Origin of the sequence: Streptomyces sp. PA03-6a (assembly GCF_033792765.1) — a bacterium.
Lineage (GTDB): Bacteria > Actinomycetota > Actinomycetes > Streptomycetales > Streptomycetaceae > Actinacidiphila.
This window is the reverse complement of record NZ_JARAVK010000058.1, coordinates 1-43201: the sequence shown is the minus strand read 5'-3', so window position 1 is coordinate 43201 and position 43201 is coordinate 1. Positions and strand designations below refer to the sequence as shown.

The following is a 43201-nucleotide window of genomic DNA, read 5'->3' as shown; positions in this document are numbered from 1 at the left end:
CTGGGGGAGACGAGCGGCGAACCCGGGCGCCGAACGACGCAGGGCCAAACCGCGAGCGCTGTGGGGGTCCCCCCGGCCGAAGGCTGGGGGAGTGCGCCGCCGCGGCCCCGACCCCAACCCAACGCAGCGCAGGCCCGCACTGACCGCGCCGGGCCATCGGCGGGAGGGCGGGGGATGCCCGCCCGCAGGCGCAACGAACCCGCAGACGGCGACGAACCGGTCAGAAGACGACCAGCGCCCGCCCGCCCCTCCCCGCCAGCATCGCCGAGAACGCCCCCGGAATCCCCTCCAGCCCGATCCGCTCCGTGACCATCGCCGACAGGTCGAGCCGCCCCGCCCGCACGTGCTCCGCCAGGACGGGCAGGTCCCGCGCCGGGTCGCTGTTCCCGTACACGCACCCCGACAGCGTGCGCCCGAAGTGGAAGAGCTCCAGCGCGGAGAAGGAGACCAGGTCCCCCTTCCCGCCGATGCCCACCACCGTCGTGCGCCCGCCGCGCCGCGTCGAGGACCACGCGGAGCGGATCGTCTCGCCGCGCCCCACGCACTCGATGGCGACGTCCGCCCCGTGCCCGCCGGTCAGCGCGCGGATGCGCTTCGCGACGTCCTCCCCCGCAAGGAGGAACTCCGTGGCGCCCGCGGCCCGCGCCAGGGGCTCCTTCTCCGGGGAGACGTCGACGGCCACGACGGCGCCCGCCCCCGCGATGCGGGCCGACTGGAGGACGGCGAGGCCGACGCCCCCGACACCGAAGACGGCGACGGACTCCCCGGGGCGCACCCCGGCGCTGTGGTGGACCGCCCCGTACCCGGTGAGCACGGCGCACCCGAGGAGCGCGGCCTCGGTGAGCGGCACCCCGTCCGGGAGGGGCAGCACCGCGGCCGCCGGGACCACGGTCTCCTCGGCGAACGCGGCCGTCCCGAGCCCCGGGTAGAGCTCGTCGCCGCCGCCCACGAGCTTGGCGTGGGGCACGCCCGCCGCGGCGCCCGCGGCGGCGCACAGCCAGGGCTCGCCGAGCCCGCAGTAGTGGCAGGCGCCGCAGGAGGGCGCCCAGTTGAGGATGACGCGGTCGCCCGGGGCCACACCCGTGACGCCCTCGCCCACGGAGACGACCGTGCCGGCGCCCTCGTGTCCGAGGACGGCGGGCACGGGCTGCCGCAGCGTCCCGTTGGACAGGGACAGGTCGGAGTGGCACACCCCGGCCGCGGCGAGCCTGACCCGTACCTGGCCCGGCCCGGGTTCGGGCAGGTCGATCTCGGCGAGGGTCAGGGGCGCGTTGACGGCGGGCAGTACGGCGGCGCGGACCACGGTGTTTTCTCCTGCGCTCAGAACTGGAGGGACTTGGTCTGGAGGTATTCGGTGAGGCCGTGCGGGCCGAGCTCGCGCCCGACGCCGGACTGCTTGTACCCGCCGAACGGGGCCAGCGGGTTGAAGCGGCCGCCGTTGATGTCGACCTGGCCGGTGTCCATGCGCCGGGCGAAGGCGACGGCCGCCGCCTCGTCGGCCGCCCAGACCGCCCCGGCGAGGCCGTAGACGGTGCCGTTGGCGATGCGCAGCGCGTCCTCCTCGTCCTCGTACGCCAGGATCGACAGGACGGGGCCGAAGATCTCCTCCTGGGCGATCGTCATCTCCGGGGTGACGTCGGCGAAGACGGTGGGGCTGACCCAGTAGCCGCGCTCCCGGGGGACGTCGGTGCCGCCGGCGACAAGGCGGGCGCCCTCCTCGACGCCCTTGGCGATGTAGCCGCGGACGCGCTCGTGCTGCTTTGCGTTGACGACGGGGCCGATGCGCTCGCCCGGCACGTACTTGGCGGCGGCCGTCACGGCGAGGGCCACCGCCTCCTCGTACCGGTCCCGGTGGACGAGCATGCGGGTCCAGGCGCTGCACGTCTGGCCGCTGTTGGACATGACGTTGGCGACGCCGACGTTGACGGCCTTGGCGAGGTCCGCGCCCGGGAGGATGACGTTGGCGGACTTGCCGCCGAGTTCCAGGGCGACCCGCTTGACGGCGGCGCCCGCGGTCGCGGCGATCTGCCGGCCGACGGCGGTGGATCCGGTGAAGGAGACCAGGTCGACGCCTTCGTGGGCGGCCAGGGCCTGTCCGGCGACCGGGCCGAGACCGGTGACGAGGTTGAACACGCCCGCGGGCACGCCCGCTTCGTGGACGGCCTCGGCGAAGAGCTGGGCGACCAGCGGGGTGTCCTCGGCGGGCTTGAGGACGACCGTGCAGCCGGCGGCGAGCGCGGGGGCGACCTTGGCGACGATCTGGTGGAGCGGGTAGTTCCAGGGGGTGATCGCGCCGACCACTCCGACGGGCTCGTGGAGGACGGTGGAGTTGCCGATCCGCTCCTCGAAGGCGTGGGTGGCGGCGAGTTCGGCGTACGAGCCGGCGACCGCGACCGGGAGCCCCGCGTGGACCGCCTGGCTGAACGGCAGCGGCGCGCCGAGTTCGGCGGTGACGGTCTCGGCGATCTCGTCGCGGCGCGCGGCGAGGATGTCGCGCAGCGCGGCGATCCGGGCGGCCCGTTCGGCGGGCGGCGTGGCGGCCCAGCCGGGGAACGCGGCCCGGGCGGCGCCGACCGCCGCGTCGACGTCGGCGGCGGTGCCCGCGGGCACGGTGGCGAACACCTGCTCGTCGGCGGGGTTGACGACGTCGATCGTCTCCGTGCCGGCGGCGGGCCGCCATTCGCCGTCGATGTACATCCCGTCGTGCGGCTTCATCCCTTGTCCTCCCGGGCGGACCTGCCGTGGCCCGCCCAAACTAGCGCCGATAGTTTTCCGTTTCCAGGGCGGCACCCCGTGCGGTGGGTCACGCCGGGGCGACCTGCACGGGGAATCCGTTGAGGACGGCCGTGCCCGACAGCGGGTCGAGCAGGGTGCCGTCGAGCAACTGGTTGAGGTTGGCCCCCGGTTCGCGGGACGCGACCGTCAGCCGGGTGCCCGCGCGGTCGTGGCCCCAGCCGTGCGGCAGGCTCACCACTCCGGGCCGCACCGCGTCCGTGACCTCGACCGGGGCCTCGATCTCGCCGCCGTCGCCCTTGATGCGGGCGGGCGCCGCGTCCGTGAGGCCCAGGCGGGTGGCGTCCTCGGGGTGCACCTGGAGGGTGCAGCGGTTGCTCCCGCCGGTGAGCGCGGGCACGTTGTGCATCCAGCTGTTGTTGGAGCGCAGGTGCCGGCGGCCGATGAGGACCAGCCCGTCCCCGGACCGGCCGGTGACCGCCGCCAGCAGCCGGGGCACGTCGGCGGTGAGCGGCGCGGGCGCCAGTTCGATCGTGCCGGAGGCGGTGCGCAGCACCTCGGGGACGCGGGGGCGCAGCGGGCCGAGGTCGATGCCGTGCGGCCGGTCGAGGAGGCTGCGCAGGGTGAGGCCGCCGGGGTCGGCGCCGAAGCCGTCGCCGTACGGGCCGAGCCGCAGCATCATGTCGAGACGTCGCTCGTAGCCGGTGCCTCCGGTCAGCGCGGCGGCCAGTTCGACGGGGTCGCGGCCGTGGACCGCGGAGTGCGGGTCGGCGGTCTCCTTGGCCAGGCGGTGGGTGACGGCCTGCTCGTCGACGAGCGCGGGGTCGGCCTCCGGGCCGAAGCCGCCGAGGAGGAGGGAGAGCCGGGCGAGGATCTCCGGCTCCCCGGGCCTGCCGTCCTCCAGGGGGATCGCGGGCGGGCTGTAGCGGGCGTTGTTGCGCACGGAGAAGTTGCCGAACGCGAAGTCGTAGTGGGCGCTGCGCGAGGGCGGGGGCGGCGGCAGGACGACGTGCGCGTGGCGGGTGGTCTCGTTGAGGTACGGGTCGACGCTGACCATGAAGTCCAGCCCCGCCAGGGCCCGGTCGAGGCGGGCCCCGTCGGGGGCGGACAGCACGGGGTTGCCCGCGATGGTGACCAGGGCGCGAAGTTGCCCGTCGCCGGGGGTGTCGATCTCCTCGGCGAGTGCGGCGGCGGGCAGTTCGGAGGCGACCTCCGGGTGGCCGGAGACCCGGCTGTGCCAGCGGCCGGTGGTGAAGCCGCGGCCGGGGCCGGCCGGGCGCGGGGCGCGTGCGGTGGCCGGCAGCGGGAACATGGCGCCGCCGGGGCGGTCGAGGTTGCCGGTCAGGATGTTGAGGACGTCGATCAGCCAGCTGGCGAGGGTGCCGAAGCGTACGGCGGTGCTGCCCAGGCGTCCGTAGACGGCGGCGCTGGGGGCGGCGGCCAGGTCGCGGGCGAGGGTGCGGATGAGCTCGGCGGGGACGTCGCAGTACGGGGCGACCGTCTCGGGGGTGAACTCGCGGGCCAGTGCGCGGACCTCGTCGACGCCGGTGACGTGGCCTTCGAGGTGGCCGAGGCCGGTGAGTTGCTCCTCGAACAGCACGTGGACGACGGCGAAGAGCAGCGCGGCGTCGGTGCCGGGGCGCGGGGCGATGTGGAGGTCGGCGCGTTCGGCGGTGCGGGTGCGCTTGGGGTCGATGACGGTGAGTCTGCCGCCGCGGCGGCGCAGTGCCTTGAGCTTGCCGGGGAAGTCGGCGGCGGTGGCGAGGCTGCCGTTGGACACCAGGGGGTTGCCGCCGATGACGACCAGGTGGTCGGTGCGGTCCAGGTCGGGCACGGGGACGGCGAGCGCGTCCCCGTAGAGGTGGCCGCACGCGGCCTGCTTGGGCATCTGGTCCAGGGTGCTGGCGGAGAACAGCGCGCGGGTGCCGAGGGCACGGATGACCGTCGGCGGGTAGAGGCCGCCGGCGATGGTGTGCACGTTGGGGTTGCCCAGGTAGACGCCGGTCGCCGCGGTGCCGTGGGTCTCGCGGACACGGGCGAAGCCCTCGTCGACGGCCGCGTACGCCTCGGCCCAGGTGGCCTCGGTGAGCACGCCGTCGCGGCGCACGAGCGGGCGGGTCAGCCGGTCGGGGTCGCCGTCGACCTCGCCGAAGGAGGCGCCCTTGGGGCAGATGAAGCCCGCGCTGAAGACGTCGTCGCGGTCGCCGCGGGCGCCGGTGACCCGGTCCGCGTCGATGGTCAGGGTCAGTCCGCACGTGGCCTCGCACAGCGGACAGATACGCAGGGCGGTACGACTGCTGGCCATCGGGCCTCCCGGGGCAAGGACGCTTCCTCGTGTGCGGTCACCATACCGACCGGTATGCATGTCGGGATAGCACTCGCGGACACGACGCTCGCGGGCTACGGCTCCAGAACGCCGGCGAGGTACGCGCGGAGCAGCACCTTCGTCTCGGCGATGAGCGCGGCGTCGCCCTGCGGCTCGGCGCGGAAGGCCATCTTGAGCAGGGCGTCGGCGGCCTCCACACCCACCACGAAGGCCGTCCGCAGTCGCCGGTCGTCGGTCACGGCCACGCCGGCGGCGCCGAGCGGCGCGATGAGCAGCGCACGCAGCCGGTCGGCGACCAGATGGTTGGCCAGGTCGTTCACGGCGGGGCCGGGAGCCGGGCCGGCGAAGCTGACGAGGGCGAAGCCGGGCACGGTGCGCCGCATGGCGACGTACTGGTCGACGACGACGTCGATCAGGCGGCGCCAGTCCCCGGGGCCGCCGGGGGCCACGTCGCCAGGGGCCGGGCCGAGGGCGTCGAGGCGGTCGGTGACCCCGGCGAGGTACTTGTCGAGGTTGCGGCGGGCGAGGGCGTCGGCCATGGCGCGCTTGTTGGAGAAGAAGCGGTAGACCGAGCCGATCGGCACGCCCGCGCGGGCGGCCACGTCCCGCGTGCTCAGCTCCTCGTAGCCGCCCTCGTCGAGGATCGCCGCGGCCGCGTCGAGGATCCGGGCGAAGCGTTCGGCGCTGCGCTGCTGGACGGGTACGCGCCGGAGACCGTTGCCGCTGCTGTGCACGAGGTCCATCATGCCGGTTTTCCACAGGGACCGGCCGATCCCTTGCGGGGTTGATTCCTATGGACAACCATAGGAATCGTGACCAGCACAGAGATCGCCAGCACAGAGATCCAGGCCGGCAAGGACCTCGCCTACCTCCCCGGCTTCGGCAACGAGCACATGAGCGAGGCGGTCCCCGGAGCGGTTCCGGTCGGCCGCAACTCACCGCAGCGCGCCCCGCTCGGCCTCTACGCGGAGCAGCTGAGCGGCACGGCCTTCACCGAGCCGCGGCATCACAACCGCCGCTCGTGGCTGTACCGCATCCGCCCCTCGGCGGCCCATCCGCCGTTCCGCCGCATCGCCAACGGGCGGCTGCGCAGCGCGCCCTTCACGCAGGCCGAGCCCGATCCCAACCGGCTGCGCTGGAGCCCGCTGCCGCTGCCGCAGGAGCCGGCCGACTTCGTGGACGGCCTGGTCACCGTCGGCGGCAACGGTGACGTGCTGCGCCGCGAGGGCATCGGCATCCACTGGTACGCGGCCAACCGCTCGATGGCCGACCGGGTGTTCTCCTCCTCCGACGGCGAGCTGCTGATCGTGCCGGAGCGCGGCCGGCTGCTGGTCCGTACCGAACTGGGCGTCCTGGCCGCCGGGCCGGGCCACGTGGCGCTGGTGCCGCGCGGGGTGCGCTTCCGCGTCGAGCTGCCGGACGGGGAGGCGCGCGGCTACGTCTGCGAGAACTACGGCCAGTCCTTCCGGCTGCCCGACCTCGGCCCGATCGGCGCCAACGGCCTGGCCAACGCGCGGGACTTCATGGCGCCGGTGGCGGCGTACGAGGACCGCGAGGAGCCGGTGGAGGTGGTGAACAAGTTCGGCGGCAACCTGTGGGCCGCCGAGTACGGCCACTCGCCCCTCGACGTCGTCGGCTGGCACGGCAACCTGGTGCCCTACGTCTACGACCTGCGGCGCTTCAACGTGCTCGGTTCGGTCAGCTACGACCACCCCGATCCGTCGATCTACACCGTGCTGACCTCGCCCTCCGACACCCCGGGCCTGGCCAACGCCGACTTCGTGGTCTTCGCGCCGCGCTGGCTGGTCGGCGAGGACACCTTCCGCCCGCCGTACTTCCACCGGAACGTGATGAGCGAGTTCATGGGGCTCGTCGAGGGCGCGTACGACGCCAAGGCGGAGGGCTTCGTCCCCGGCGGGGCGTCGCTGCACAACATGATGTCGGCGCACGGCCCGGACCGGGCCACCTTCGACAAGGCGAGCGCCGCCGAGCTGGTCCCGCAGAAGGTGGACGACGGGCTGGCCTTCATGTTCGAGACGCGCTGGCCGGTGGTGGCGACCCCGGAAGCGCTGGGTGCGGAGCACCTGCAGCGGGACTACGACGGCGTGTGGCGGGGGCTTGAGCGACACTTCAGGCCATGACGACGAGCCCGAGCAGCACCTTCGCCCCCGACTCGCTGGTCCTGAACCGCAAACTCCCCTTGTGGTACCAGGTCTCGCAGTCCCTGCGCGCCTCGATACTCGGCCGTCGTCCGGACGCCCCGCTGCGGCTGCCGACCGAGGACGCGCTGGCGGGGCACTACGGCGTCAGCGTGCTCACGATGCGGCAGGCGCTGAAGGAGCTGGAGGAGGAGGGGCTGATCAGCCGCCACCGGCGGCGCGGCACGTTCATCGAACCGGCCGCGCGGCGCGGGGCTCCGGTGCGGCTGCTGGGCTCGGTCGACGCGATCGTCGCCCAGCAGTCCGGGGACCGCACCAGCGTGCTCGGCCACGGCCCGGCGCCCGTGCCGCAGGAGTTCGCCGAGTACTTCCCCGGGCTGCCGGAGACCGTCGCCTACCGCCGGCTGCGCTGCGACGAGTCGGGTGAACCGACCAACTGGGCGGAGAACTTCGTCCTGCCGGAGCTGGCCGCCCGCATCGACCTCGCGGACCTGGCGCGCTGGCCGATGACGAAGGTGCTCCGGGACGCCCTCGGGGTACGGATCAGCCGCATCACCGACACCGTCGAGGCCCGGCTGGCCGACCCGGACACCGCCCGGCTGCTGCAGGTACCCCTGCTCAGCCCGATCCTGCACTACACGGGGGTGACCTACGACGACACGGGCCGCACGGTCGACGTGGTGCGCATCCGCTACCGGGGCGACCGCTTCTCCTTCACCGTGACCGTGGAGGCACCCTGAGGGCCCTCAGTAGCATGCCCACGGTGAGCGATGTGAGCGAGGAAGCGCCGACGCTGGCGGACCTGATGCCGTGGTCCGTCCCGCCCCTGCGCCTGGGGCGGAGCTGGGTCATGGCCCCCGATGCGGCGACCCTCACCTCACGCTGGGACCGGCTGGTGAAGGCCGGGGGCGCCGAGCGCGAGCGGCTGTTCCATCCGACCCGGGCGCGCACCCCGCACACCGCCGTCGCCCAGCTTCCGGGCCACCCGGCGCCCACCACCCGGCTGGAGCGCGAGGAGGGCCCCTGCCCGGAGCCGCTGCGGGTGCTCCACGGCCCGTACGACCAGCAGTGGCTCATCCCCGACCAGCGCCTGATCGACGCCGCCCGCCCCGAGTTGTGGCGGGTCGCCGACGAGGACCGGCAGCTGTACGCGGTGGAACTGGCGCGCCTGCCGCAGGTCCCGGGGCCGCCACTGGCCTTCTCCGCGCTGCTCCCCGACGGCCACTCCCCCGCCGGCCGGCCCGGCCGGATCCGGCCGCTGTTCCGCCGCCCCGGCGGACGGGACCCGAACCTCGCGCCGGGTCTGCTGGACCAACTCGCCCGTCGGCTGGACACCCCGGTCGGCGCGCAGGACGTGCTCGCCTGGGTCGCCGCGCTCGCCACGGGCTCGCCCGTCGGGGTCCCGCTCACCGCCGATCCGGCGCTGTGGGCGGAGGGCGTCGCGCTGGGCCGCCGTCTGCTGTGGCTGCACACCCGGGGCGCCCGCTTCGCCGATCCGGCGGAGGACCGCCCCACGGGACATCCCCGGCTGCCCGGTGGCCGGCGCCCCTACGTCCGGGCGGCGCTGCCCGACGTGCCGCGGGAGGCCCCGTCGTACGACCCGGAGGAGCAGGCGCTGGTGTTGGGGAGCGGACGGGTGGCGCCGGTGCCGCAGGCGGCCTGGGAGTTCCACGCCGGGGGGACGCGGGTGCTGGAGACCTGGTTCGAGCGGCGGCTCCCCGCCGGGGCGGCGGAGGGGCTCGACGCGATCCGGCCCGCCGCCTGGCCGCGGGCCAGGACGACCGAACTGCTGGAGCTGGTCAGTGTGCTGGCCCTGCTGGCGGAGCTGCGGCCGTCCCGCCGCGCGCTCGCCGCCCGGGTCGCGGACGGCCCGCGGATCAGTGCCGCCGAGCTGCGTGCGGCCCGCGTCCTGCCAGTGCCGGATTCCGCTCGCCGCCCGGCCTCCGTGCTGGATCACCACGAAGAGGGACCGGACGGGCAGTTCGCCCTGCTGTGACCACAAGTCGACACGACAACAGGCTCGGACGGAGCACACCGACGCGCCGCATGACGCAGCGCGGTGCCGGGACGGTGTACTGCGCCCGAGCCTGTCCGCTGGAAGGAACGCCGAGGACGCCTCCGGTCAGCCGCGGCTGCCGAAGAGCGAACGGCGCAGCCGCCGCAGCGGCGCGAACAGCGACACACGCGCCCCGCGGTTGGCGTTCGCGCGCACGTGGTCGCGCGAGGTCAGCTCGCGCATCAACAGCGTGGCCTCCTCCGCCTCCCGCTGCGGCACGGCGGGGCCGGCCAGCACCGAGAGATGGCGGTCGAGACGCGCGCTGGACGCGCTGCTCCCGCACGTGACGGCAGGCACTCGCGGCCTGCTCCGCATTGCTATCTGATCCATGACACTCCCCACCCGTTCGAGGGCACCCGGCACCGGGCAGGGTAACCCTATCGTCCTGCGGCGTCACCTATGCATCCGCGTTCCCGGATTCACCTGTGCGTCAAGGGGGTTGACGGTCACGAACCGATCCCCAGCGCGAGCAGGGGAAGTTGCACCATGGGATCCGAGGTCGGCACCACGGATCCGCCAGTCGGCTCAACCGTCACGGTGAACGCGTACGACCGCTCGTTCAGCCCGTCGGTCACGATCGGCGCGGGCGTGCCGTCCGCCGCCGGATCGGCGCCCAGCACGCCGAGGGAGCGGAAGGACGTCGGACGCTCGCTCACCAGCCACAGCTGGTAGACGTTCCGTCCCTCCAGGCGCGGCAGCCCGTGCACCGTCACCACGGCGCGGCGCAGGTCCCGTGACACCACGGCGGTCACCCCCCGTCCATGGTCGTCGCTCGCGTAGGCGGGGCGGGCATCGGCGGCCGTCAGAACCTCGTTCACCGCACGCGTGTTCCCCCGTTCCCGGTCCAGTTGGGTGGCGGTCCGCAGCAGCAGGGCGCCCAGCACCGCGCAAGCCAGGAGGGCCGCCCCGGCGCCCGTCGCGGCCAGGCGCGCCGGGGACGGCCGGCGCCACGCCTCCCACCACCGGCCCGGCCCCAGGGCTTCCAGGGGTTCCCGGGCTTGCGGCGCTTCCGGATCCTCCGGCACGCCGTCCACCGGCACCCCGTCCACCAGCAGCGGCACCATCGGGGGCGGCGGCACGGCGGAACCCCGGTTGCCGAGCCGCACGGTGTCCCCGGCCAGATCCCGCACCCGCTCGGCGCACGCGTGGCAGCGCATCAGATGCCGCTCGAATCGGCGCAGTTCCCGCGGCGCGAGGGTGTCCAGCGCGTACGCCGCGGCCAGTTCGTGCACGGAACCTCTCATGGGTCGCCCCGCTTCCCTCCGCGGTGCACGCACCGTCCGGCCGGGCCCATATCACGTTACAACCCTGTGACACAAATTCGCCCCGGTCCGCCAATCCGCCGTCCGACCGGCCCCGAACAACCCACGCAGGACCTCTTCCAAGGGGGAGGGGCCACACTCGCGAAGGACCGACGCGATGACCGCACACAGCAGGAACAGGCTCACGGCCCGGTTCGGGCGATCGCGCACGATCGCCCTGCTGGCCGCCGGCGCACTGGCAGCGGGGGGACTCGCCGCGGTGGGCGTCACCGGACTGGAGCCGGGGACGGCACAGGCGTCCAGCCACCGGGAGGCACCGCTGATCTCGGGGCAGCCGCAGTACGACACCACGGACGTCTACGCGTTCGTCAGCCCCGACCGCCCGGACACCACCACGCTGGTGGCGAACTGGATACCGTTCGAGGACCCGGCCGGCGGCCCGAATTTCTACAAGTTCGCCAATGACGCCCAGTACGACATCCACATCGACAGCGACGGGGACGCCCAGGGCGACTACCTCTACCGGTGGACGTTCCGGGACCACCTCCGCAACAAGAAGACGTTCCTCTACAACACCGGCCCGGTCACCAGCCTCGACGACCCGGACCTGAACTTCTTCCAGACCTACGACATCGACCTGTTCCGGCTGCACGACCAGCAGGTCACCGGCCGCTACAAGGTCGCGAACGACGTGCCCGTCGCGCCGTCGAACGTCGGCAAGGCCTCGATGCCGGACTACAACGTGCTGCGCCAGCAGGCCGTCAAGGACCTGGGCCGCGGCACCACGGCCTTCGCCGGCCAGTCCGACGACCCGTTCTTCCTCGACCTGCGGGTCTTCGACCTGCTCTACGGGGGCAACCTCTCCGAGGTCGGCGACGACACCCTCAAGGGCTACAACGTCAACACCATCGCCCTGCAGGTCCCGACGGCCGCGATCCGCCAGTCGGCCAAGCAGCCGGTCGTCGGCATCTGGTCCACCACGCAGCGGCGCACCGCGAACGGCGACTGGGCACAGGTCTCGCGCCTCGGCATGCCGCTGGTCAACGAGGTGGTCAACCCGCTCAAGGACAAGGACCGGTTCAACGCGTCCTCGCCCTGGAACGACGCCCAGTTCCTCAAGAACGTGACGCACCCCGAACTGCCCGGGCTCATCGAGGGCATCTACAAGATCAAGGCGCCGGCGACCCCGCGCAACGACCTCGTCCAGGTGTTCCTGACGGGTGTGCCCAAGCTCAACCAGCCGCCGCACGTCCGCCCGTCGGAGATGCTGCGGCTCAACACGGCCGTCCCGCCCACCGCCAAGCCCAAGCGGCTCGGCGTCCTGGACGGCGACAACGCCGGCTTCCCCAACGGCCGCCGGCTCGGTGACGACGTCGTGGACATCGCGCTGCAGGTGGTGGAGGGCGAACTGGTCGGGTCGAAGAACGACCTCGGCGACGCCGTCAACGCCAACGACCAGGCCTTCGGCGCCAGCTTCCCGTACGTGGCCCTGCCGGCCTCCGGCTCGGACGGCCCGCTGGCCAAGCCGGCCACCAATTCGGCGCAGACCAACGGGGTCACCCAGCTCAACGGGGGCGGCCTGCTCACGGGCGGCGGTGACGACAACACCGTGCTGATCGCCTCCGCGGCCTCCGGCGGCGCGGGCGTGCTGCTGATCGGCGCCGCGCTGCTGTGGTGGCGGATGCGCCGCAGCCCCGCCGGCCGCCGGGCGCACGGCCGGGCCTGAGGCACCGCTGCGCCGGGCCCCACGGCCGGGCGCAGGCACACCGCACGGCACCCGGCCGGGACGCACCGCGAGCGCCCCGGCCGGGCTCCACCCCATCATCCCGAAAGGCAGCAGCCATGGACGTACCGGCCCCGGGCCGACTGCGCGCCGCCGTCCTGTACGCGGCGCTGGCGCTCGGCCTCGCGCTGGCGCTCACCGCGGGCGCGCTGGTCCTCGGCGGGTCCCCCGCCCCGCGGGACGCCGCACGGACCGCGGCACCCGCCGCCGACGCCCCGCTGGACCGCCTCACCGAGGGCGACCTCGCGGGCGGCATCGCGGCCCTGCAGACGCATCTGCGGGCCCAGCCCGACGACGCCCCGGGGTGGGCCGCGCTCGGCGCCGCCTACGTCGAGCAGGCCAGGACCAGCGGCGACCCGACCCGCTACCCGCAGGCGCAGGCCGCCTTCACCCGTTCGCTGCGGATCTCCCCCCGCGACAACGACGCCGCACTCGCCGGGCGGGCCGCGCTCGCCGCCGCCCGCCACGACTTCCGCACCGCCCTCACCGAGGCGGACCGGGCGCTGAAGGTCAACCCGTACGGGGAGCGCGCCCTCGCCGTACGGGTCGACGCCCTGGTCGAACTCGGCCGCTACGACGAGGCGCTGCGCGCCGCCGAGCACGCGGACGCGGTGCGTCCCGGCATCCCGGTCTTCACCCGCCTCGCCTACGTCCACGAACTGCGCGGTGACCCCGCCGGTGCCCGCCGCATCCTGACCCGGGCCCTGGACTCCGCCGCGACCCCGGGCGACACCGCCTACGTCGCCACGGCGCTGGGCCAGCTCGCCTGGAGCCAGGGCCGGTACCCGGCCGCACTGCGGCACTTCGCCACCGCGCTGCGCGCCGACCCCGGCTACCTGCCGGCGGTCGAGGGCCGCGGCCGTACGTACGCGGCACGCGGCGACCGGGAGAAGGCCCTGCGCGACCTGGGCCGGGTCGTCGACCGCTACCCGTTGCCCGCGCAACTCGCGGAACTGGGCGAACTGTACGAGGCCACCGGCCAGGACGAACGGGCGGAGCAGCAGTACGCGGTGGTCGGCACCTGGATCGCCCTCGCCAGGGCGAACGGCGTCGCCACCGACCTCGACGCGGCGCTGGTCGCCGCCGACCACGGGGACGCCGCGGAGGCGCTGCGCGCGGCCCGGGCCGAATGGTCGCGCCGGCAGACCGTCCACACCGCCGACGCGCTCGCCTGGGCCCTGCACGTCAACGGCCGCGACCGCGAGGCCCTGACGTACGCCGAACGCTCCTTGGCGCCGGGCTACCGCAACGCGGCCTTCCTCTACCACCGCGGCGTCATCGAGGCGGCCCTCGGCAAGCGCGCGGCCGCCAGGACGTCGCTGGCCGCGGCGCTCCGCCTCAACCCCGGCTTCTCGCCCATCGCCGCCCCCGCCGCCCGCCGCGCGCTGGCACGCATCGAAGGAGACCCGTCATGATCCGGCGCAGGACGGCCGCCGCGGCGGCCGCGGCAGCGGCGGGAGCGGCCCTCGCGCTGCTGCCCGCGGGACAGGCGCAGGCGCATCCGCTGGGCAACTTCACCGTCAACCGCTACGACGGCCTGGTCGCCGCCCCCGGTGTGCTGCGGATCGACCACGTCGAGGACCTCGCCGAGATCCCCGCGGCCCAGGCCGTCCCCGCGATCGACCGGGACGGCGACCGGGCGCTGGGCCGCGCCGAGTTGGCGGACTGGGCGGGGACGCGGTGCGCCGCGGCCGCACAGGGCGCACGGGCATCCGTCGGCGGTCGCCGCGAACCGGTCACGGTGCGCCGGGCCGCGGCGACCGTACGGCCGGGGCAGGCAGGGCTGACGACACTGCGCGTCGAGTGCCGGATGACGGCACGCCTGCCGGACGGCAGGTCCACGTCCCTGACGTACCGTCCGGCGGACATCGCCGCCGGGCCGGGCTGGCGGGAGATCACCGCGCGCGGCGACCGGATGACGCTCCACGACGCCGACGTGCCGGGGACGTCGGTGTCGCGGCGGCTCACCGCGTACCCGAAGGACCTGCTCTCCTCGCCCGCCGACGAACGCGCGGCCGGTTTCCGGGTGGCCCCGGGCGGCCCCGCGCTGGCGGCACAGGAGGACGCCCCTGCCGCCGGTGTGCTGCCGCGCGGCGCGGACCGCTGGACCCGGGCCCTCACCGACCTGGTGTCACGGCACGCGCTCACCCCGGGGTTCGCCGCCCTGGCCCTGCTCACGGCGCTGGCCCTGGGCGCGATGCACGCGCTCGCGCCCGGGCACGGCAAGACGCTGATGGCCGCGGCGGCCGCCGCGGGCGGCCGCCGGTCGCGCCGGGACATGGTCGCGCTGGGCGCGTCGGTGACGGTCACCCACACCATGGGGGTGTTCGCGCTGGGCCTGCTGGTGACGACCGGTTCGGCCGCGGCGCCCTCGGTCATCGGCTGGCTGGGCGTCGCCAGCGGGGTGCTGGTCGCCTGCGCCGGTGCGGCGCTGCTCCGCCGCGCGTGGCGGCTGCGGGGTCAGCCGCACGGCCACGACCACGGACATGACCACGGCCACGACCATGGGGACGGCCACCACGGGCACGGCCATCACCACCACGGCGAACACCACGCCCACCCGCACCGCCCCGCGCCCTCACCCGGGACGGCGGCACAGACCGCGCCCGCGGCCGTCCTCACCGCCGAACGCCCCGTCGCCGAGCGCCACGTGCTCATCCACACGGACACTCACCCGCACGCCCACCCCCACCCGCACACACACCCGCACGAGCCGCGGCCCACGCTGCGGGGCACGATCCTGCTCGGCTTCGCCGGCGGTCTCGTCCCCAGCCCCTCCGCGGTGGTCGTCCTGGTGGGCGCCGCGGCACTTGGCCAGGCCTGGTTCGGCTTCCTGCTGGTGCTCGCGTACGGCGCGGGCCTGGCGATCACGCTCACGGCCGCCGGCTTCGCCGTCGTGCGCCTCGGGCGGCTGGCCGGGAAGGCGTCGGCGCTGCGGGCCCGCGGCCGGCTGTTCACGGCGGCACGGCGGCTCGCACCGCTGGCCACGGCGTCCGTGGTGCTGGTGCTGGGCTGCGGTCTGCTGCTCAGGGCGGCGCTGGCGCTGCCGGCTTGAGGGAGCTTTCCGTCGAAAGGGTCCGTTCGGGAGGAAGTTCGGTCATGCTGGGCTGCGGGCGGCACGAAGGGGGGACACGCCGATGACACGGCTCGTGGCGGGGCGCTACCGGCTGATCAGCGAGCTGGGCCGGGGCGGCATGGGGGTGGTGTGGCTGGCCCGGGACGAACTGCTGGGCCGCGAGGTGGCCGTCAAGGAGGTCAAGGCCCCGCCGGGCCTGGAGGACGGGGAGGTCGAGCGCCTGTACGCGCGGCTGCAGCAGGAGGGCATCGCGGCCGCGCGGGTCGAGCACCCCAACGTCATCAAGGTGTACGACGTGGCCATGGCCGAGGGCAGCCCGTGGATCGTCATGGAGCTCGTCCGGGGCGTGACGCTCGCCGACGTCCTCGACGCGGAGGGCCCCATGGACCCCCGGCGCGCCGCGGGGATCGGCGGCAGGGTGCTGGCGGCGCTGCGCGCCGGCCATGCGGCCGGGGTGCTGCACCGCGACGTGAAGCCGGGCAACGTGCTCATCGGCAACGACGGACGGGTCGTGCTCACCGACTTCGGCATCGCCATGATCGAGGGCTCCTCGGCGATCACCCGCACCGGCGAACTGGTGGGCTCACCGGAGTTCCTGGCCCCCGAGCGGGCGCTCGGCCGCCGGCCCGGACCGGAGTCGGACCTGTGGTCGCTCGGGGTGCTGCTGTACGTGGCGGTGGAGGGCGGTTCGCCGTTCCGCCGCGACACCGCGCTGAGCACGATGCGCGCGGTGGTGGACGAGGAACTGCCCGAGCCGCGCAGGGCGGGGCCGCTGGCCCCGGTGATCACCGGGCTGCTGCACAAGGACCCGGCGGCCCGGATCCCGGGCGCCGAGGTGCAGCGGCGGCTGGACGCCCTCGCCGCCGGGCGCACCCCGCCGGGCGCCGGAACGGCCTACGCCACCACCCAGGCCGCCGTGCCGATGCCGCCGGGGCCGGACGGCACACCGGTCCGGTCCACGCCGGTCTCCTCGACTCCCGTCTCCTCGACACCGCTCGGGCCGACGACGCCCGTCGGCACCGGATTCGGCCCCCCGTCAGGCGGCCCCCCGGCCCGGCCCCGTCGCGCGGCGGTGGCGATGGCCGCGGGCGTGCTCGCCCTCGCCCTGGGCATCGGGGGCGTGGCCTACGCCCTGCTCGACGACGGCTCACCCGGCGGTTCCGGCCACGGCACGACCGCCGGGAACACCCCGGGCGGCGACGGGACCCCGTCCGCCACCGGCTCGCAGGACGACGACGACACGGAGGCCAGCGGCTACGAGGCGACGACCGGCGGCGGTGACTCCGCGTCCCCGCACACCTCGGCGCCGCCCAGCACCCCGGCCCATGTGAACGTCCACGTCACGGTGTCGGCCGTGCGCGACACCTACACCGGGGGCTGTCCGCCGCCCGCGGAGCAGGCGCCGTCCTTCTCGGCGGTCGTCACGGTCGACCGCACCCCGGTGACGGTCACCTACCGCTGGAGGACGAGCGGCGCCGGTTCCGACCATGGCTGGCAGACCCTCGACTTCCCCTCGGGCGGCCCGAAGAGCCGGACGGTCGAGTACACCGAACCGTCCTACGAGCCGGACGGCACGATCGAGGGCTGGGTGGCCGTCGAGGTGCGCAGTCCGGTGGAAACGGAGTCCGCGCACGTCCCGTTCACGGTCACGTGCCGGGCGCCGAGCCCGTCGCCGAGCGGTTCCGACGGGACGGCGACGGCCCCCTGAGGCAGCGCCGGCACGGTCGAGGGGTGCCGGGCGGTGGCCCGGCACCCCTCGTCTCACGTCGTGCGGGCGCTCCGCGCTGCCGTGCCGCGGGTCACGCGGCGGAGGTGAACACCGGCAGGTAGCCGCCGGACTGGCCGGAGGCGGTGGGGTGGTAGGACTCGTAGACGGGGAGGGTGAGGCTGTGCAGCCAGGCCGAGCCCGAGCAGAGCTCGTGCCCGGTGAAGGTGCCGCGGACGTCGGCGAAGGCGAAGCCGTGGTCGGCGGCGCGCTTGGCGGTGACGGTGTCGAGGAGGTCGGCCGCGTCGTTTATGGCCCTGCGCTTGGTCTCGCTGAGGCCGATGCAGGTGGTGCCCAGCTTGTAGAAGCGCGGGTAACCGAGGACGACGACCCGGGCCGAAGGGGACCTGGAACTGATGGCGTTGTAGACGGAGTCGAGCCGTGCGGGCAGTTGGTTGTTGGCGAAGTCCCTGGCCTGGTTGATACGGCTGAGGCAGGTGCTGTCGGAGCTGAGGACGCAGGTGGTCATCACGTCGGCGAAGCCGGCGTCGTTGCCGCCGATGCTGATGCTGACCAGGGTCGTCGAGGCGTTGAGCGGACCGAGCTGGTTGTTGAGCACGTCGGTCGTGGTCGCTCCGGAACACGCGGTGAAAGAGAACCCGGACGGGCTATGCGCGTTCGCCCACAGCCGGGGGAACGCCTTGCTGCTGCGGTAGCAGCTGCCGCTCGAGCCGTCGTAGCTGCCGGACCCAACTCCGGCGGAGTACGAGTCGCCCAGGGCCACGTAGACGGGGCCGGCGGCTCGGGCGGAACCGGCACCAACCAGGGCGAGTGCGGCGGTAAGGAGAAGTGTGGATGCGGCTGACACGAAACGGGACAGTCTCATGGAACCTCCCTTAGCAGGATCTCTGCCGCATCTTTCGTACCGCGCAGTAACACGTTCGGGAAGTGTCCATGCCAAGATTTCTTGACATGGACATTCCCGCGAGCTGTCCGTGATCGCCGCTGCGTGCACCGGAAGTGACGCCGTCTCGGCCGACGGGCTCTACTCCCGTAGTTGGCACGCCCTTTAGGGGCGCCGACGGCGGCACCGCCCGGAAGCGCCACCCCCGGCCACGCGACCGGTACCCCGTGAACCGCCCGCTGCGCCCGGATCGGGCCGGTTTCACCGGGCGTTCAGGGATTCCCGGTGATTGCGCCACTGCGCGAAAACCCGGTGCGGACGCGGACCCGGTGCCGGATCATGAGCGACATGCCCGACGCAACGCCCCCGCATCGCGCCCTGTCCATCCGTCTCGGCATGAACGACGACGACTCGCCGTCCGACGCCATCGACGCCCTGTTCCTGAGCCGCTTCGTCACCGGAGAACAGCCCTACTCGTGCGGCACGTCCCTGGACCGGGTCAAGTCGGGGCTGACGCTCGTCCCTGGCGGCGGGTCGGTGCTGCGCTCCGCGCGGGACAAGGACCGCGGCGCGACCCTCGCCGAGGGCGACGGCTGGACGATCCTCGTGTCGCGCTGGCACCGCCGTGCCGACGTGACGGTGACCGCGGTCACCGAGGAACTGGCGCAACGCGTCCTGGCCGAGGCCGTCGAGGACGCCGAGGACCAGCCGGAACCGCAGCCCGACGACGTGACCATGGGCTTCTGGTACGTCGCCCCGCGCCGCGGGCCGCACCGCATCACGCGGCAGATCAGCGCCGCCCCCTGGGACGACGTGCGGGGCAACTACACCGCGCCGGTGGCGGAGGCCATGGACGGGCTGATGAAGCTCACCGCCGCCGACGTCAGCGGCCGGCTGCTGCTGCTGCACGGCCCGCCGGGCACCGGCAAGACCTCCGCGCTGCGCACGCTGGCCCGCGCCTGGCGCGACTGGTGCCAGGTGGACTGCGTCCTCGACCCCGAGGTGCTCTTCAACGACGTCGGCTACCTGATGGAGATCGCCATCGGCGAGGACGACACCGAAGGGCCGGGCCGCTGGCGGCTGCTGTTGCTGGAGGACTGCGACGAGCTCATCCGCGGCCAGGCCAAGCACCAGACCGGCCAGGCGCTGTCCCGTCTGCTCAACCTCACCGACGGCCTGCTCGGCCAGGGCCGCAACGTCCTGGTCGGCATCACGACCAACGAGGACCTGGAGCGGCTGCACCCGGCGGTGGTCCGCCCCGGGCGCTGCCTGGCCCGGATCGAGGTGGGCCCGCTGACCCGCACCGAGGCGACCGGCTGGCTCGGCACGTCCGAGGGCATCGGCCGGGACGGCGCCACGCTCGCGGAGCTCTACGCCCTGCGCCGCGGCGCCTCCTCCTCCGGCGGCACCGCGCTCCCCCACCAGACGACCCCGGCCTCCGCCTCCGGAGGCCTCTACCTCTGATGGCCGGGGGTCCCCCCGGCGGTGCGAAGGGGAGGATCGCGACGGGGAGGATACGGACCCGCACCCCGGCGGAACTGCGCCGCAGTCGCCGCCCGCGGTCGCACCACTGCTGGGACCACCTGTACGCGGCGCCGCTGTGGCCGCTGCACGGCGCCAACCTGGGGACGCTGCTGCGCACCTGCGACGCCGTCGGCGCGTGCCTGGTCGTCCCGCGCTTCCCCTGGGTGCCGGAGGCGCTCGCCCGCGGCAACACCCTGCGGCGGCCCGCCTGCGTGCACTGGACCGGCGATCCCCTGGGCTGGCTGCAGCGGCAGCGCGACCGCGGAGCGCACGTCGTCGGGGTCGAACTCGCCGACGAGGCGGTACGGCTGGCGGACCTGCCGGCCGCGCGGCGCACCACGGTCGTCGTGCTGGGCCACGAGCAGCAGGGCATCCCGCCGGAGGCGCTCGACCTGCTCGACCTCGCCGTCGAGATCCCCATGGTCGGCATGGGCGCCAGCCTCAACGTCGCGGTCGCCGGTTCACTGGCGCTGTACAAACTCGCCGGACTCCTGTGAGCGGCGCGCGCTACGCCTCGTACGCGGCGCGCAGCGCGTCCCGCACGGCGGCCTCGGAGGCGGCGCGGTCCAGGCCGAGGCGCCGCACACGCTGGGCGTAGGCCGATGCGGCGGCGGCCGCCTCACGGGTGGCGGCGTCGCCCGCGGCCGCGACGAAGGTGCCGTTGCGGCCGCGGGTCTCGATCACACCGTCCGACTCCAGAGCGCGGTAGGCCTTGGCCACGGTGTTGGCCGCCAGGCCGAGTTCGTCCGCGAGACCGCGGACGGTCGGCAGCCGGTAGCCGACCGGGAGGGCCCCGGAACGGGCCTGGTCCGCGATCTGCTCGCGCAGTTGCTCGTAGGGCGCGGCGGCCGCGTCCGGCCTGACGGTGATCTTGAGGCTCACGGTGTGTCGTCCTCCCGGCGGGACGGGGCAGCGCTGTTTGTCGCGGCCATTGTGCTGCACGCACCGTCCGCGAGGACGACGGCGCGGCCGGGCCCCGCCGGGTCGTGGGCGATCGCGTCCCCCGGCTCGTGCAGGTGGAGCACGAAGCGCTCGCCCGCGCGGTACGCCTCCAGGCCCGCCCTGCAGTACGCCACCATGTCGTCCGGCAGCGCGTCCAGGGGGAACCAGCCGAGCTCCGAGCACTTCTCCGGCTCGCGGTTGACCGGCTCGTGGACGCCGCCGTCGGCCTCGAAGAACCAGCCGATGCGCTCGCCCCCGCCGGGCGCGCGGTGCTGCATGACCAGGGCGACGGAGACGTCCTCGGGGCGCAGCACGACGCCCACCTCCTCCTGGGCCTCGCGGACCAGGGCGGTCAGGACGTCCTCGCCGTCCTCGACGTGGCCTGAGGGGGCGTGCAGCAGGCCGTCGGCGTAACCGGTGTTGACGCGCCGGCCGAGCAGGACCTCGTCACCGCGGCGGAGGACGAGGTGGACGTCGACGATCTCCGTGTGCCTGCGGGGCTGCTTGATCCGCACGACCGCGGCGTAGCGCTCGTCGTGGACCGGGCCGCCCCACAGCGCGGTGTCGTGGGCGAGCTGCTCCACCTCGGTGTGCTCGGCGAGCGGCCGTACCATCGCGGCCAGTTCGGTGGCGCGGATGCCCACCGGCTCGGCCTCTCCCCAGCGCCCCTCGACCAGCACGAGGCGTCCACCGCGGCGCAGCAGCCGGGCCCAGCGGCGCAACGCGGCCACGGGGTCGGGCAGCGCCCACAGCAGGTGCCGGACGAGCACCACGTCGAACCGGCCCTGTGCGACGGGCGGTTCGGCCGCGTCCCCGAGCAGGACGCGGGCCCCGGTGCCGGCCAGCTTCGCCCGGGCCAGCGCGGCCATGCGCGGGGAGCGGTCGACGCCGGTCACCCGGTGCCCCTGCTCGGCGGCGAGCCGCGCGAGGCTGCCCGTGCCGCACCCGAGGTCGAGCACGTCCGCCGGGGTGCCGGGCAGCCATGCCCGCAGCCGCGCCGCCCACGCCTCCCGCACGGCGGGCTCCCGCAAGCCGTGGTCGGGCTCCTCGTCGAAGCGGTCGGCCACGGTGTCCCAGTACGTGTCACTGCTGAGTTCGCCCACCCCGTGATCCTTCCACCCCCCACTGACAATGCCCCCGTGCCTCCCCGCGGGGCCGCCGGGCCCGGCCGGACGACGCCCACGTGGCGATCCCCCGGGGAAGGGGCGGCAGACGGATCCCGCCGAGGCCTGACCACGACCGCCCCCAACCGCCCGCGGACGCGGACGCCTCCCGCGCGGGACCCGGTGTCTGCGGCCCCGCATCCGGTGCCGCGGCCAAGGACACCGCCCCGCCCCGGCCGCAAGGGGCCGGGGCCACGCGGCGCCACCGGCTTTCCCGGCCCGGATCCCCGCCGCCGCGGAACGCCTCCCGCCGGAAGGGGCGTCAGCTCAGGCCCAGGTTCCGGTAGCGGGTGCGGCGGGCGGCGAGGCGCACGGCGCGGGGGTGGGCGCGCAGGGCCGCGAGTTCGGTTCCCAGGACCGCGCCGAGGCGGGCCAGGAACGCCTCGGGCTCGTCCGCCGCGTCGGGCGTCTCCTCGACCACCCGGTCGACGATCCCGTGCGCGGCCAGGTCCGCCGACCGCACCCCCTGGCGCCCGGCCACCTCGTACGCCCGTTCCGTCGTCCGGTACAGGATCGCCGAGGCCCCCTCGGGCGGCAGCGGCGAGAGCCACGCGTGCCGCGCGGCCACGACCCGGTCCGCGGGCAGCAGCGCGAGCGCGCCCCCGCCGGCGCCCTGTCCGAGCAGCAGGCACAGCGTGGGTGCGGGCACGGTCATCAGGTCGGCGAGGGAGCGCGCGATCTCGCCCGCCAGGCCGCCCTCCTCGGCCTCCCGGGACAGCGCGGCACCCGCGGTGTCGACCACGGACAGCAGCGGCAGGTCCAGTTCCGCCGCGATGCCCATGCCGCGGCGGGCGACCCGCAGGCCGGCGGGGCCGAGCGCGGGCGGCCGCCCGTCGCCGGTCTCCCGGCGGTCGTGGCCGAGGACGACGCAGGGCGTGCCGCCGATCCGGGCCAGCGCGAGCAGGAGTCCGGGGTCCCGTTCCCCCGCGCCGGTGCCGCTGAGCGGGGTCACGTCCCGGGCGGCCACCGCCAGCAGGGCGCGCAGCCCCGGCCGTTCGGGCCGCCGTGAGCGCCGGATGGACTCCGCGGCCGGAGGGGCGGGGACGCCCGGCGCCGGCTCGGGCCCGGCCCCGCCGGTGTCCGGGGCGCCCGCCGTGTCGCCGCACAGCACCCCGAGGACGCGTGCCGCGACGTCCGCGAGTTCCGCGGAGGGCAGCACGGCGTCCACGATGCCGTTGGCCAGCAGGTTCTCCGCGACCTGGACGCCGGGCGGGAACTCCTCGCCGTACAGGGCCTCGTGGACCCGCGGGCCGAGGAAGCCGATGAGCGCGCCGGGTTCGGCGGCGGTGACGTGCCCGAGGGAGCCCCAGGACGCGAAGACCCCGCCCGTGGTCGGGTGCCGCAGGTGGACCAGGTAGGGCAGGCCCGCGGCCTTGTGGTCGGTGATGGCCGCCGCGACCTTGACCATCTGCAGGAACGCGATGGTGCCCTCCTGCATCCGCGTCCCGCCCGAGGCGGGCGAGGCCAGCAGGGGCAGCCGCTCGCGGGTGGCCCGTTCGACGGCCCGTACGAGGCGTTCGCCCGCGGCGACGCCGATCGAGCCGCCCAGGAAGCGGAACTCGCCCGCGACGACGGCGACCCGGCGGCCGCGGATCCTGCCCTCGCCGGTGACGACCGACTCGTCGAGCCCGGTGCGCTCCCGTGCCCGGGCGAGGTCGGCGCGGTACCCGGTCTCGTCGAGGTAGCCGGGCAGGGCGGTCACGGGCTCGTCCCAGCCGTGCCAGGTGCCGGGGTCGACGACGGCGTCGATGAGCTCCAGGGCGGCCGCGCGGCGGCGCGTCGGTTCGGTCATGGCGTCACCCTAGGGTGCCCGCCGGGGCCTGTGGCCAGGGCCAACACCTCACGGAACACGGGGCGGAGGTCACTCGTACGGCGCAACTCCATCACGGGGCGGGGGTCGTTGTGGGGATGTGGTCACAGTCGATTCCCAGAACGCACCGGGTGCGCCGGCCGGGAACGAGGTCCCCCGGACGGTTCCGGCGCCCATCCGCCGCAGCCGTCCGTACCGCCCGAGGGAGGGCGTCCCCCTCGGGGATTGGGTCTTCGTCCCGGGGACGGCGGGATTCTTCGGCCGGAGTCCGGACGCCTACATCGAGCGTGGCGAGGAGCGCATTCCACTCGTGTACTGCTCTTCGGAACTGGAACAGTTCGCCAACGAAATGGTCGGCATCGAGGGGGATTTCATCCGCCGCTGCTCCGGCATCGATCTGGATGCGCGGTATTAGGGCGTGCATTCACCGTATCCCCCGCCCACGCCCGGCCCCGACAGGAATTCCTTCATGCCGCCTTTGCAGGACCGTTTCCGCTTCGAGAACGACATGCCGTACGAGGACCACCTCAGCGGCCACACCATTTACAGTCCCCGCCAGGCCCCGGACGACACTTCGGGGAACGGATTCTTCTCCGCCCCTGACTACGACGTCCTGAACGGGGCGTGGACGTCCGAGGAGGAATTGGCCCAGCTCCTCGAACCCCCTCTGACGGAGGAGGTGGACGACTACGAGGAGGACGACGACGTCTTCGCCGCGCCCTCCCCGGAGTCCGCGACCCACGAGCTGCCGCTCACCCGGCACCGGCACCGCAGGATCCGCCGGGCGGCCCTGCGGCAGAAGGCGGCCAGGACCCAGACGCTCAGCTTCGTCGTCGCGGCGGTCGCGGCCACCATCGTGGCCATGGTGAGCGTGCTCGGCGGGATGGTCGCCCACGACCCGTTGCGCCACATCGCCGCCACCAACGGGGCTTCGGGGCTGGCGGGCTGGTGGCCGCTGCTGGTCTACGGCCCCTGGATGGTGGCCTCGTTGTCGATCCTGCGGGCCGCGCTGCACCAGCGCCGGGCCCCGCACTCCTGGGCGGTCGTGCTGCTCTTCTCGGCCTTCGCGATCCTGTTCTGCGTCGCCTCCGCCCCCCGGACGATCACCGACTGGACCGTCGCCAGCCTCCCCGCCATCGCGGCGCTGTCCTGCTTCCACCAGCTCGTACGGCAGATCACCCTCACCCACCCCCCGCGGCGCACCCCCCGCAGCCGGCACTCCTCCTGAGGGGACGGCGCGACGGCACCGCCCATGATCCGCATCATTGACGTGTCCATTACGACGATGTGAGGATGCCGGTGATCCAGTCGTGCAACGAGCTCTTCCTGGAGGGGACATGAACAAGCGCAGGGGCGCCTCGGTCGCCGTGGCCGTGGCCGCGACGCTCACCGGGATGCTGGCGCTCGCCGCCCCGGCGAACGCGAGCGTGCCGTACAAGGTGTACTCGACGAGCGCGGCCTGCAAGACGGCCGGCCAGAAGTTCGTCGACTCCGGCCAGGCCTACCAGTACACGTGCACCTGGGACAGCCCGGGCTACCTCCTGACGCTCTGGCTCGGCTGAGGGCCGGCGGACCACACCCGGGAACGGGCGGGCGGCGCCGGACAGGACTCCTGTCCTGCGCCGCCGTCGTGCCGGGGGGGACCCGGGCCGCACCGGCGGCCGGCATCCTCAGCCCCCGCTTAGCGATGCCTTAACTGCGCCATAAAGATCGCCCGCAGGTCCTCCGAACAGGGGTTCCGCCCGTGCGGCGCGGCTAGCGTGCTGGTTCGCCGGCGCCCGTCGGCACCGCGCACCGGGCCACCGCCGAAGGAGAACCCCACCATGACCGCACGCCGCAGGGCCGCCCTGGCCGCCGTCCTCGGGATCGGACCGCTCGCGCTGACCGGCCTGGCCGCGGGACCGGCGAGCGCGCACGGCACCATGGGCGGCCCGGTCAGCCGGGTGCTGACCTGCTACGCGGAGAACCCCGAGAACCCGGCGTCGGCCGCGTGCAGGGCGGCGGTCGCGGCGGGCGGCACGCAGGCCTTCTACGACTGGAACGGGGTGCGCATCGGCGACGCAGCCGGACGCCACCGGCAGGTGATACCGGACGGCGAGCTGTGCAGCGCGGGCAACGAGGAGTTCAAGGCACTGGACCTGGCGCGGGCCGACTGGCCGGCGACGAGGATGACGCCGGGACGGCAGGACCTGGCGTACCGGGTGACGGCCCGCCACAAGGGCTCGTTCGAGCTGTACATGACGAAGGCGGGGTACGACCCGTCGCGCCCGCTGGCGTGGTCGGACCTTGAGGCGCAGCCGTTCGCCAAGGTCACCGACCCCCAGGTACGGGACGGCAGTTACGTCCTGCCGGTGGAGGTGCCGGCCAGGTCGGGACGTCAGCTGGTCTACGCGATCTGGCAGCGCTCGGACAGCCCGGAGGCCTTCTACTCCTGCTCCGACGTGGTCTTCGGCGCGGACACCGGGAAGGCCCCCGGGGCGCCCGCCGCACCCGCGACCTCGGCCCCGGCCGGGACCGGGACCGGGACCCCCGCCGCGGCCACGACCGCCCCCGCGCCCACCGCCTCCGTGCCGGACGACGCGCGGATCGCCGCCGGGGCGGACCGGTCGACGGTGCGCCACCACCACGCGCACACCGCCGCGGACGGCTCGGCGAGCCCGCTCGCGGAGCCGTCCGCGAGGGCGGACACGTCGCCTTCCGGCACGGACCTCGCGGAGACCGGAAGCAGCAGCACCGGCACGACCTCGCTGATGGCGGCGGGGGCCGCCGCTGTCTCGCTCGGTGCGTCGGTGCTGCTGCTCGTCGCCCGCAGGCGCCGGACGCGGGTCGGCTGACGGGGGACGTCAGCTGAAGACGTCCCCGCAGTCGGTCGCCGTGGCGTGCGCCGGGTCAAGGGCGTTGGCCGCCTCGTGGAACACGATGCGGTCGGTCAGCCCGACGAAGACGTGCTCGGACAGGTCGAGCGGGCACAGGTCCTGCAGCACCACGTTGCGGACGTCGGGGCCGGACAGGAACTGCGAGGTGTACGGCGTGACGACCTCGTCGTACTTGGTCGCGATCACCGTGTAGCGGACGCCGGGGAGGGTGTCGCCGCCGGCGTTCAGCTTGGTGAGGAAGGCCGATCCGGCCATCTGGTCCGTCAGCCCCTGCGGGCTGAGGTGCTCGATGGCCTCGGCCGCCCCGGGGAAGTACGGCAGCAGCCTGAGCAGCCCGCCCAGGTCGGTCCCGTGGTTGCTGGGCGCGATGCCGACGAGCGCGTTCACCTTGGGGGCACCGCCCAGGAACTTCATGTAGTAGCGCGGCATCATGCCGCCCTGGGAGTGCCCGACGATGTCGACCTTGCCCGCGCCGGTGGCCGCGAGGACCCGGTCGACGTAGTCGGCGAGCTGCTGGGAGGACGCGGTGATGGAGCCGAGCCCGTAGAAGAGGGGCACGCCGGGCAGCTGGCCGTAGTCCAGGGAGTAGACGCAGTAGCCCCGCTTGACCAGGTAGGGCGCGAGGCCGAGCCAGTTGTCGATGGAGTTGCCGAGGGTGCCGTGGACGAGGACGACGGGCCGCGGGTGGGCGGCGGACGGCTTGCAGGACCAGTTGTTCCAGCCGCTGCTCGCGGTGGCGCCGGCGGTGGTGGTCGCGGCGGCGACGGTCGTGGTGGCGTGGGTGTCGGACGCGGGGGTCTTCGCCAGTGCGGTGGTCGTGCTGTCCACCAGGACGGGGGTGGCGAAGAGGGCGGCGGTGAGAGTCAGCGCGGAGAGGAGCCGGAGCGCTGATCGCGGTCTGATGGGCAGCATCGAGCGATCTCCTCGCAGGTGGGGGAATGACTGGCTCCCGTGCAGCCTGTGATCCGGATCACCAGAGTGCTGAGCTTCCGTCAATTTACGGAGGAGTAACAAACGTCGCTAGCTACCGGTGGGTAAAGAATTCATCACGCCGGCTTCACGTCGATGTGATAATGGACCGTCAGGCCGCCCCCGACAGTGCCGCGGGCATCAGCGCCCGCGGGCCGAAGCGGGCCCGCGCCCGGTCCGCGACCGCCTCGATCCGGCGCGCCTTCTCGTCCCCCGGGTCCAGGCTGAGCTGCAGCGTCGCGAGACCGGCGTCCGTCAGCCCCTCCGCGCGCAACGCGAGGCCGCGCACCCGGGCACGCTGCAGCCCCAGCCCCTCGTAGAGCCGGTACGCGGCCTCGGCGAGGGCGGTGCCGTGGCCGGTCGGCTCGGGCAGCCCGCGGGTGCGGGTGGTCGTGGAGCGGTCGGCGTAGCGGACGGTGAGGGTCAGCGAGCGCGCGACCCGGCCCGACGCGCGCAGCGAGGAGCCCAGTTCCTCGGTGAGCGACAGCAGGGCACGACGGTGCCGCACCGGGTCCAGCTCGTCGTGGCCGAAGCGGCGCTCGGCGCCGGCCGACCGGGCGGGGGCGTTCGGGACGACCGGGGCCGGGTCGATGCCGCGGGCCCGCTCGTGCGTCCTGCGGCCCGCCGCGGCGCCCAGGATCCGCTGCAGGGTGCTCAGGGGCGCGGCCGCGACGCGCCCGACGGTGTCCAGGCCGTACGTGCCCAACTGCCGTGCCGTCGCCGGGCCGACGCCGTGCAGCGCCGCCACCGGGCGGTCGGCGAGGAAGGCCGCCACGGCCGCGGGGTCGGTGGGGGCGGCGCGCACCGCGCCCTCCGGTCCGCCCTGCGCCGCCATCCGGGCGAGCAGCGGGTTCGGGCCGACGCCGATCGTGCAGTCCACACCGTGGAGCGCGAGCAGCCGCACCCGCAGCAGCGTGGCCAGTTCCGCGGCGTCGCGCCCGAAGTAACGCAGCGCCCCGCGGACGTCGGCGAGCGCGGCGTCGGGCGGGAGCGCCTGGACGACGGGGGTGAAGCCGCCGAGCAGCCCGAGGAGTTGCTCGTACAGCGCCTCGGCGGCGTGGAAGTGCACGTACAGCACGTGCGAGGTCTCCGGTCGGCTGTTCATCGCCCCGCGCTCCCCGGACTGGAGTGCCACAGCTTGCGGCCGGTGGGGACGCCCTCGCCCGCGGGCCGCAGATCGGCCCAGGGGTGCATCTCGTACCCGGTGGACATCCGGACCCGGCGGCCCCCGGGCGGGGGTGCGGGCAGGCCGGGGGGCTCGCCCGGGGTCTCGGCCAGGCGTGCCGCGACCGCCTCCAGACCGCCCTCCCTGCGCAGTTCGACCAGTTCGGCCAGGTTCCAGGCGGCGGCGCCGACGACGGACAGGCTCTGCGGTCCGCGGCGCTGGACCACCCCGCGGACCAGCAGCAGCCAGGAGTGGAAGACGGTGTGGGCGCAGGCCTCGTGGCTGTCGTCGAAGAAGGCGAGGTCGACCAGGCCGGTGCCGTCGTCGAGGGTGGTGAAGATGACCCGGCGCCCGGAGCGGATGGGCGGGGTCTGCGTGGCCGCCTTGGCCCCGGCGACCAGCACGGTCTCGCCGTGCCGCACCTCGCGCAGCCGGTTCGCCGGGATCGCGCCCAGCTCCTCAAGGAAGGCGAGGTGGTCGTCCATCAGGTGGCGGGAGGCGTCCATGCCGAGGACGCCGAGTTCGGCGCCGAGCCGCTCGCCGTCGTCCATGTCGGGCAGGCCGGCCGGCGCGAACGCCGGCTCGCCCTCCCCTCCGGTCAGGGTGAGCTGGCCGTCGTACGCGGAGGCCCGGCCCTGCCGGTGCACCTCGGCGACCTGGAGCAGCATGTCGCGGCGGTTGCCCCCGAAGGGGTCCAGCGCGCCGACCTGGACCAGGCGTTCGGCGGCGGCGCGGCCGGGGCGGGCGCGCTCCCACAGGTCCTGGAGGGAGGAGTAGGGCTGTCCGGCGGTGATCCGGGCGACCTCGGCCTCGCTGATGCCGTGCACCTCGGAGAGCGCGAGCCGCAGCCCCCACACCTCCTCACCCACCTCGCCACCCCCCTCACCGGACACCAGTTCGATTCGATAGGCCGCGCCCGACCGGTTGACGTCCAGCGGCAGCACCGGCACCCCGCGCCGCCGCGCGTCCGCGAGCAGCAGCCGCTTGGGGTACATCCCGGGGTCGTGGGTGAGCACCCCGGCGTAGAAGGCCGCCGGATGGTGCGCCTTGAGCCAGGCGGACTGGTAGGTCGGCACGGCGAAGGCGACGGCGTGCGCCTTGCAGAAGCCGTACGCGCCGAAGGCCGAGACGATCTCCCAGGTGCGCCGGATGACCTCGCGGGAGTAGCCGCGCCCCCGGGCCGCGTCCGCGAACCAGGCCCGCAGCCGTCCCTGCCGGGCCTCGTCCGACAGCGCGCGCCGCGCCTCGTCGGCGAACCCCCGGTCGCAGCCGGTCATGACGCTCATGATGTCGATGAGCTGCTCGTGGAAGACGACCACCCCGTGGGTCTCGCGCAGCACGGGCTCCAGGTCGGGGTGCGGGTAGTGGACGGGCTTGCGGCCGTGCCGGGCGTCGATGAAGGGCCGCACCATGTCGGCGGCGACCGGCCCGGGGCGGAACAGGGAGATGTCCACGACCAGGTCGTGGAAGGTGGCCGGCTGCAGCCGTCCCACCAGGTCGCGCTGGCCCGGGGACTCGATCTGGAAGCAGCCCAGCGTCTCGGCGGACCGCACCAGTTCGTACGTCGCGGGGTCGCCCTGCGGGATGCGGTCCAGGTCGATCCGGCCGCCGCCGGTGCGTTCCACCTCGTCCAGGGCGTGCGCCATCGCGGACTGCATGCGCACCCCGAGCACGTCGAGCTTGAGCAGCCCGAGGTCCTCGACGTCGTCCTTGTCGAACTGCGCCATGGGGAAGCCCTCGCCGCTGGTCGGCACGACCGGTGTGCGCTCCAGCAGCCCTGCGTCCGACAGCAGCACCCCGCAGGGGTGCATGGCGACCCCGCGCGGCAGCGCGTCCAGCGCCTCGACCAGCTCCCACAGCCGGCCGTGGTCCTCCCCCGCCACCTGCCGCAGCTCGGGCAGCTCGGCGAGCGCGGCCCGCGCGTCGCGGGCCCGGATGTGCGGGAAGGCCTTGGCCAGCCGGTCGGTCCGCTCCGGGTCCATCCCGAGGGCGGTGCCCACGTCGCGCACGGCGTGCCGGACGCGGTAGGTCTCGGGCATGGCGACGGTGGCGACCCGCTCGCCGCCGAAGCGGTCCAGGATGCGCCGGTAGACCTCCAGCCGGCGGGCCGACTCCACGTCGATGTCGATGTCGGGCAGCGAGGCGCGCCTGCCGGACAGGAAGCGTTCCATGAGCAGGTCGTGCTCGACGGGGTCGGCGGCCGCGATGCCCAGCAGGTGGTTGACGAGCGATCCGGCGCCCGAGCCGCGCGCGGCGACCCGGATGCCCATCTCCCGCACGTCGGCGACCACCTGGCCGACGGTGAGGAAGTACGAGGCGAAGCCGAGCCCCTCGATGATCCGCAGCTCGTGGTCGAGCCGCGCCCAGTACCTCGGCTCCCGGTCGTGGCCCTCGCGGACCATCCCGGCCGCGCAGCGCGAGCGCAGCACGCGGTCGGCGGTGCGGGCGCCCGCGCCGACGAGCTGCGGCTCGGGGAAGTGCACCTGCCCGAGCCCCAGGTCCTCCTCCGGGTCGACGGCGCAGCCCGCGGCGGTCTCCTCGGTGGCCCGCAGCAGCCGGTGGGCGTCGCCGCGGGCGAACCCGGCCGCCTCCATGACCCGCTCGGCGGTGCGTGCCATGTCCCCGGCGTCCTTCAGCCAGCGCTCCCCGCTGTCCAGGCTCCCCGCGTCGCGCACGTCGATCGGCACCAGCCGGCGCGCCGAGTCCAGGACGTCGGCCACCTCCCCCTGACCGGGGTCGGCGTAGCGGACGGCGTTGGTCAGCACCGGGACGACGCCCTGCTCGACGGCGAAGCCGACGGTGCGGGCGGCGAGCCGCAGCGAGCCGGACCCGGTGCCGGTGCGGCCGTGGTGCACGGCCTCCAGGCGCAGCGCGTCCCCGTACACCTCGCGCCAGGGGCGCAGCAGCCTGGCGGCCCGGTCGGGGCGTCCGGCCGCCAGGGCGCGGCCGACCTCGGAGTCCGCGCCGAGCAACACGTACAGCCCTTCCCGCCCCAGGTCCTCCCAGCCGATGCCGCCGTCGGTGTGGGCGGCGCTGACCAGCCGGCACAGCGCGCCCCAGCCGCGGCGGTCCCGGGCGAGGAAGACCGCCCGGTCGGTCGCCTCCGGCACGAAGGCCCCGCCGCGCACCGGGGTGCGCCGGCGGGCGGCCGGCGGACCGGCCTGGGGGGCGGCGCCCTCCCCCGCGTACGCCGCCGGCACCGCCAGGGAGGCGCCGAACAGCGGCCGCACCCCGGCCCGCGCGCACGCCTTGGCGAAGCGCACCACGCCGGCCACCGTGTCCCGGTCGGTCAGCGCCAGCGCGTCCATCCCCCGTTCGGCGGCGCGCTCGGCGAGCCGCTCGGGGTGCGAGGCCCCGTACCGCAGCGAGAAGCCGGAGACGGTGTGCAGGTGCGTGAATCCCGGCATACGCACCTCCGACCGCTCACGTCTCCCCCCTTCCGGACCCTCCGCCACCCACCATAGACCACTTGTCGAACATGTGTACGAAGACACGCCGGATCCCTGTCCTCCGCCACCCTCCGCATGGTTTCATGCACACGACGTCACCGACGCTCACACCCCGATGGGGAGTCGCCATGCCGATGCTGCTGGTCAAGGGCTCTTTCCAGATAAAGAACACCGAACCGGACGGGGACACCGTGGGCTTCACCCCCACCCGTCACCCCGACTGGAACCGCGTCAGGGGCGGGCTCGGGCTCGACCTCACCAACTCCTGCCGGGGCAAGCTGCGCCTGGACGCCGTCGACGCGCTGGAGACCCACTACGGGCCCACCTCCGCCCCGGCCCACCAGCCGCTGCCCTTCGCCCACGCGGCCCGGGACGAACTGCTGCGGTGGCTCGGCTTCACCGCCGTGGAGCGCGAGCCAGGCGGCGAGCGGGTCGTCGCCGCCAGCCCCGAGAGCGTCCCCGGCTGGATCCTCACCGGCGGGGTCGACGTGCACGGCCGCTGCGTCGCCCTGGCCGGCCGGGGCGCGCCGCCGGAGGGCACGAAGAGCGGCCAGGAGGTCACGGTCGGCGTGCCGCTGCTGCGCGCCACCGTCAACCACCACCTGGTCGCCGAGGGCCTGGCCTACCCGACCTTCTACAGCAACCTCTACGAGGACCTGCGCCGGGAGCTGACCGACGTCGCCCGGCAGGCCCGCGAGGCGGGCAGGGGGCTGTGGCCCGGCGACGTGAGCACCAGCGGCGCGAAGGTCACCGGGCTCTCCTCGCTCACCGACGACGTGGTGCTCGTCCCCAAGCTCTTCCGGCGGCTCTTCGACTACCTCGCGCTCGGCGAGCCCTCCCTCGCCGCCTTCCGCGCCTACCTGGCCGGGGCGGCCGACACCTACCGGATCCTGTCCTCGGACACCCCGCGCGCGCAGGTGCGGGGACTGCACCACGTCGTCGAGGTGACCGGCGACCACACCGTACGGATGACCGTCCCGGTCGAGGACCTGGTCTTCACCGAGGCATGACGACCGGGGCGAACTCCGCGGCCCACCGCAGCAGTTCCTCGTCCTCGCCGGGGCGCCCGACGACCTGCAGACCGAGCGGCAGGCCGTTCGCGGCGTACCCGGCGGGCAGACTCACCGCGGGGAAGCCCGCGTTGCTCCACGGCAGGCACATCACCGAGTCGCCGGTGCTGCCCAGGCCGAACGGGGCGGGGCCGGTGGCGGACGGCGCCAGCCAGACGTCGACCTCCCCCATGGCCGCCAGCAGCCGCTCGCGGAAGACCCGGCGCTCGCCCACGGCCCGCTCGTAGTCGTCGCGGCCGACGGCCTGGCCCTCGCGGATGGCGGCGACCGTCTGCTCGCGGTACAGCCGGCCGTGCCGGGGGAACCAGTCGGCGTGCGTACGGGCCACCTCGTAGCGGTTCATGACGTACAACTGCCGTACGACCGCCTCGAACTCACCCGGGCCCGGCATCAGCGGCACCTCGCGCACGGTCCAGCCCGCCGCCTCCAGCCGCTTGGCCCGCGCCGCGAAGGCCTCCCGCGCCTCCGTCCCCGCGCGGTCCAGGTACGGGCCGACGGGTATGCCGAGCACCGGCCGGCCATCGCCGGCCGCCGGCTCCCGCCAGTCGTCGCACAGGACGGACGCGCCGCGCGTCGCCGTCGCGACGTCCGCGGCGAGCACCCCGACCGTGTCGAAGCTCGGGGCGTTGGCGATCACCCCGTCCACCGGGACGCGCCCGAAGGTCGGCTTGAAGCCCACCACCCCGCAGTAGGCCGCGGGCCGGACCACCGAGCCGACGGTCTGCGTCCCGACCGCCAGCGGCACCATGCCCGCCGCCACCGCGGCCGCCGATCCGCTGCTCGAACCACCGGGTGTGTGGGCGGTGTTGTGCGGATTGCGGGTCGGCCCCGGCGCGGTCACCGCGAACTCGGCCGTCACCGTCTTCCCCGCGACCAGCGCCCCTGCCGCCCGCAACAGGTCCACCAGCGGTGCCTGCGGCCCGGCCAGCACCTCCGGCGGCACCGCGGACCCGGCCCTGGTGTCCATCCCGTCGATCCGGACGATGTCCTTGACGCCCACCATCACCCCGGACAGCACGCCCGGCGGTGCCGCGGCCGCCTCCGCCGCCAGCCGGCCCCGCCGGTCCGGCTCCCGTACGAACGCCTTGATCCGGGCGTCGAGCCGGTCGATGCGGTCACAAGTCCGTGCCACCAGGTCCGTCACGGCGGCCACGCTACGCCGAAAAGCTCCGGCCTTCCTCAAACTGCGCGTCATCGCCGCGCCCGCGGGCACACCGACCACAGGGGGTGGTGCGACATGTCATGGCTCGCATGGACATATCCGGTGGCCGAGGTGGTGCTGCTCGTCACGGCGGGGGTGCTGCTGCGCGCACCGCGCGTCGCGGCGTACGAGCTGACGGACCCCCACGAGGCGGCCTACCTGCGCGACGGGCGCCGCGGCGCGGTGGTCGTCGCGTTGGTCGCGCTGCATCTGCGCGGCACGGTGGGCGCCGGCGCGCACCGCACCGCGCGCATCTCCGGGCCGCTGCACGGGCTCTCGCAGCCGCTGCAACTGGCCGTCTACCAGGCCCTGTACCGGCCGGCGGGGGTGAACACCGTCGCCACGTCGCGGCCGGTACGGCGCGAACTGGACGTATTGCGCGGGCGACTGGCCGACGCGGGGCTGATCCGGGACGACCGGCGCCGGCGTACGGCCCGTGTGCTGCTGTGCGCGGCCGTACCGACCGCGGCCGCGGAGCTGGTGTCCGGCGCCCTGACGGCCTGGAGCTCCCCGTTCCGGGCGGCCGTCCCCGCCCTCACGGTGGCCGCCGCCCTCGCCCTGTGGAGGGTGCCGCGGCGCACCCGGGCCGGCCGCCGGGTCCTGCGGCGGGCCCAGGAGCGTTTCCCGTGCCCGCGCACCCGCAGGGCCTCACCCGAATCGGTCCTCCTGGCGGTCGCCCTGCACGGCGGACCGGCGCTGCGGCCGGCCGTCCCGCACTTCGCCAGGGAGTCCGGGCTGCTCGCCCACCACGACGAGGCCGAGAGCCTCTACGGCGTCAACCACTGGCACAGCGGCGGCGGTGGCACGCCCACCTCGTGCGCGAGCTCGGGGGCGGGCGGCTGCGGCTCGGGAGGGGTGTGAGGGTACGCGTCCTCCCGGACGGCCCAAACACCGCATCGGTGCGAGATTCGTCACGTCCCGGTGTCACATGGGTGCTCCCACGTCCCGTGCGTCAACCCGTGTCACGCGCGCGTCACCCCGGTGGCTACTCAGGGGTTGCGAAGCCAAGGGGACGGCACGATTTACTGACCGCCATGACGGCGACCGACACCACCTCCAGACCCGTGACGCACCCCGGCCGGGTGCGCATGATGAGCCACCTGCGCCGCCTCGCGGCCGCCGGTCTGGTGGAACCGCCGTGCGGCGCACGGCCCCTGCGGGACCCGCAGGACGAGGACGCCGAGGTCTGGGACGACTTCCGGCACCGGCTGGCGGCCCTGCTGGTCGGCCTGCACGAGGAGGCCCGGGCGCCCCGCCCGGCACATCGGGCCGTGCACGTCGGCGCGACGGTGACGGCCTTCCCGCTGCACCGCCGGTTCAGCTGACCCCCCGGCCGCCGGATCCGCTGGATCCGGCGGCCCGCCCGCACCACGTGGACGTCAGCCGAGTTCCGCCCCGACCGCGGCCAGCGCCGTGGTCACCGGCTGGAAGAAGGTCTCCCCGCCCGCCTGGCAGTCCCCGCTGCCGCCGGAGGTGAGGCCGATCGCGCTCCCGTCGCGGCTGAACAGCGCGCCCCCGCTGTCGCCCGGCTCGGCGCAGACGTCGGTCTGTATCAGCCCGGTGACGGTGCCCTCCGGGTAGTTGACCGTCGCGTCGAGCCCGAGGACCGTGCCCCCGTGCAGCCCGGTGGTGCTGCCCATCCGGAACACCTCCTGGCCCACGGCCGCCTCCGCGGCCCCGTTGATCGCCAGGGCACGGCCGTCGCCGAGGTTCACCTGGCTGGGCGCCTGGGTGCCCGGGTCGTCGTACGTCACGAGGGCGAAGTCGCCGTCACCCGGGAAGGTCGCCTGCCGTACGGTCGCGACGGGCGTCCCGCCCTGGCTGTCCGACCAGTTCGCGAACGCGACCCCGCAGTGGCCAGCGGTGAGGAAGGCGGGGGCGCCGTCCTTGACGACGTTGAAGCCCAGCGAACAGCGCGCCCCGTCGGCGAAGATGGCGTCCCCGCCGGCCACCAGGGGCTTGAACTCGCCCGCGGACTTGTGGATCCGGGCCATGCCGCCGCCCAGGGACCGCACGGTGGACTCCAGGGTGTCCCACTTGCCGCCGGTGACGGTGCGGTCCGCGGTGACCAGGATCCGGTTGGTCCGGGGGTCGACGGCCCAGGCGGTGCCGGGGATCGTGGCGCGCTGCTTCAAGGTCTGGGCGGCGGCGCTCAGTTCGGCGGCACTGTTGTCGACCGTCCGGGTCGCGGCGCCGGCCTGCGCGGCCTGCGCGGCCACGTCGTCGCCGTACCCGGCGACCACGTTCACCACGAGCCGCCTGCTCGCCGCGTCGTAGTACGCCCCCGCGATGGACGGACCGAACTGCGAGCCGAGCCGCGCGGCGAGTTCCGCGGCGGCCGCGGCGGTGAGCCGCTTCGGCGAGGGGGCCTGCGGGCCCTGCGCGGCGGACTGCGACGCGTTGGCGTTGGGCAGCAGTACGGCCGCTGCCGCGATGGCGGCGGCACCGGCCGCAACGAACACGATCTTCCGCTTGGCTATCTGTTTGTGCTTCAACTCGTGACCTCCTGTGGGGGGATACAGGCCGGATCGTCGGGCGCAAGGGGGAAGCGTCGTTCCGTCTGACATACGCAGCCCCGCCCCGTCGCGTTCACCACGGCCCATCCGCTCGCGCCAGGGGTCGTGGTTGTGGTGGAATCCGCCCGATGAGCACTTTCGACCCCTCCCTCGTGGCGCTGGAGTACCGCGCCGCCTACGACCGGCAGTTGCGCGCCCGTGTGCCCGCCGACCTCTCGCGGTACGAGTCGGTGGAACGCGACGGCCCGCTGCTGCGCAAGACCTACCGGCACGGGGAGGCGGGGTTCCTCGACTACCGCGACCTCGGCGGGCTGGACGGGCCCGGGCTGGACGCCCTGATCGCCCGGCAGCGGGACCACTACGCCGCGCTGGGCATGCCGGTGGAGTGGAAGTACCACGCGCACGACCTGCCCGTGGGACTGCCGGACCGGCTGGTCGCGGCCGGCTTCGTGCCGGAGGAACCGGAGACGGTGCTGGTCGGCGAGGCGCAGGCGCTGACGGCCGCCCCGGTGCTGCCGGAGGGCCTCGCGCTGCGGGAGGTCAGCTCACGGGCGGACTTCGAGCGCATCCGGGAGATGGAGGAGACGGTCTGGGGCGTGCCCCACGACTGGCTGCCGGGGATGCTGGAGAGCGAGGTGTCGGGGCCCGGCGACCCCTGCGCGGTGGTCGTCGCCGAGACCGCCGACGGCACGGTGGTCTGCGCCGGCTGGGCCCGTTTCCACGAGGGCACCGACTTCGTGTCGCTGTGGGGCGGCTCCACCCTGCCGCAGTGGCGGGGGCGGGGCGCCTACCGGGCGACGGTGGCGCACCGGGCCCGGCTGGCGGTCGCGGCGGGTCACCGCTTCGTGCAGGTCGACGCCTCCCCGGACAGCGCCCCGATCCTGGCCCGGCTGGGGCTGCTGCCGGTGGCGGTGACCGTTCCGTACGTGTGGCGGCCGGACGTGCCGCAGGCGGAGGGCGGGCTCAGCTGACGTCGGAGGGCCGCTGCGGCCGGACGGTGTCCAGCAGCGGGTCCGCGCAGAGGGCCTCGCGCAGGTCGGCGGGGAGCTCCTCGGCGGGCTCCACCAGCGGCTCACCGGCAGCCGGCGCGTCGGCCGCGGCGGCCCGCGGTGCGGGCCCGGGGGGAGGCGCGGCCGCCACCGGGGGTCCGGGCGGAGGAGCGGCCGCCACCGGGGGTCCGGGGGCCGGCTGCTGTCCGACGGCCGGGTAGGGCGCCGGCTGGGCGCGCTCGAGGAAGCGCAGCAGCTCCACCGGGAAGGGCAGGACCAGGGTGGAGTTCTTCTCCGCGGCGACGGCGACGACCGTCTGCAGCAGGCGGAGCTGGAGCGCGGCGGGGGTGTCGCTCATGACCGCCGCGGCGTCGGCGAGCTTCTTGGAGGCCTGGAACTCGGCGTCCGCGTTGATGATCCGCGCCCGGCGCTCCCGCTCGGACTCGGCCTGGCGGGCCATCGAGCGCTTCATCGTCTCCGGCAGCGAGACGTCCTTGATCTCGACGCGGTCGATCTGCACGCCCCAGCCGATGGCCGGGCTGTCGATCATCAGCTCCAGCCCCTGGTTGAGCTTCTCGCGGTTGGAGAGCAGGTCGTCCAGGTCGCTCTTGCCGATGATCGAGCGCAGCGAGGTCTGCGCCATCTGCGAGACGGCGAAGCGGTAGTCCTCGACGTTGATGATCGCGTCGGCCGCGTGGACGACCTTGAAGTAGACCACCGCGTCCACCTTGACCGTGACGTTGTCGCGGGTGATGCCCTCCTGGGCGGGCACCGGCATCGTCACGATCTGCAGGTTCACCTTCCGCATCCGGTCGACGATCGGGACGATCATGGTGAATCCCGGGTTCCGCACCCCGCCCCTGACCCGGCCGAGCCGGAACACCACGCCCCGCTCGAACTGCTGCACCACACGGGCCCCGGCGACGAAGTACAACGCTCCTGCCGAGAGCACGGCGGCAATCAACTCGACGACCATCACGGCCCCCTGGGGTCCGGAATCGCAGTACTTCCACGGTACCTCGCGGGTAACCCGCCGGATACGGGCCGGGATGCCCGGTTACGGACCCGGTGCCGGCCTACCGCGGCGCACCCGCCGCCCGGGCGAGGCGGTCCGCGACGACCCGCAGCCGTTCGGCCAGCTCAGGGGGCTCCCGCACCTCGAAGTCGACGCCGATCATGCCGATGTAGACGGCGAGCGCGTCGAGAGACTCGGAACCGGTGCGCAGCACGCAGCTGTCCGGCCCGGTGGACTCCACGGTCGCGTAACCGGCGTACTCGGCCACGGCCTCGGCGGGGGCGTGCACGACCACGACGGCCTGGTGGCGGTAGGCCCGGGAGGTGACGCCGCGGGCGACGTACGACGCGGCGTCCGCCGGAGGCCGCCGGGGCGTGAAGCGGGGGCCGGCCGGGGACTTGGGGTCCATCCGGTCCACGCGGAAGGTGCGCCAGTCCTGCCGGTCGGTGTCCCAGGCGAGCAGGTACCAGCGGCGGCCGTGGTGGACCAGGCCGTGCGGCTCCACCGTGCGGCGGCTGGCGGTGCCGCCGTGCGCCCGGTAGTCGAAGCGCAGCCGTTCGTGGTCGCGGCACGCGGCGCCGATCGCGGTCAGCACGTCCTGGGCGACGGCGCCCGGCACGGTCGCGGGCCGGGCGACCGCGACGGCCTCCATGGCCTGCGCCCGGCGGCGCAGCCGGGAGGGCAGCACCTGTTCCAGTTTGGCCAGCGCGCGCAGCGAGGTCTCCTCGATGCCCTCGACGCTGCCCCCGGCGCCGGTGCGCAGGCAGAGCGCGACCGCGATCGCCTCCTCGTCGTCGAGCAGCAGCGGGGGCAGCGCGGCGCCCGCGCCGAGCCGGTAGCCCCCGGCGGTGCCGGGGGTGGCGTGCACGGGGTAGCCCAGGACTCGCAGGCGCTCCACGTCACGGCGCACCGTCCGGGCGGTGACCTCGAGGCGTCCGGCGAGTTCGGGTCCGGTCCAGTCGCGCCGGGACTGGAGCAGGGACAACAGGCGCAGCAGTCGGGCGGAGGTTTCCAGCACGGCACCAGTCTGGCAGCCGTCGCGGACGGTTCCTGACCGCATTCCGCCCTACCGTGCCGCCCATGGAGACCATCCCCGAAGGCACCGTCCTGGACCGCCGGACGCTCAACCGTTCCCTCCTGGCCCGGCAGTCGCTGCTGGGGCGGGTGCGCACCGGTGCTGAGGAGATGGTCGAGGCCCTGGTGGGACTGCAGGCGCAGGAGCCGCAGGACCCGTACGTCGCCCTGTGGTCCCGGATCGAGGACTTCGCGCCGGAGGAGCTGTCCGGGATGCTCGCGGACCGGCGGGCGGTGCGGATGTCACTGCTGCGGTGGACGGTGCACCTGGTGACGGCACGGGACTGCATGGCACTGCGCCCTGTGGTGCAGGACGTGCTCGAACGGCGCCTGCTCGGGCAGTTCCGGCGCCAGCTGGCGGGGCTGGACCTGGCGGAGGTGGCCGGGGCCGGCCGGGCGCTCCTCGAGGACGGCCCGCTGTCCCCGAGCAGGCTCGGGGACGCCCTGCGGGAACGCTGGCCGGACCGCGAGCGGCTGCCGCTCAGCCTGGCCGTCACGGCCCGGGTGCCGACCGTGCAGCCGCCGCCGCGCGGCCTGTGGCGCACCTCGGGCGCGGCCCTGCAGACCCCCGCCGACCGGTGGCTCGGCCGGGACGTCGACCTCGCGGCCGGCTCCGCGCCGGACGCGGCCGTCCTGCGCTACCTCGCCGCCTTCGGCCCCGCGTCGGCCGGGGACGTCGCCGTATGGTCGGGGCTGACCGGGCTCCGCGCGGTCCTGGAACGGCTCCGCCCGGGGCTGCGGGTCTACCGCGACGAGAGGGGCACCGCGTTGTACGACGTGCCGGACGCGCCCTTCCCCGACCCCGGGACGAAGGCACCGCCCCGGTTCCTGCCGCAGTACGACAACATCGCCCTGTCGCACGCCGACCGGACGCGGATCATGCTGCGCAACCCCTACGCCGGGCTGCCGCTGCCCGGCAGCGGCAGCAACCGCGGCTTCTTCCTCCACGACGGCTTCGTCCACGGGCTGTGGCGGATCCAGGCCTCCCGCGACGCGGCCGTGCTCCACGTCCAGCCGTACGCGCCGCTGGACGCCGGGGCGCGGGAGGCGGTCGCGGCCGAGGGCGCCCGGCTGCTGGCGTTCGCGGTGCCGGAGGCCGCCGCCCGGGAGGTGCGCTTCGCGGGGTGACCGGGGCGGCCGGGGATGGCTCAGTACACGCCGACCCCGTACGCGGTGAGGACCGCGGGCAGCGGCTGGAAGAAGGTGGCGCCCCCCTCGGTGCAGTCGCCGCTGCCTCCGGACAGCAGCCCGAGGGCCTTGGTCCCGTCGTACAACGGGCCGCCGGAGTCGCCGGGTTCGGCGCAGAGGTCGGTACGGATCAGGCCGCGGACGATGTCGCCGTCGCCGTAGTTGACGGTGTAGCCGAGCCCGGTGACCGTGCCGCTGCGGACGCCCGTGGTGGAGCCGTCCCGCTTCACCGCCTCCCCGACGCGGGCCCGCGCGGCCTTCTCGATGTCCTGCCGTCCGACCTTGCCCGGCCGCGCGACGGAGCCGGTGTAGCGGACCAGGGCGTAGTCGTCGTACGGGAAGCTGAAGCCGGTGGTGGTGCCCAGCGTCCTGGTCCGGGCGGGATCGCCGTACCAGGTCGTGGCGGCGCGCCCGCAGTGACCGGCGGTCAGGAAGTAGCAGGTGCCCGCGGCGCGGACGTTGAAGCCGACCGAGCAGCGGAAGCCGCCGCCGTGGACGGCGTCGCCACCGGCGGCCATCCGTGCGAAGGAGCCCCCGACGCGCTCGAAGCGGACCGTGCCGCCGTACCGTCCGGCGGCCCGTCTCAACGCGGTGAGCCCGCTGCGCGGGACGGTGTCGTCGGTGGCGATGACCAGCGCGCCGCTCGTCGGGTCGACCGCCCAGGCACTGCCCTCGACGTCCGCCGATTCGGCCGCCAGGCCGAGGAGCGCCGCTCCGCGCAGCGCTGCGCCTTAGGCGGGGCCGCCGCGCGCAGTGGTGCGCTTGTTCCTCATATGTTCCCCCTACGCGGTTATGCGGTGCCTCGCGGAGTATTGCGACGATCGGCCCCGGCGGACAAGAGGGCCGTACGGGACGTGCCCGGCGGCCGTGGGGCCGCCGGGCACGTCCGTGACGGAAGGGAGGGCGTGGACCTCCCGGAGGGTCAGAAGACGCTGACGCCGTAGACGCTGAGCGCCTCCGTCACCGGCTGGAAGAAGGTCGTCCCGCCGGTGCTGCAGTTGCCGCTGCCACCGGAGGTCAGACCCAGCGCGATGCCGCCGGAGGTGTACAGCGCGCCGCCGGAGTCGCCGCCCTCGGCGCACACGTTGGTGCGGATCATCTGGTAGACCACGTCGCCGCCGCCGTAGTTGACGGTGGCGTTGAGGCCGGTGACCGAACCGCTGTGGATGCCGGTGGTGGAGCCGTCACGCAGCACGGCCTGGCCCACGAAGGCGTTGCCGGCGCTGGTGATGTCGGTGTTGCCGGCCGTGCCGCTCTTGGTCACGGAGGTGTTGCTGTACCGGACCAGCGCGTAGTCGTTGGTCGGGAAGCTGTAGCTGACGTTCGAGCCCAGCACGGTGGACTGGCTGGAGTTGGAGTACCAGGTGGACGCGACCTCACCGCAGTGCCCGGCGGTCAGGAAGTAGTTGGTGCTGCCGCTGCGCACGTTGAAGCCGAGCGAGCAGCGGTAACCGCCGCCGTAGATGGCGTCGCCGCCGGCGATCAGCCGCTTGAAGGTGCCGGCCGTGCGCCGGAAGGTGACCGCGTCGCCGTAGGAGGCGGTGGCCTTCTGCAGCGTGGCGAGTTCGGCGCCGGTGACCGTGCTGTCGGCGGTGACCTCCAGGCGGTTGGACTTCGGGTCGACGACCCACGAGGTGCCCGCGATGTCCGCGGCGAGGGTGGCCTTCCCGGCCTTCTCCAGCTGGGCGGTGCTGTGCGCCACGAACTTCGGGACCGCGCCGGCCGCGCTGACGGCCTGGGCCGCCTTGTCGTTCGTGACGTTGACGACCATGGTCTTGGCCTTGGCGTCGTAGTACGAACCGGCGGTGGAGGCGGTGCCAAGGGACGTGGTGAGCGCGGCCGCGGCCTCGGGGGAGGCCTTGGGCGCGGGAGCGGCCTGGGCGGCGGGCAGGGTGAGCGCGGTGGCCGCCAGCAGACCGGACGCCACGGCGATCAGCCGTGCACGTCTCGGGACGGGGGTGTGGGTGGTGCGCTTGATCCTCACGCGTTTTCCTCCTGTGGGGGAACGGAAGTTGACCCGCGTAGCGCGGGCCGGTGAGGCGCAGCGAGGGCGCCGCCGTACTGTGGGGGTGGCGTGCCCCTGACAAGTGCTGCGCACACGGGAGTATTCAGAGTCATGCACAAGCGCACAAGGGCGGGTTTCGGCCGCGTCACGCACCCGAAACGCCCCGGCGGCTCCCCGGGTCAACCGCTGTGACGGTGTATCACCTGGTGGGCCCACCGCCCCCGCCACCCGCAGGCCACCC

The 43201-nt window shown here is 74.6% G+C and carries 36 protein-coding genes; 17 read left to right on the top strand and 19 right to left on the bottom strand.

Going from position 1 to position 43201, the window contains the following annotated elements; genetic code table 11:
- Positions 1–220 precede the first annotated feature (220 nt).
- The 4 genes from PV350_RS16480 to PV350_RS16465 all read right to left on the bottom strand — a co-directional run bounded on the left by PV350_RS16480 (position 221) and on the right by PV350_RS16465 (position 5805).
- Positions 221–1303: a zinc-binding dehydrogenase gene (locus PV350_RS16480; RefSeq protein WP_499511018.1), complete on the bottom strand. Its 1083-nt coding sequence runs from the start codon at positions 1301–1303 to the stop codon at positions 221–223.
- Positions 1304–1320: 17 nt separating this feature from the next.
- Positions 1321–2715: an aldehyde dehydrogenase family protein gene (locus tag PV350_RS16475; protein ID WP_500334522.1), complete on the bottom strand. Its 1395-nt coding sequence runs from the start codon at positions 2713–2715 to the stop codon at positions 1321–1323.
- A gap of 88 nt (positions 2716–2803) precedes the next feature.
- Positions 2804–5038 carry a molybdopterin oxidoreductase family protein gene (locus PV350_RS16470; protein WP_499511020.1) on the bottom strand — a complete coding sequence of 745 codons (2235 nt, stop codon included), beginning with the start codon at positions 5036–5038 and terminating at the stop codon, positions 2804–2806.
- A 95-nt stretch (positions 5039–5133) separates the two neighbouring features.
- Positions 5134–5805, bottom strand: coding sequence for a TetR/AcrR family transcriptional regulator (locus tag PV350_RS16465; protein ID WP_500334520.1), 672 nt, complete (start codon positions 5803–5805; stop codon positions 5134–5136).
- 66 nt (positions 5806–5871) lie between these two features.
- On the opposite strand from PV350_RS16465, the gene hmgA reads away from it, so the two are divergent.
- From hmgA to PV350_RS16450, 3 genes are read left to right on the top strand one after another with little or no spacing between them, the layout of a single operon-like run.
- Positions 5872–7200: a homogentisate 1,2-dioxygenase gene (gene hmgA, locus PV350_RS16460; protein WP_500334519.1), complete on the top strand. Its 1329-nt coding sequence runs from the start codon at positions 5872–5874 to the stop codon at positions 7198–7200.
- Positions 7197–7958: a GntR family transcriptional regulator gene (locus tag PV350_RS16455; RefSeq protein WP_499511023.1), complete on the top strand. Its 762-nt coding sequence runs from the start codon at positions 7197–7199 to the stop codon at positions 7956–7958. Before hmgA ends, PV350_RS16455 begins: the two co-directional genes overlap by 4 nt.
- 14 nt (positions 7959–7972) lie before the next feature.
- Positions 7973–9214, top strand: coding sequence for a type ISP restriction/modification enzyme (locus PV350_RS16450; RefSeq protein ID WP_500334517.1), 1242 nt, complete (start codon positions 7973–7975; stop codon positions 9212–9214).
- 126 nt (positions 9215–9340) lie between these two features.
- Here PV350_RS16450 and PV350_RS16445 read toward each other — a convergent pair whose 3' ends face one another.
- Both PV350_RS16445 and PV350_RS16440 read right to left on the bottom strand, forming a co-directional pair.
- Entirely contained in the window at positions 9341–9604 is a 264-nt protein-coding gene (locus tag PV350_RS16445; protein ID WP_499511025.1) for a hypothetical protein, read from the bottom strand.
- Positions 9605–9720: 116 nt separating this feature from the next.
- The gene (locus PV350_RS16440) at positions 9721–10518 is read right to left on the bottom strand and encodes an anti-sigma factor (protein WP_500334515.1); all 798 of its coding nucleotides are present in this window, start codon (positions 10516–10518) and stop codon (positions 9721–9723) included.
- Positions 10519–10693: 175 nt separating this feature from the next.
- On the opposite strand from PV350_RS16440, the gene PV350_RS16435 reads away from it, so the two are divergent.
- The 4 genes from PV350_RS16435 to PV350_RS16420 all read left to right on the top strand — a co-directional run bounded on the left by PV350_RS16435 (position 10694) and on the right by PV350_RS16420 (position 17103).
- Positions 10694–12262: a DUF4331 domain-containing protein gene (locus PV350_RS16435; protein ID WP_499511027.1), complete on the top strand. Its 1569-nt coding sequence runs from the start codon at positions 10694–10696 to the stop codon at positions 12260–12262.
- Between the two features lie 116 nt (positions 12263–12378).
- Positions 12379–13734 (top strand): tetratricopeptide repeat protein, encoded by a 1356-nt coding sequence (locus tag PV350_RS16430; protein ID WP_500334513.1) that lies wholly within the window; start codon positions 12379–12381, stop codon positions 13732–13734.
- Positions 13731–15374: a nickel transporter gene (locus PV350_RS16425; RefSeq protein WP_500334511.1), complete on the top strand. Its 1644-nt coding sequence runs from the start codon at positions 13731–13733 to the stop codon at positions 15372–15374. Before PV350_RS16430 ends, PV350_RS16425 begins: the two co-directional genes overlap by 4 nt.
- 82 nt (positions 15375–15456) lie before the next feature.
- The gene (locus PV350_RS16420; RefSeq protein WP_500334509.1) at positions 15457–17103 is read left to right on the top strand and encodes a serine/threonine-protein kinase; all 1647 of its coding nucleotides are present in this window, start codon (positions 15457–15459) and stop codon (positions 17101–17103) included.
- Positions 17104–17194: 91 nt separating this feature from the next.
- Here the strand turns inward: PV350_RS16420 and PV350_RS16415 are convergent, their stop codons facing one another.
- Positions 17195–17986, bottom strand: a complete 792-nt coding sequence (locus PV350_RS16415) for an SGNH/GDSL hydrolase family protein (RefSeq protein WP_499511030.1) — start codon at positions 17984–17986, stop codon at positions 17195–17197.
- A gap of 357 nt (positions 17987–18343) precedes the next feature.
- On the opposite strand from PV350_RS16415, the gene PV350_RS16410 reads away from it, so the two are divergent.
- Together PV350_RS16410 and PV350_RS16405 are read left to right on the top strand one after the other, a co-directional pair.
- Complete coding sequence (locus PV350_RS16410) at positions 18344–19468, top strand: DUF5925 domain-containing protein (RefSeq protein ID WP_499511031.1); 1125 nt, start codon at positions 18344–18346, stop codon at positions 19466–19468.
- On the top strand, positions 19468–20025 hold the full coding sequence (locus PV350_RS16405) for a TrmH family RNA methyltransferase (RefSeq protein WP_499511032.1): 558 nt from the start codon (positions 19468–19470) through the stop codon (positions 20023–20025). Before PV350_RS16410 ends, PV350_RS16405 begins: the two co-directional genes overlap by 1 nt.
- Positions 20026–20035: 10 nt before the next feature.
- Here the strand turns inward: PV350_RS16405 and PV350_RS16400 are convergent, their stop codons facing one another.
- The 3 genes from PV350_RS16400 to PV350_RS16390 all read right to left on the bottom strand — a co-directional run bounded on the left by PV350_RS16400 (position 20036) and on the right by PV350_RS16390 (position 23425).
- Entirely contained in the window at positions 20036–20410 is a 375-nt protein-coding gene (locus PV350_RS16400; RefSeq protein WP_500334507.1) for a GntR family transcriptional regulator, read from the bottom strand.
- A complete protein-coding gene (locus PV350_RS16395) occupies positions 20407–21573 on the bottom strand; it encodes a methyltransferase domain-containing protein (RefSeq protein ID WP_499511034.1) in 1167 nt (388 codons plus the stop codon). The genes PV350_RS16400 and PV350_RS16395 overlap by 4 nt, the downstream gene beginning before the upstream one ends.
- A 322-nt stretch (positions 21574–21895) precedes the next feature.
- Complete coding sequence (locus PV350_RS16390; RefSeq protein WP_500334505.1) at positions 21896–23425, bottom strand: carboxyl transferase domain-containing protein; 1530 nt, start codon at positions 23423–23425, stop codon at positions 21896–21898.
- 487 nt (positions 23426–23912) lie between these two features.
- Here PV350_RS16390 and PV350_RS16385 point away from each other — a divergent pair, with 487 nt between their 5' ends.
- The 3 genes from PV350_RS16385 to PV350_RS16375 all read left to right on the top strand — a co-directional run bounded on the left by PV350_RS16385 (position 23913) and on the right by PV350_RS16375 (position 26277).
- Entirely contained in the window at positions 23913–24671 is a 759-nt protein-coding gene (locus PV350_RS16385; protein ID WP_499511036.1) for a DUF2637 domain-containing protein, read from the top strand.
- Between the two features lie 109 nt (positions 24672–24780).
- A complete protein-coding gene (locus PV350_RS16380) occupies positions 24781–25005 on the top strand; it encodes a hypothetical protein (RefSeq protein WP_499511037.1) in 225 nt (74 codons plus the stop codon).
- Positions 25006–25266: 261 nt separating this feature from the next.
- Positions 25267–26277, top strand: coding sequence for a lytic polysaccharide monooxygenase auxiliary activity family 9 protein (locus PV350_RS16375; RefSeq protein WP_500334503.1), 1011 nt, complete (start codon positions 25267–25269; stop codon positions 26275–26277).
- A gap of 9 nt (positions 26278–26286) precedes the next feature.
- Here PV350_RS16375 and PV350_RS16370 read toward each other — a convergent pair whose 3' ends face one another.
- The 3 genes from PV350_RS16370 to PV350_RS16360 form a co-directional block, all read right to left on the bottom strand.
- Positions 26287–27231 (bottom strand): esterase/lipase family protein, encoded by a 945-nt coding sequence (locus PV350_RS16370; protein WP_500334501.1) that lies wholly within the window; start codon positions 27229–27231, stop codon positions 26287–26289.
- Between the two features lie 169 nt (positions 27232–27400).
- Positions 27401–28393: a DNA polymerase Y family protein gene (locus tag PV350_RS16365; protein WP_500334500.1), complete on the bottom strand. Its 993-nt coding sequence runs from the start codon at positions 28391–28393 to the stop codon at positions 27401–27403.
- A complete protein-coding gene (locus tag PV350_RS16360) occupies positions 28390–31860 on the bottom strand; it encodes a DNA polymerase III subunit alpha (protein WP_499511041.1) in 3471 nt (1156 codons plus the stop codon). The genes PV350_RS16365 and PV350_RS16360 overlap by 4 nt, the downstream gene beginning before the upstream one ends.
- Positions 31861–32030: 170 nt before the next feature.
- Here PV350_RS16360 and PV350_RS16355 point away from each other — a divergent pair, with 170 nt between their 5' ends.
- Positions 32031–32912: a thermonuclease family protein gene (locus tag PV350_RS16355; RefSeq protein ID WP_500334498.1), complete on the top strand. Its 882-nt coding sequence runs from the start codon at positions 32031–32033 to the stop codon at positions 32910–32912.
- On the opposite strand, the gene PV350_RS16350 is transcribed toward PV350_RS16355, so the two are convergent.
- Entirely contained in the window at positions 32899–34116 is a 1218-nt protein-coding gene (locus PV350_RS16350) for an amidase (RefSeq protein ID WP_500334496.1), read from the bottom strand. The genes PV350_RS16355 and PV350_RS16350 overlap by 14 nt on opposite strands.
- A 93-nt stretch (positions 34117–34209) precedes the next feature.
- Between PV350_RS16350 and PV350_RS16345 the strand changes: the two genes are divergently transcribed.
- Both PV350_RS16345 and PV350_RS16340 read left to right on the top strand, forming a co-directional pair.
- The gene (locus tag PV350_RS16345) at positions 34210–35034 is read left to right on the top strand and encodes a TIGR04222 domain-containing membrane protein (RefSeq protein WP_500334495.1); all 825 of its coding nucleotides are present in this window, start codon (positions 34210–34212) and stop codon (positions 35032–35034) included.
- 173 nt (positions 35035–35207) lie between these two features.
- Positions 35208–35498 carry a hypothetical protein gene (locus PV350_RS16340; protein WP_499511045.1) on the top strand — a complete coding sequence of 97 codons (291 nt, stop codon included), beginning with the start codon at positions 35208–35210 and terminating at the stop codon, positions 35496–35498.
- 54 nt (positions 35499–35552) lie between these two features.
- On the opposite strand, the gene PV350_RS16335 is transcribed toward PV350_RS16340, so the two are convergent.
- Positions 35553–36668 (bottom strand): S1 family peptidase, encoded by a 1116-nt coding sequence (locus PV350_RS16335; RefSeq protein WP_500334493.1) that lies wholly within the window; start codon positions 36666–36668, stop codon positions 35553–35555.
- A gap of 149 nt (positions 36669–36817) precedes the next feature.
- Between PV350_RS16335 and PV350_RS16330 the strand changes: the two genes are divergently transcribed.
- Positions 36818–37660: a GNAT family N-acetyltransferase gene (locus tag PV350_RS16330; protein WP_499511047.1), complete on the top strand. Its 843-nt coding sequence runs from the start codon at positions 36818–36820 to the stop codon at positions 37658–37660.
- On the opposite strand, the gene PV350_RS16325 is transcribed toward PV350_RS16330, so the two are convergent.
- Both PV350_RS16325 and PV350_RS16320 read right to left on the bottom strand, forming a co-directional pair.
- Positions 37653–38654, bottom strand: coding sequence for a slipin family protein (locus PV350_RS16325; protein ID WP_500334491.1), 1002 nt, complete (start codon positions 38652–38654; stop codon positions 37653–37655). The two genes, PV350_RS16330 and PV350_RS16325, sit on opposite strands and share 8 nt — an antisense overlap.
- Positions 38655–38754: 100 nt before the next feature.
- The gene (locus tag PV350_RS16320; protein WP_500334489.1) at positions 38755–39711 is read right to left on the bottom strand and encodes a helix-turn-helix transcriptional regulator; all 957 of its coding nucleotides are present in this window, start codon (positions 39709–39711) and stop codon (positions 38755–38757) included.
- 62 nt (positions 39712–39773) lie between these two features.
- Here PV350_RS16320 and PV350_RS16315 point away from each other — a divergent pair, with 62 nt between their 5' ends.
- Positions 39774–40895, top strand: a complete 1122-nt coding sequence (locus tag PV350_RS16315) for a winged helix DNA-binding domain-containing protein (RefSeq protein ID WP_500334487.1) — start codon at positions 39774–39776, stop codon at positions 40893–40895.
- 20 nt (positions 40896–40915) lie between these two features.
- Here the strand turns inward: PV350_RS16315 and PV350_RS16310 are convergent, their stop codons facing one another.
- Both PV350_RS16310 and PV350_RS16305 read right to left on the bottom strand, forming a co-directional pair.
- A complete protein-coding gene (locus tag PV350_RS16310; protein ID WP_500334524.1) occupies positions 40916–41653 on the bottom strand; it encodes a S1 family peptidase in 738 nt (245 codons plus the stop codon).
- A gap of 224 nt (positions 41654–41877) precedes the next feature.
- Positions 41878–42939 carry a S1 family peptidase gene (locus PV350_RS16305; RefSeq protein ID WP_500334485.1) on the bottom strand — a complete coding sequence of 354 codons (1062 nt, stop codon included), beginning with the start codon at positions 42937–42939 and terminating at the stop codon, positions 41878–41880.
- Positions 42940–43201 lie beyond the last annotated feature (262 nt).

Bases quoted from the DNA above. Each gene is read 5' to 3' on its own strand.
- PV350_RS16475 (WP_500334522.1), bottom strand. From the start codon at position 2,715: ATGAAGCCGCACGACGGGATGTACATCGACGGCGAATGGCGGCCCGCC.
- PV350_RS16470 (WP_499511020.1), bottom strand. From the start codon at position 5,038: ATGGCCAGCAGTCGTACCGCCCTGCGTATCTGTCCGCTGTGCGAGGCC.
- PV350_RS16465 (WP_500334520.1), bottom strand. From the start codon at position 5,805: ATGATGGACCTCGTGCACAGCAGCGGCAACGGTCTCCGGCGCGTACCC.
- PV350_RS16455 (WP_499511023.1), top strand. From the start codon at position 7,197: ATGACGACGAGCCCGAGCAGCACCTTCGCCCCCGACTCGCTGGTCCTG.
- PV350_RS16450 (WP_500334517.1), top strand. From the start codon at position 7,973: ATGCCCACGGTGAGCGATGTGAGCGAGGAAGCGCCGACGCTGGCGGAC.
- PV350_RS16445 (WP_499511025.1), bottom strand. From the start codon at position 9,604: ATGGATCAGATAGCAATGCGGAGCAGGCCGCGAGTGCCTGCCGTCACG.
- PV350_RS16440 (WP_500334515.1), bottom strand. From the start codon at position 10,518: ATGAGAGGTTCCGTGCACGAACTGGCCGCGGCGTACGCGCTGGACACC.
- PV350_RS16435 (WP_499511027.1), top strand. From the start codon at position 10,694: ATGACCGCACACAGCAGGAACAGGCTCACGGCCCGGTTCGGGCGATCG.
- PV350_RS16430 (WP_500334513.1), top strand. From the start codon at position 12,379: ATGGACGTACCGGCCCCGGGCCGACTGCGCGCCGCCGTCCTGTACGCG.
- PV350_RS16425 (WP_500334511.1), top strand. From the start codon at position 13,731: ATGATCCGGCGCAGGACGGCCGCCGCGGCGGCCGCGGCAGCGGCGGGA.
- PV350_RS16420 (WP_500334509.1), top strand. From the start codon at position 15,457: ATGACACGGCTCGTGGCGGGGCGCTACCGGCTGATCAGCGAGCTGGGC.
- PV350_RS16415 (WP_499511030.1), bottom strand. From the start codon at position 17,986: ATGAGACTGTCCCGTTTCGTGTCAGCCGCATCCACACTTCTCCTTACC.
- PV350_RS16410 (WP_499511031.1), top strand. From the start codon at position 18,344: ATGAGCGACATGCCCGACGCAACGCCCCCGCATCGCGCCCTGTCCATC.
- PV350_RS16405 (WP_499511032.1), top strand. From the start codon at position 19,468: ATGGCCGGGGGTCCCCCCGGCGGTGCGAAGGGGAGGATCGCGACGGGG.
- PV350_RS16390 (WP_500334505.1), bottom strand. From the start codon at position 23,425: ATGACCGAACCGACGCGCCGCCGCGCGGCCGCCCTGGAGCTCATCGAC.
- PV350_RS16385 (WP_499511036.1), top strand. From the start codon at position 23,913: ATGCCGCCTTTGCAGGACCGTTTCCGCTTCGAGAACGACATGCCGTAC.
- PV350_RS16380 (WP_499511037.1), top strand. From the start codon at position 24,781: ATGAACAAGCGCAGGGGCGCCTCGGTCGCCGTGGCCGTGGCCGCGACG.
- PV350_RS16375 (WP_500334503.1), top strand. From the start codon at position 25,267: ATGACCGCACGCCGCAGGGCCGCCCTGGCCGCCGTCCTCGGGATCGGA.
- PV350_RS16370 (WP_500334501.1), bottom strand. From the start codon at position 27,231: ATGCTGCCCATCAGACCGCGATCAGCGCTCCGGCTCCTCTCCGCGCTG.
- PV350_RS16365 (WP_500334500.1), bottom strand. From the start codon at position 28,393: ATGAACAGCCGACCGGAGACCTCGCACGTGCTGTACGTGCACTTCCAC.
- PV350_RS16360 (WP_499511041.1), bottom strand. From the start codon at position 31,860: ATGCCGGGATTCACGCACCTGCACACCGTCTCCGGCTTCTCGCTGCGG.
- PV350_RS16355 (WP_500334498.1), top strand. From the start codon at position 32,031: ATGCCGATGCTGCTGGTCAAGGGCTCTTTCCAGATAAAGAACACCGAA.
- PV350_RS16345 (WP_500334495.1), top strand. From the start codon at position 34,210: ATGTCATGGCTCGCATGGACATATCCGGTGGCCGAGGTGGTGCTGCTC.
- PV350_RS16340 (WP_499511045.1), top strand. From the start codon at position 35,208: ATGACGGCGACCGACACCACCTCCAGACCCGTGACGCACCCCGGCCGG.
- PV350_RS16330 (WP_499511047.1), top strand. From the start codon at position 36,818: ATGAGCACTTTCGACCCCTCCCTCGTGGCGCTGGAGTACCGCGCCGCC.
- PV350_RS16325 (WP_500334491.1), bottom strand. From the start codon at position 38,654: ATGGTCGTCGAGTTGATTGCCGCCGTGCTCTCGGCAGGAGCGTTGTAC.
- PV350_RS16315 (WP_500334487.1), top strand. From the start codon at position 39,774: ATGGAGACCATCCCCGAAGGCACCGTCCTGGACCGCCGGACGCTCAAC.